Raw genomic sequence first — 57,671 nt, forward strand, 5'->3', positions numbered from 1 at the left:
CCCTCGACGAGCTGCCCGTCGACGTCGCGGGGCACATGCTCACTGACGTGCCGCTGCGCACCGGTCTCACCCCCGCGACGGTCATCGGACCCGCGGTCAAGATCGTGGTGGGCGGGGGGAGCCTCGTCGCTCTGCTGGCGGCCGGTGTCCTCGTCGCGGTGCGGTCCCGCGCCACGAAGAAGACGCCGACCCCCGAAGGGGCCGGCGTCTGAATCCGTTTCTCAGCGTCAGGCGCTGAGCTTCTCGTTCCCGGCGCCACGGCGGGCGCGGACGAAGGCGAGACGCTCTTCGAGCAGCTCTTCGAGCTCGGGGAGGGTGCGACGCTCCAGGAGCATGTCCCAGTGCGTACGGGCGGCCTTGTCGCCGCTGTGGTCGACGGTCGCGATGCCGTCACCGATGCGCAGCAGCGCTTCGGCGCCGCACGTGCGGCACTCCCAGGACTCCGGAACCTCGGCGTCTGCAGCGAACGTCAGGACGGTGTCGCGTCCGCAGGTGCTGCAGTTGTACGTGTGTTGTGCACGGTCGTGAAACACGACGCCGTCTTCGCTCTGGAGGCTTTGGGCGCCGAGTCGGATGCCGCGGAGACTGCGGTCTGCCATTGTGTGGTCCTCTCGTCGGTCCCCATGTATAACGCTCGCACCTGTGCGCTTTATTCGAACGGCGGGCCCGCGGCCGGGTTTCACAGAGAATGCTCAGTCAGCTGGCGTTCACCGTTCGTTCACCACGGCCAGAGCCAGGTCGGCGCGGTCGGTGACCAGCCCGTCGACGCCCAGGTCGAGCAGGCGGTGCATGTCCGCGGATTCGTTGACCGTCCACACGTGCACCTCGACGCCGGCGGCGTGGGCGTCGCGGACGAAGCCCGGGGTCACGACCGGGATGACCCCGTGCCGCTCGGGCACCTGCAGCGCATCGAGGTCGGCGAGCAGCTCCCGCACACGCCGGCGCCGACCCAGCACGCGCGCCGCCAGCAGGCGGGCGATGGTCGCCGATCCGGGGGAGGTGGCCGGGCGGCGGGTCGCCCCCGCGCGGCGGGCCGCCTCGAGGGCGGTGCGACGGCGATCGTCGGAGAAGCTGGTGACGAGCACCCGCTCGGCGTGCGGCGCGATGAGCCGCCCGACCGGTTCGGCCGCGGCGGTGGCCTTGACGTCGAGGTTGAAGCGCACGTCGGGGAAGGCGTCGAGCGCCTGGGCGAGGGTGATGAGGCCGCCGCGGTCCGACATGAGCTCCGCCAGCTCGTGCACGCGGACGTCGGCGATCGCCCGAGGGTCTTCGGCGACGCGTCGCAGGTCGTCGTCGTGGAACAGCACGACGGTGCCGTCGGCGGTGAGGTGGCAGTCCGTTTCGACATAGACGGCGCCGGCGGCGTGCGCCGCGGCCACCGCGGCGAACGAGTTGTCGACCAGCCCGTTCGCGACGGCATCCGGGGTGACGAGCCCCCGGTGCGCCAGCACGCGCGGCCCCTCGGGTGAGAGGTAGGGATGCCGGGCGGCGGGCGATGCGGTCATGTCAGGGCCTCCGGGCCAGAACGTAGCACGCGCGTACGACACGCCCGTGCCCGTGGACAGGGGCTGTTCGCGGCGTCGTGGAGGCGTCCGTGGCCGTCGCGGGGAGCGGCGCGGCTGCGGCCCGGCGCCGGTGGCGGTGGGCGGGGGATCGGTAGGCTGGGAGGGGCTCCGAGTGTCCCCCCGCTCGCGGTCCCCCTTTTTCGAATCGTCAGGAGAATCCGTGTCTCAGACCCTTCCGTCCGGCTCCCTGAGCGGCAAGACCGCGCTCGTCACCGGCTCGTCGCGCGGCATCGGCGCCGACACCGTGAAGTACTTCGCCGAGGCCGGCGCGAACGTCGTCATCAACTTCCGCAACAAGGCGCCGCGCGCCGAGAAGCTGGCGTCGCAGCTGCGTGAGCTGGGCGTCGAGGCGCTCGTCGTGGGCGCCGACCTCACCGACCCCGCGTCGGTGAAGGCGATGTTCGATGAGGTCGAGCGCACGTTCGGAGGCCTCGACGTGCTCGTGCTCAACGCCTCGGGCGGCATGGAGTCCGGCATGGCCGAGGACTACGCGCTGCTGCTCAACCGCGACGCGCAGGTCTCCGTGCTCGAAACCGCGCTGCCGTTGCTCAAGGCCGACGCGCGCGTGGTGTTCGTGACCAGTCACCAGGCGCACTTCATCCGCACCACCCCGACCATGCCCGAGTACGAGCCGGTCGCGCTGTCGAAGCGGGCCGGCGAAGACGCGCTGCGTGAGAAGATCCCCGCTCTCGAGGAGCGCGGCATCGGCTTCACCGTCGTCTCGGGCGACATGATCGAAGGCACCATCACGGCCACCCTGCTCGAGCGCGCCAACCCCGGCGCGATCGCCGCCCGCCGCGACGACGCCGGCAAGCTGTACAACGTGTCGGAGTTCGCGGCCGAGGTCGCCCGTGCGGCCATCGACCCGGTTCCCGCCGACAACACCCGTCTCGTGGGCGACACGGGTTCGTTCGGAGGCGAGTGAGCATGCGCTCCGTCGACATCGAGGCGCTCGTCTCCGTGGGGCGTCCCGCGCTCTCGTCCGACGGCGACGTCGCCGTCTTCGCCACCTCGCGTCCCGATCTCGTCGCCGACCGCGGAGTGGGCCAGCTCTGGCGGGTCGACCTGCCCGACGGTGCGCCGCGCCGCCTGACGCGCGGTGTCGCCGACAAGGCGCCGCGCCTCTCGCCCGACGACGCCACCGTCGCGTTCCTCCGCCCCGACGAGCGCGGCCGCGCGCAGGTGTTCGTCGTCTCGGTCCTCGGTGGCGAGCCGGTCCAGGTGACCGACCAGCCCGGGGGAGTGACCGACGTCGCCTGGTCGCCCGACGGCGCGCGTCTGGCGTTCTCGGCGCGCGTGCCCGAGCCCGGTCGATACGGCACCGTCGAGGGGCGCGACGCCGCCGCCGAACCGCCGCGTCGGATCACCGGCATCCGGTGGCACTCGAACGGCGCCGGCTACCTGGACCGCCCGAGCCATCTCTTCGTGGTGGACGCGCCCTCGACCGAGGCGGAGCCCTTCTACACGCCCGCTCCGGCGCTGGAAGCGCCCGAGAAGCGCGTGATCCCCGCCGAGCCCACGCGGCTGACCGAGGGTGACACCAGTTGGAGCGGCGTCGTCTGGACGCACGACGGCAGCGAGCTGCTGAACGTTCCCGACGTGATCGAGACCGACCGCCGCGACCTGCGCGACCGCATCGTGGCCGTCGCGGTCGAGGGTGGGGCCGAGCGCGAGGTGCTCTCGACCTCGGCCGACCTGTCGGTCGCCGAGGTCGCCGTGGCGCCCGACGGGGCGATCTTCGTGCTCGCGAACGACGTGGGTCCGGAGGGCGTGGACTTCGTCGCCCCCGGCGTCTCGCTGTTCCTGCTGGAGGCCGAGGGTCCGCGCCGGCTCACCGACGCCGAGACGATCGATCTCGGCGAGGTCGGCAGTCACCTGTCGTTCGACGACGGCGACGTGCTCGTGCAGGACCGCACCCGCGGGCGCCTGCGCCTGCTGCGCGTCACGCGCGGAGCAGACGTGTCCGAGGTCCTCGGCGGGGACCTCGAGGTCAACGGCCACGCCGTCGCGAACGGCCGGGTCGTGGCATCCGTCGCCGCGCCCGAATCGTTCGGTGAGCTGGTGCTCGTCGACCCCGTGGCGGGCGTTCGCGCCGTCACCGACTTCGGCGCCGCCGTGCGCGAGCGGGGTGTCGTCGTGCCGGTCGAGCACGAGATCGTCGGCCGCGACGGCTACCCGGTGCACGGGTGGGTCGCCACGCCCGAGGGCGAGGGGCCGTTCCCGGTCATCCTGCAGATCCACGGCGGGCCGTACGCGTCATACGGGGTGCACGTCTTCGACGAGACCCAGGTGCTCGTCGACGCCGGGTACGCCGTCGTCTACAGCAACCCCCGCGGGAGCGCCGGATACGGTCGCGCCCACGGCCGGTCGATCCGACAGAAGATGGGCACCCTCGACTACTTCGACGTGCTCGACTTCTTCGACGGCGTCGTGGCGGCAGATCCTCGCCTCGACGGCGACCGCGTCGGCGTGATGGGCGGGTCCTACGGCGGATACATGACCGCGTGGATCATCGCGCACGACCACCGCTTCGCCGGCGCGATCGTGGAGCGCGGGTTCCTCGACCCGACCGCGTTCCCGGGCTCGAGCGACATCGGCTCGTTCTTCGGTCAGGAGTACGTCGGGACCGACCCCGAGCAGATGGCCGCGCAGAGCCCCATGGCCGTCGTCGACCGGGTGCGCACCCCCACGTTGGTGCTCCACTCCGAGCTCGACTTCCGCTGCCCGCTCGAACAGGCCACGCGTTACTACGCGGCGCTGAAGCGCCAGGGCACCGAGGCCGAGATGCTCGTCTTCCCCGGCGAAGACCACGAGCTCACCCGCGCGGGTCGGCCGCAGCACCGGGTGCAGCGCTTCGACGCGGTGCTCGAATGGTGGGCGCGGTACCTGCCGGTCGCGTGAATCGGAAAGGGCCCGGATGCCATGGCATCCGGGCCCTTTCGCGTACCCGTGTTACGCGGCCTTGCCGAACTGGACCGCTCGCACGATCTGGAAGATGCCGAGGATGACGAGCGAGATGCCGATGAGCAGGAACAGCGTCACCGCGCCCAGGAGCGGCGAGAACAGCAGCACGACGCCGGCGAGGATGCTGACGATCGCGAAGAAGATCGTCCAGGCCCGCGCCTTCGATCCGTGGCCGACGGTGGTGAGCGAGACGACGCCCTCGATGATCCACAGGATGCCGACGAGGGTGCCGATGAAGACGCCGAACCACGCGGTCGTGGCCGAGAGGTTGGCGAACGAGAAGATGCCCGCGACGATGAACAGCACGCCGAGCACGATGTAGCCGATGCGAGCCCAGCCGGAGCGCCAGAACAGGCCGATGCCGATGTTCACCAGTCCGGCGATGATGACGTAGACCGAGATGATGCCGACGGCGATCTCGGCGGTGCGGCCGGGCCACACCAGGATGAGCAGGCCGATGACGAGCGACAGCGCGCCGCTGACGCCGAGCGCGGTGCGGACGGCGCTGAGAGCGGGGCTGGTCGTGGACGAGGGCGACATTGCGTGCCTTTCTGGATGAACGCTGTGAACAGTGCTCACCTTAGACCGCACGGCGAAACCCGCGCGACCCGGGCGTACGCGCCGCGTCGAGCGGCGTCACAAGGGCCGTTAGGTGGCGGCGTTGGCCGCGCCGGGACCGGGGTTGGCGCCGAGGGTTGAGTGTCCAGGACATGCCGCGCCCGCCCGGCCACGCCCGGCGTGTCGTGGACACTCAACCCCTCTGGGGGCCTTGCTACGTCGCGCGCTGTTGAGTGTCCCGGACACGCCGCACCCGCATCGCCGTGCGCGGCGTTTCGTGGACACTCAACCCCTCTGCGAGCCGCGCGCGGGCCGACCCGTGTGCGCGGTGCAGCCGCGATCACTGCGCGGGTGTGGCAGCGCTGGGAATTGCGAGGTGGCGCGGCCGCTCACCGGCGCCACAGGGCGCGGACCGCGCGCTCGGTCGCGACGAATCGTTCCGCCGTCGCTGAGGCGAAGTCGCGGGCACCCCGCAGCCCGCGCTCCAGCTCGTCGAGCAACGCCGCCCCCGCGGTGTGGGTCCGGTCGTAGGCGTCGCGCGCCGAGCCGTTCCAGTCCCCGCGAAGGCGGCTGGACTCCCGATCGAGCAGGTCGATCTCGATCGCGATGCCCGAGAGGGCCTGGTCGAGATGCGCGACGAGTTCGCCGTGGCGCGCGCTGTCGAACCGGATGTACACGGTGCGGTCCCGTCAGTAGGTGTCGCGCGGGTGGAGGCCGTCGGCCAGGCGGAAGCAGGGGGAGAAGGAGAGGATCTGGATGTAGGTGCGGTCCACGCTGAGCGCCATCATGTACACCGACCCGTGCGGACCGCGCACTTGAACGCTCGGAACACCGTCGTCGAGAGTCTCGCGGATCGCGGTGTACCCGGTCTTCTCGACGTAGGCGGCGACAACTGCATCCATGATCGCGGCCGTCTCCGATGGTCCGATCAAATGGACATTGGTGTGCCCAGCCCACTGAAATGTGCGATCCGTTCCACAGCTGAGCAAGCCACTTTCTTCAGCCTGGTCAACGGACGCGACCTCAGCCGGTGGAACGAACTCGGCAAGAGAGAGCTCCATGTCTTGGGCAACCTTCTTGGCGCCCCACACATCGAGGTCGGGATCGACGTCGATACCTCCGGTCGGCGCGCACCCGGCCAACATCACGAGAGTGAGGATCATCAGGGGGGTGAGTAGACGACGGCGTTTCATTGGGTCACCTCGCGAAGAATGAGACGGAGAGCGGCCCTGTTCTCGGCAAGGTCGCTCGCGATGAGTTGGTGATTCTCGAGCGCGCGAAACGACACCCGGAAGCTGGGCGTGGGCTGCGGCTCGATCCCGGGTAGGCCGATCGCCGGGGGAGCGGGGAGCGGGATCTCGACGTCTCCGTCTCGCGCGTAGACGTGGCTCTCGAAGGCCGGCTCGTGAGCGGGGACGCGTCCGTCCCAGACGACTCCGGTCTCCTGCGCCATGGTGAGCGCGTCGGTGTACGCCCAGTGGGCGTACGTCGTTCGCGGATCGGGTGCCCACCCCTCCGGCATCCCGGCCCCCGCCAGCGAGTGAACCTGGTCGTACTGAGCGCCGGCGACCTCCGAGGCGGTGATGGGTGCGAGACCCCAGGAGTGCCCCATAGCCACGCTCTCGCTGTCGGCGACGGCGTCGCTCGCGCCGCGGATCTCGGCGGCGAAGTCGGCGAGACGGTCTCCCATGGCGCGCGCGAGATCCGGATCGTTCGCCTGCGACAGCCCCGTCGCCAGCGGGAGCTCCGCGAGGGCGACCGAAGGCGGGGCCCCGGCCTCATCGCCCGGGAACACCCCGTCTTTCCAGACGAAGCCGAGCACACCGGCATCCTGCTGGTTCATCCACTCCACGACCTCTTGCGGACCCCCTCCGTAGAAGCTCTGCATGCTCGTGAAGGTGCCCGGCACGTAGGTGACGGTCGCCGTCGTGGACGCCGAGGGAGTCCCGATCATCTCGATGATGCGATGCGCGGGGGCGTCGTACAGATAGAGCCGGACGTCGCCGTCGACCGCGCGCTGCAGGTAGTGCCTCTCTGCCGTGATCGCCGCGCGCTCCTCGGGGGCGAGGTGGGGGTCGTCGAGGGAACGCTCAAGTGCTGCCACGCGCTCCGCGGCGTTCTCGCGGTTGGCGGCCACCCGAACGAGCGGGGGCAGCCCACCGAGGGTGCCCAGGACGGCCGGGATCGCGGCGAGCAGGGCGGAGCGGGCCGCCGGGTCGTCGATGCCGTCCCACCACGCCCGGACCTGGTCGTCGTCGGGTGGGAACTGCTCGAGAAGCGTCATCCAGTCGGGGTGGAGGGCGAGCAGCTCACTGATCTGCTGCTCCGCGTCGGCCCGAGACAGGCGCTCCAGGATGGAGATCCCCAGGCGGCGGGTCGCGGCCCGCGGGGCGAGCGCGTCGATCGACGGTGCGGGGGCGAACAGCAGAGCGGCGCTCCATCGCCCGTTCTCGCTCATCCCACGGGCGGCGGCCTCGATCGCCGCCGCGCACTCCTCGCCGCGGGTGCGCACGACCTCGCGGGCCTCGGACAGCAGCTCCTCGGCACGGACGCGGAGGGCCGCTCCGGTATCGGCGGCGCCCTGGGCAGGGTTCTGAGCAGCCGTCTCGAGCGTCTCGGTGGGACCCCGTCGGTGCAGGTCGACGGCATCCGCGGCCCGGCCCTGCGCCCAGGTGAGGGTCTCGGCGTACCGCTGCAGGCTGCCCGCGCACTCGACCAGAACCTGGGCGACGACCGACCAGTCGTCGGCGGCGGAGGTGCGGCGGAGCGAGAAATCGTCTGCGGCCTCACCCTGCCAGGCGTCGTGCACGGAGACGGCGAACAGCCGGTCGGCGAGCCCCACCGCCGCGTCGGACAGCTGGGTCCAGGCGCGGGCAGCGGAGAAGATCTGGTCGGGGCGACCGGGGATCAGGACGAGGGGGTCGGCGACGGATGCGAGATCACCCATGCGCTGCTGCCGCCGCCTCGTCGGCCTCGTCGTAGGCATCCGCGGAAGCACGCAGGCGCGCGGCGATCTGCTCCGTCTCGACGAGTCGGCTGCGCCACGCACGCAGAAGAAGCGCCGAGAAGGATGCGGTCGCCGCGGCCAGTCCGCCGTGACCGAACTCGACGCGGGGGAGTGGGGCGGCGAGAGGCGCTTCGTCGCGTATGCCCTGCACCCGGGCGGCGATCTCGCGCACCGCTTCGGTGTCGATGGAGAACGACGTCATGAGGGCTCCCGCGGTGGGTCGGCGAAGGGGACGCGAGCATCGTAGGCTCACCGCGCCCGGCCGCCGTCAGAACTCTCCACAGGGTGAAGAGGGGGTGATGCCGTCGACGTGTGAGGGTGAGGTCACCCGAGCAGCAGGGCCACCGCGAACAGCACAGGAAGGCACCCGACGGTGGAGAGGAACACCACATCGCGCGACAGGATCTCGCCGACGCCGTACCGCTGCGCGAAGTTGAACACGTTCTGCGCCGTCGGGAGCGCGGCGAGAACGACGACCACGAACACCTGGTCGTCGGGCAGACCGAACCACAAGGCGACGAGCCACGCCAGCGCGGGCATGGCCACGAGCTTCAAGACCGACGCGATGACGACGTCGACGCGACGCCCGGGTTCGGTCAGCACCCGCTGGCCGTACAGCGACATGCCGTACGACATCAGCAGAACCGGCACGCACGCCCCCGCGATGAGGTGCAGCGGATCGAAGACGATCGGCGGCAGGTCGATACCGAGCACCGCGACGAGCACACCCAGCGCTGATCCGATGAGCATCGGGTTCTTGACCGTCTGCGTGACGATCCGCCCGACGGAGCGGGAGCCCGAGGTGACGGCATCCAGGAGCGACAGCGCGATCGGCATGAGCACGAGCAGCTGGAACAGGATGACGGGAGCCGAGAACGCCGCGTTGCCGAGCATGTAGAGCGAGATCGGGATGCCGATGTTGTTGCTGTTGACCTGACCCGCCGACAGCGCGCCGATGACCGTCTCGCCGACCGGGCGACGCAGGATCAGCGCCGAGACGAGGGTGTACAGACCGATGATCACGGCCGCGGTGATCATCGACACCGGCAGGAGCGCCGAGAACAGCGTCGCCACGTCGGCGCGGGCGAGCACCGTGAACAGCAGGAAGGGTGAGAGTACGTAAAACGTCAGGCGACTCAGAACGTGGCGCGCGTGCGGCCCGAGCAGATCGATGCGGGCGATCACGTAGCCCACCACCACAGCGAGGCCCACGACCGCGAAGCCGGTGAGGACGCCGGTCACGCGAGGACCCGGCGGGGTAGAGGAGCGGGGGTGGGAGGCATCGATTCGAGCGTAACGGGGGCGGAGACGGCCGCGATGCACGGTCGGCTCTTGCAGCGAGGAGGCAGACGAGGCTTGAGGGGGTGGCGCCTCGGAGGGCCTCACCCTCGACGATCGCCGAGGGCTGAGGGGATCAGCGCTCGATGGCCGCCTTCACCGCGTTCTCGAGGTCGTTCACGCTCTGGAGGACGAGCGGGGCGCCGTCGACGAAGAACGTGGGAGTGCTGCGCACGCCGAGCGCGCGTGCATCGTCGAAGTCCGATTTCACCCGGGCGGCGGTCGCCGGGTCTGCGACCGCCGCGTCGTACGCCGCCATGTCGAGTCCCATCTCGGCGGCGTAACGGCGGAAGGTCTCGGCCTGTGACTCCTGCGCCTCGCCCCATGTGCTCTGCGTCTGGAAGAGACGGTGGTACATGTCCTCGAATCGGTCCTGCTGGGCAGCGGCTTCGGCCGCGACGGCCGCAGTGGTGGAGTTCGCGTGGCCCGGGAGAGGGAAGTAGCGGACGGCGTACGTGATGCGCCCCGCGTACTTCTCACGCAGCTCCTCGACCACGGGGTACGTGGCGCCGCACGCTTCGCATTCGAAATCCAGGAACTCCACGACCGTCACCGCGTCTTGGCCGCCGTCGTCCAAGACCTGGGTGTCGTCTCGAATGATCGCGGGGTTCGCTGACGGGCCGGGGGACTGGGCTCGGTCGACGAGGAAGGCGACCAGCCCGGCGACGATGAGGATCGCGAGCGCCGCGGCGGTCACGGTGAAGGGCGTGAAGAGGGATTTCATGGCTCAGTGATGGTCCTCGTGCGCGTGGCCGTGCGCGGTGGTGTGGTGGTCGGCGGGGTCATGGTCGGCCTCGAGGATCATCCCGACGGAGGTGGCGCAGGCGTCGCCGCGCCAGGCTTCCCGCCCTTCGCGCAGGGCGAAAGCGGCGATGACGAGGCCCGCGACGGCGTCGGCCCACCACCAGCCGAACACCCCGTTCAGGACGAGGCCGGTGAGCACCGCAGCCGACAGGTAGGTGCAGATCAGCGTCTGCTTCGAGTCGGCGACGGCGGTCGCCGACCCGAGCTCGCGGCCCGCGCGCCGCTCGGCCAGCGAGAGGAAGGGCATGATGACGACGCTGAGCGCCGTGAGGGCGATGCCGACGGGGGAGTGCTCGACCTCGACCCGGCCCACGAGGGCGAGACCGGAACTCACCGTGACGTAGGCGGCGAGGGCGAAGAACGCGACCGCGATGACGCGAAGAGTGCCCTTCTCCCATCGCTCGGGTTCGCGTCGAGTGAACTGCCACGCGACGGCGGCCGCCGAAAGCACCTCGATGGTCGAGTCCAGGCCGAAACCGATGAGGGCCGACGATGAGGCGATCGTTCCCGCCGTGAGGGCGATGACGGCCTCGACGACGTTGTAGACGATCGTGGCGGCGACGATCCACCGGATACGGCGCTGCAGGACCCGCCGCCTGTCGGTCGCGGCATCGCTCACGCGCAGGTGCACGTCTCACCCGCGCAGCAGTCGGGCTCGACGTGGAGGACGACGCGCAGCAGCTCATCCAGCGCCGGCGCGAGGTGCGCGTCGGCGAGCCGGTACCAGGTGCGGCGCCCGTCCGGCACGGCCTCGACGAGTCCGCAGCCGCGCAGACACGCCAGCTGATTCGACATCACCTGACGCGACACCCCGAGCGTGTCCGCCAGGTCGGACGGATACGCCGGAGCTTCCCGCAGAGCGAGGAGCACCCCCGCGCGCGTTCCGTCGGACAGAGCGTGCCCCAGGCGTGCAAGCGCGGCGGTGTGGGTCGCGGTGGCGCTCGGTGCGATCGTCGACATGCGGCCAGGATACAGAAAATCGTGAATTAAGCACAGCGTGTATCAAGACGTTCTCCGTCGCGAGCGCTTTTCCGGCAACGGCACGTCGCGGCGGGTGAGTTCGTCGACGTGCGAGGCGCCGGCCGTGGGTGCTCGCGAGGTCAGCACGCCGTGCGCGGATGCGGATCTCGTCAGAGCGCAGGTGCTCGGCGTTTGCTGCGTGCTCTACAGCGCGTCGGGGGTTCTTTCGCTCGATGCAGCCCATCCAGGGCTACGCCGATAATGCACATTATGTCAGCTTTAGGAGGAACGACCCTTCCCCTGCACCCACACGACCGGCGGCGATCCCTCGACCCGATCAGGTCAAGAACACGTCCGACACGACTCCGGCGGCGATGGCACCCGCCGCGAGCAGCAGAAGAACTGCGAGCGCGATGCGCGCCCCGACGCCCCGCCCCGCCCGCCGGCGCGATCGCGCGCCGCTCAGGAGCGCGACGCTGCCCGCGACGAGGCTCCCGCAGGCGAAGACACCGAGACCCAGAAGAAGGCCCGCGCCGATCTCGGGCGTGTGCAGGTATCCGAGCAGCAGCGCCCCCGCGTAGACGATCGCCGCCGTGACGACACCCGCCAGCACCCGTGCGCCGATATCGCGCCAGAACTTCTCTTCGCGGACCCACACTCCCACCCAGCCCCAGGGGCCGGTCGACGGGGTGTCACTTTCCACAGGCACGTGTGCACCCTAGCGTCCCCGCCGCGAAGGGATACGCTGCACCTCGTGTGCACGCGAATCTTCTGGAACACCAACGACGTCGCCAAGACCGTCAGCCGCTGCATGGATTGGGCCGTCAGCGACGAGCCCGAGCTGTGGTTCCTCCCCCGCGGCACGGCCCGCGACGGCCGGGCCGACGACCATTCGCTGACCTGGACGTCTGCCTATGCGAGCGTCGTGACCAGCATGTGGGGCATGGGGACCGTCGACGGCCTCAACGAAAAGGGGCTCGGCGCCCACGCCCTGTACCTCGACCCCACCGACGTCGAGTTTCCCGAGCCCGACGGGCGGCCGTCGGTCGCCAACGCCCTGTGGGTGCAGTACCTGCTCGACAACTTCGCCACCGTGGCCGACGCCGTCGCCCACATCGACCGCGTGCGCATCACCTCACCTCTGTTCCGCGGCATCCAGCTCGGGGTGCACATCGCCCTCGAAGACGCCTCCGGAGACTCCGCGATCATCGAGCCGCTCGGAGGCGAGCTGGTCGTGCACCACGGCCCCGAGTACACCGTGATGGCCAACTCCCCCACCCTCGACAAGCAGCTCGAGAACCTCGCCCGGTACCGGCCCTTCGGCGGTGAGCTCCCCCCGCCCGGCGACATCACGTCGGCTGACCGGTTCGTGCGCTCGGCGTACTTCCTGCACTACCTGCCCGAGCCCGAGAACACCGAAGAGGCCGTGGCGGGAGTGTTCCAGCTCATCGCCAACGTCTCGGTCCCCTACGGCGCCCCGTATTCGACCGGCGACGTGTACCCCACCTGGTGGCGCGCCGGAGCCGACCTCACGAACCGGGTCTACTACTTCGGCTCGACGCGGAGCCCCAACATCTTCTGGGTCACCCTCGACGATCTGGCCGACACCACCGAGGTGCGAAAGATCGACCCGCGGGAGCTCACGCTCGTCGGAGACCAGACCGCCCATCTCGAGCCTGCGGCGCTGCTGTACTGACGGGCGCCGTTGTCAGCGGTGTCTGCTCGTCGACGTCGACCAGCCATCCGATCTGCGCGACGACGGTGCGCTCAGCAGGCTCCGATCCGTCGAGCTCATCGCTCCCCACGGCCGGGGCGGAGTCATCACGGACCTGGGGTACGCGGACGCACGGGGTGAGGGTCACCGCACCCGGCAGGGCCTCGCTCGTCACCATCCACCTCGTGGGACGCGACCCGATGAACAGCCCGTTCCCCAGATCGCGACCGGCGAGAGGCCAAAGCTCCCCCTCGGCAGGCATCTGCGCGTCGGCGGGCGCGCCGTGTCCGGGTCGGCGCAGCGTGAAACGCTCCACATGCTGCTGTGCCACCGTGTAGACATCGCGTACCCGCCCGCGCACAACGTCATCGGTCGGCGTCCGCGGGTGCCGTTCCTCGAGGGCATCGATGGTCGCCGCGCATTCGGAGCCGAGCTGCCGGGCGAAAAGCGGGGGCACGTTCCGCGATCCGATGAGGAACTCGACGGTGTCCCCCACCACGAAGGGGTCCCCACAGCACGCCCACTCCGTCGCGCTCAGCCACACCCGCGTCACGAGGCCCACGCTACGCGACGGCGCCGCAGGAGGTCAGAAGCCTGATCGGCGCCGCGAGAGGACGGCCTCAGCGCACCCAGCTCGACGTCACGTCGAGCACGCGTGCTCCTGACAGGTCGCTGATCGACAGACCGGCGAAGCGCACGGCGGCCTCCGACGTCTGCCAGCGGAAGCGCGGGTCATCGGTCAGCGCCGCTTCGATCACGGTCTCGGCGGCCTCGTCGGCGGGCTGCGCGTTCGCGAAAGACGTCGCGGCCCGGTCGAGGTAGGCCTGCTGCTGGGCGGCGTACGGGCCCGGCGCCGCGCGGTGCACCGAGTCGACGAACGACGAAGTGACGGCGGCGGGCTCGACGATCGACACGTCGATGCCGAAGGGGGCGACGACCGGGGCGAGCGACTGCATGAGTCCCTCCACGGCGAACTTCGCCGCGCAGTACGCGTCGGAGAACGGCTGGCCCACCACTCCCCCGACGCTCGTCACCGTGACGATGCGGCCGCTCCCCTGGTCGCGCATACCGGGGAGCACGAGACGCGTCAGTCGCGCGACCGAGAGGTAGTTCGTCTCGAGCTGCTCCTGCAGCTGCGCGTCGGTGAGCTGCTCGAGCGTGCCGACGGCGCCGCGCCCGGCGTTGTTGACGAGGATATCCACCGGGCCGACCGCGTCGACGAGGGCCTGGGCGGCCGCGGCATCCGTCACATCCAGCGCGCGGATGTCGAGTTCGACACCGGCGACGGATGCCGCGGCGCGCAGCGCGTCGGCGCGCCCCGTGTCGCGCACGGTGGCGACGACCCGTGCGCCCCGCTGAGCGAGGCCGATGGCCGTGTGCAGGCCGATTCCGCTGGTGGTTCCGGTGACGATCGCGAGAGTCATGAGGACATCGTCGCGCATGAATCCATGGACCGGGTGTGCGGTATCGCTCTCTCGGTTCTCGCCCATCTACGACGCACGCATTCGCGCGACGAAGCCGATCGCCCCCATCGTGGACGCGGCCGCGGCCCGAAGCGGCGGACCGCCGGACACCCCGACGCCCCTCCCCCGCAGCCTCTTACCCCCGGGCACTCACCCGGATGAGGAACGCCCCCGGCGCGCGATCGCTGTCGAGCTCGACGAGCAAACCGCGCTCGGGCAGATCGATCTGCACCTGCGTCGAGGCCTGGCACGGCAGCAGCAGCGGCTCGCCGATGGCCGTCCCCGCGGACGTCGAGATGCGCCCGGTCACCGCCTGGGGTCCGGCGCAGTCGATCGTGACCGCGTATGCGCCGGGGTTGATCGTCTGGTTGTCGCTGCGGAACGGAGCGACGCCGCCCGGGTCGCCGAACGTGCCCCAGGACTGCCAGAGGAAGTCACCGGGTGCGGCGGCGGCCACCTCATCGTCGAAGTACCCCGCCCACGGGTCGGGGGTCACGGACGGCGACGCGGAGGGCGACGACGTCGTCTCGCTCGCGACGGCGCCGGGTGAGGGCGCCGCGTCGTCGTCTCCGGTGCATCCGGTGAGTGCGATGGCCGCTGCGGCGACGGTCGCGAGGGCGCAGATCGTCCTGGTCGAGAGGGACATCCGGCGATCCTAGGCGCCCGCGGCCGCCCGGGCCAGGGTGTGGACGATTCCGGATGCCGAGCCCCGGCCCGTCATCCGCGCGGCGTCAGCTCCACCCACTGCCCGCCGAACTTCGGCGCGCGGCCGTCGCCCGACGAGGTGCCGGCCAGGCGACGTCGCACCCACGGCGCGACGTGCTCGCGGTAGTAGGCCGAGCCCCTCAGCCGCTCGATCTCGGGGATCTCGCGCAGGCGCCACCACTCCTCCGGTGCCGCCAGACCGACCGACTCCAGCACCCGCGCGGCGACGCGGTGATGTCCACGGGTGTTCATGTGCAGTCGGTCGATCGACCAGAACTCCCCGCCGGCGAGCTCGCGGTCGAACCAGTTGTACGCCGTGATGACGTCGGCGCGCGACGCGAGGCGTTCCTCGACGGCTTTCGACAGCCGGTCGCCGCGCACCTGCAGCACGCGCCCGAGGGGAAGCCCCGCCGAGGGGTTGGCCCCCGAGAGCACGATCAGCTGCACCCCCTCGTCGTCGCACCGGCGCAGCACATGCTCGAACAGGCCGACGATGCGCTCGAGGTCGGCGCGCGGACGCAGCATGTCGTTGCCCCCGCCGTTGAACGACAGGTGCGTCGGCTTCAGCGCCAGCGCCGGTTCGAGCTGCTGTTCGACGATCGGCTCGATGAGCTTGCCGCGGATCGCGAGGTTCGTGTACTCGATCGGTTCGCCGGTGGCATCCGCCCATCCCTGAGCGGCGAGGTCGGCCCACCCCCGCACGGTTCCGTCGGGCAGTTCGTCGCCGACTCCTTCGGTGAACGAGTCGCCGATCGCGACGTAGCGGACGGATGCCATGGGTCGAGCCTACGCGCGAGATCCACCTCGTCGAGTGTCCACGACACGCCGCGTCCGTCGGGGCGAGCACGGCGTGTCCTGGACACTCGACGGTGTGTGGCGACGGTTCACGCCAGCGCGCGACCCCGCTGCTCGCGCAAGAACAGCGCGGCGAGCGCGGCGACGGGTCACGCCAGCGCGCGTCCCCGCTGCTCGCGCGAGAACAGCGCGGCGAGCACGGCGACGGTTCACGCCAACGTGCGACCCCGCTGCTCGCGTAAGAACAGGGCCGCGACCACGGCGACGGCGAAGAACGCCGCGAAGACGATGAACAGCACCGGGGCGCCGCCGAGGGCGAGCAGTGGCGGCACCGCCAGCGGGGCGAGGATCGAGGCGATCCGTCCCACCCCGGCCGCCCACCCGGCACCCGTTGCGCGCAGCGCCGTCGGGTACGTCTCGGGCGTGGCGGCGTACAGGGCGCCCCAGGCGCCCAGGTTGAAGAACGACAGCATCATGCCCGTGGCGATCAGCGACACCTCGCCCGACGCGGTGCCGAACAGCACCGCAGCGACGGCCGAACCCGCGAGGAAGGTGGCGAGCGTCGCGCGCCGGCCCCACGCCTCGATGAGCCACGCGGCGACCGCGTACCCGGGCAGCTGCGCGAGAGTGATGATGAGCGTGAAGCCGAACGAGCGAACGAGGTCGTAGCCCTGGGCGACGAGGATCGTCGGGATCCAGATGAAGGCGCCGTAGTACGAGAAGTTGACGCAGAACCACAGCACCCACAGGCTCGCCGTGCGCGCGCGGAGCGACCGCGACCACAGGGCGCCCACGCGAGCGCGCGGGGCGGGAGCGGATGCCGCGACCCCCTCCGACGAGGGTTCGAGCGAGATGCGCCCGGCGGCAGCCTCGAGATCGCGCACGATGGCGACCGCCTCGCTGTTGCGGCCGCGCGAGGCAAGCCAACGCGGCGACTCGGGGAGTCCCCACCGCACGATGAGGGCGTACACGGCGGGGATCGCGCCGAGTGCGAACGCCCACCGCCACCCGTCGGCCGACGCGGGGACGACGAAATACCCGATGAGTGCGGCGGCGGTCCACCCGACGGCCCAGAACGCTTCGAGGAACACGATCAGGCGCCCGCGGATGCGCGCCGGCGCGAACTCGCTCACGTAGGTCGAGGCCACGGGCAGCTCCGCGCCGAGGCCCAGCCCCACCACGAAGCGCAACACCAGCAGGGCACCGAGGCCCCCGACCAGGGCGCTCGCCCCGGTTGCCACGCCGTAGACCAGCAGCGTCAGGGCGAACACCTGGCGTCGACCGAAACGGTCGGCCAGCAGCCCGCCGAGGCTCGCCCCGATCGCCATCCCGGCGAAGCCCGCCGAGGCGATCCACGACGCCTGCGTGGGCGCGAGCTGCCACTGCACCGCCAATGCGGCGATGACGAACGAGATGAGCCCGACATCCATGGCATCCAGAGCCCAGCCCAGACCCGACCCCGTGAGGATCTTGCCGTGACGGCGGGTGAACGGCAGCGCGTCGAGGCGTTCGGACACCCGCACGGTGTCGGTCGTCGTGGTCACCGGATGCCGGGCAGGTCGGCGTCGACGGAGAGATCGGTGTCGGCGAGCATCTCGCGCACCAGCGGAAGCACGCGGGTACCGTACAGCTCGATGCCCGACATGAGTCGGTCGTGCGAGATGGAACCGCTGGCGAACTTCATCTGGAAGCGCGAGGCGCCGAGCACGCGCACGGTGGCGGCGATCTTGGTGGCCACGGTCTCGGGCGAACCGATGTACATCGAGCCCTCGGGGCCGACGTCCTGCTGGAAGCGCAGGCGGTTGTAGGCGGGCCAGCCGCGTTCCCGACCGATCGTCGTGTTCAGCTCGGCGACGCCCTCGTACGCCTCGTCCCACGCCTGCTGGTCGGTCTCGGCGACGTGGCCGGGCGAGTGCACCGAGATCGGCATGGCGGGCTTGCCGAGCTCCTGCAACGAGCGGCGGTACAGATCGGCGAAGGGGCGGAACCGGGCCGACGATCCGCCGATGATGGCGAGCACGAGGCCGTAGCCGTAGCGGGCGGCGCGCACGACCGACTCCGGCGACCCGCCGACGCCGACCCACGCCTTCAGGCCGTTCTCGGTCTTGGGGTACACGTCGGCATCCTGGAGACCGGCCCGCGTGCGTCCCGACCAGGTGACGGGCTTCTCGTCGAGCAGCAGCGAGAACAGCTCGAGCTTCTCTTCGAACAGCTGCTCGTAGTCGCCGAGGTCGTAGCCGAAGAGCGGGAACGACTCGATGAACGACCCGCGCCCGAGGATGACCTCGGCGCGACCGTTCGAGACGGCGTCGAGCGTGGCGAACCGTTCGTAGACGCGCACCGGGTCGTCGGACGACAGCACGGTCACCGCGGTGCCGAGATGGATGTTCGAGGTGCGGGCCGCTGCGGCGGCGAGCACGATCTCGGGGCTCGTGACCGCGAAGTCCTTGCGGTGGTGCTCCCCCACGCCGAAGAACGACAGGCCCACCTGATCGGCGAGCACGGCCTGCTCGACGACGTTGCGGATGGTCTGTGCGTCGGACTGGAGCGACCCGTCAGGGCCGCGCGAGATGTCTCCGAAGGTATCGAGGCCGAGCTCGACGGGGGTGGCGTCCATGGGGTCTCCTTGCATTCGGATGAATGAACTTTACGCGAGGACGAAACATTCCCCGCATCGGCGGAGGGGCGCCGCGATCGCGACGCCCCTCCCCTCGCTCAGCCGGAGGCCAGAGCCGCCCGTAGCGTGTCGAGACCGACACCGCCGATGTCGAGCGCGCGCGTGTGGAACTGCTTCATCGAGAAGTCGGCGCCGCGGCGCTCCTGCTCCTCGTCGCGCACCTGCTCCCAGATGCGCTGGCCGACCTTGTAGGCCGGCGCCTGCCCGGGCCAGCCGAGGTAGCGGTTGACCTCGAAACGCACGAACTCCTCGCTCATGTTGACGTTCTTCAGCATGAACGCCAGGGCGTAGTCGTGGTCCCACGTGCCGGTTCCGTCGAGGCGCGGCTTGCCGAGGTGCACGCCGATGTCGAGCACAACGCGCGCCGCGCGCATGCGCTGACCGTCGAGCATGCCGAGGCGATCGGCCGGGTCGTCGAGGTAGCCCAGCTGCTCCATCAGACGCTCGGCGTACAGCGCCCAGCCCTCGGCGTGACCGCTCGTGCCGGCCAGCAGTCGCCGCCACGAGTTGAGCTCGGCGCGGTTGTAGACGGCCTGCGCGATCTGCAGGTGGTGCCCCGGAATACCCTCGTGGTAGACCGTGGTCAGCTCGCGCCAGGTGTCGAAGGTGTCGACGCCCTCGGGCACCGACCACCACATGCGCCCCGGGCGCGAGAAGTCGTCGGTCGGACCGGTGTAGTAGATGCCGCCCTCGTTGGTGGGGGCGATCATGCACTCGAGCGTGCGGATGGGCTCCGCGATGTCGAAGTGGGTGCGGCCGAGCTCGGCGACGGCGTGGTCGCTCGTGCGCTGCATCCATTCCTGCAGGGCCTTCGTGCCGTGCAGCTTGCGCGACTCGTCCTTCTCGAGGAAGGCCACGGCCTCTTCGACGCTCGCACCGGGGAGGATCTCGTTCGTGATCGCCTCTTGCTCGGCGACCATGCGGGCGAGCTCTTCGACGCCCCAATCGTAGGTCTCGTCGAGGTCGATCTCGGCGCCGAGGAATTGTCGGGAGTGCAGCGCGTACATCTCGCGTCCCACACCGTCGACGTCCCCCGCGACCGGGGCGAGCTCCGACGACAGGAACGAGGCCAACGCGTCGTACGCCACGCGCGCGGCTCCCGCGTTCTGGTCGAGATCGCGGGCGAGCGAGGCGGGGAGCTGTCCCTCGGCCGGAGCGGCATTGCCGACGAACTCGGCGAAGAAGCCCGTGTCGGCGGTGTAGCGGCCGATCTGCGTCACCACCTCGGTCACCTGCCGGCGCGCGGGGACGACGCCCTCGGCGATGCCCCGACGCAGGGTTTCGACGTAGCCGTCGATCGCGGCGGGCAGGGCGCGCAGGCGCTGCGAGATCGTCGCCCAGTCGTCGGTGGTGGCGGTGGGCATGAGGTCGAAGGTCGCGCGGATGTCCTGCGCGGGCGAGGCGATGACGTTCAGGTCGCGCAGGTGCGTGCGCGCCGCGTGCTGCTCGATCATCAGATCGAGTTCGCGCACGAGGTCCATCTGCGTGACGGTGTCGATCGCGTCGACGGGCTGGGCCGCCTCGAGGGCGGCCTTCGCCGTACGCGCCTCGGCCACGAGGGCATCGGTGCCCTCGGGGCTGTAGTCGCCGAAGCGGCCGTTGTGCTCGTCGCGTCCGATGTACGTCGCCAGGGTGGGTACGCGCTCGGCCAGGGTGTCGACCCACGCGTCGGCGATCGTGTCGATCGGCGTGGGGGTGCGTTGTGCGTCAGTCATCTTTCGAGCCTAGGCAAGCCGGGGCGCAGATGCACCTCGGCCCCGGATCGCGCCGGATGCCGATACGGCAGATGACGCACGGTCGAGGGCGCCCGGGTGTGCGAACGCGCCGGAGCGAGCGGCCCGCGGCGCCGGTGCGGCAGCGTCGTCCGTGCGCCGAGGCGTGCGGCCCTCGGCCCCGGCGCGGAATCGCTGCCCGTGCCCCGCGTCAGTGCCCGGCTTCGTCCCAGTCCGCGCCGCGACCGATCTGCACGTCGAGCGGCACGGTGAGCTGGGCGGCGTCGGCCATGCGCGCACGCACGATCTGCTCCACGGCATCCCACTCCCCCGTCGCCACCTCGACGACGAGCTCGTCGTGGATCTGCAGCAGCACACGCGAGCGCAGACCCGCGGATGCCAGCTCGCCGCTGATGCGGAACAGCGCGACCTTCATGATGTCGGCGGCGCTGCCCTGGATGGGGGCGTTGAGGGCTGCGCGCTCGGCGTTCTCGCGCAGCACGCGGTTCATGCTGGTGAGGTCGGGGAACGGGCGGCGGCGGCCGAAGATCGTCTCGGTGTAGCCGTCTTGGCGGGCCTGCTCCACCGACCCCCGCAGGTAGTCGCGGACGGCGCCGAAGCGGGCGAAGTACTCGAGCATGAGCTTCTTCGCCTCGGACTGCTCGATGCGCAGCTGCTTCGACAGCCCGAACGCCGACAGGCCGTATACGAGGCCGTACGACATGGCCTTGACCTTGGTGCGCATGGCCGGGGTGACCTCGGCGGGGTCGACGCCGAAGACGCGCGCGCCGACGAAGCGGTGGAGGTCTTCGCCCGAGTTGAACGCCTCGATCAGCCCGGGGTCGCCCGACAGGTGCGCCATGATGCGCATCTCGATCTGCGAGTAGTCGGCGGTGAGTAGGGTTTCGTACCCCTCGCCGACCTCGAAGGCCGCGCGGATGCGGCGACTCTCTTCGGTGCGGATCGGGATGTTCTGCAGGTTGGGGTCGGTGCTCGACAGGCGCCCCGTCTGGCTGCCGGTCTGCACGTAGGTCGTGTGGATGCGCCCGTCGGCGCCGGTGGCCGCGTCGAGTGCGTCGATGATCTGCTTGAGCTTGGTCGCCTCGCGGTGCTTGAGCAGCAGGTCGAGGAACGGGTGCGGCGCGCTCTCTTGCAGGTCGGCGAGGGCGGCGGCGTCGGTCGTGTAGCCGCTCTTCGTCTTGCGCGTCTTCGGCAGCTGCAGCTCGTCGAACAGCACCTCTTGCAGCTGCTTGGGGGAACCGAGGTTCACCTCGTGGCCGATCGCCGCGTAGGCGTCACGGGCGAGCGCGTCGGCTCGCGCGCCGAGCTCGGCCGAGAAGCTCGACAGCTTCTCGTGCGAGACCGCGACACCGGCGAGCTCCATGTCGGCCAGGGCGGTGAGCGAGGGCAGCTCGATGTCGTCGAGCACCTCGGCGACGCGCGCGGGCATGTCGGCGCGCTGCGCCTCGGCCACGCGGCGGATGAACCACGCGAGCTGGCCGGGCGTGGCGCCCTCGGTCTCGGGGACGAGCTGCGTGGGGTCGGCTTCGGGGAGCTTCTCGTCGAGGAAGCGCTCGACGAGGTCGCCCAGCGTCTTGTCGGGGAAGCTGGGGCGCACGAGCCAGCCGGCCAGGATGACGTCGGAGGCGATGCCACGCAGGGTCACGTCTTCGCGGGCGAGCGCCTTGATCTGGGGCTTGGCATCGGCCAGGACCTTGGGGGCCTCGGAGGCCAACCACTCGGCGAGGGAGCCACGGACCGCGGGGGTCCACGCGGCCTCGACCGCGGCGTCGGCGGTCGCCAGACCGAGGTACGCCGGTCGGCCGCCCTCGAGGGTGAGGGACAGTCCCACGGGGCCCGTGGCGCCCGTCGCCCACTCGGCGAGAGCCGTGGCGTCGAGGGTGGCGGGAGTGGGCGCGGTCGCCGTGGGCCGAGCCTCGTCGACGGCATCGCCCGGGTCGCCACCGAGGGCGTCGAACACGCGCGGCAGAAGCGTACGGAACTCGAGGCGCGCGAAGATGTCGCGCACGGCCTGCGCGTCGAGCGGCTGCATCGCGAGGTCGCCGGGGGCCTTGTCGAGCTCGACGTCGCGCAGCAGACGGTTGAGGGTGCGGTTGCGCCGCACGCCGTCGATGTGCTCGCGCAGGTTGCCGCCGACGACGCCGGTGATCTTGTCGGCGTTGTCGAGCAGGGCATCGAGCGAGCCCCACTGGGTCAGCCACTTCACGGCGGTCTTCTCGCCGACCTTGGGCACACCCGGCAGGTTGTCGCTGGTCTCACCGACCAGGGCGGCGATCTCGGGGTACTGCGCCGGCGGCAGGCCGTACTTCTCGATGACGGCGGCGGTGTCGTAGCGCTTCAGCTGCGACACGCCCTGCACGTTCGGATACAGCAGCGTGACGTCGTCGGTGACGAGCTGGATGGTGTCGCGGTCGCCCGAGCACACGAGCACGGTGAAACCCTCGGCCTCACCCTGCGTGGCGAGGGTGGCGAGGATGTCGTCGGCCTCGAAGTCCTCTTTCGCGAGCACGGGGACGCCCATCGCCCGCAGGCAGTCCTGCAGCAGCGGGATCTGGCCCTTGAACTCGGCGGGAGACTCGCTGCGGTTCGCCTTGTACTCGGCGTACTCGCGCGTGCGGAACGACTGCCGCGAGGTGTCGAACGCCACGGCCAGGTGCGTCGGCTTCTCGGCCTTCACGAGGTTGACGAACATCGACAGGAAGCCGTAGATGCCGTTGGTGTGCTGTCCGTCCTTCGTGGAGAAGTTGTCGACGGGCAGCGCGTAGAACGCGCGGTAGGCCAGCGAGTGGCCGTCGACGACGAGGAGAGTAGGCTTTTCGGCATCCGTCACTCCTCCAGCGTAACGAGTGCCACGGACACTCCCCCGGTCCCGGCCCGACGAAGGCGATGATGACGTCCACACCCTCCGACTCCGTGTCCGGCCTCGACTGGGCGAAGCTGCGCGGAATGGGCGCCCTCGCCGAGAAGATGGGCCTCGAGTGGGTCGAGTTCACCGTCGAGCGGTGCGTGGCCACCATGCCCGTCGAGGGCAACACTCAGCCGGTCGGCCTGCTGCACGGGGGCGCCTACGTCGTGCTCGGCGAGTCGCTGGGATCGATGGCCGCCAACCTGCACGCGGGTCCGGGGCGCCTGGCCGTCGGCATCGACATCAACGCCACGCACACGCGCTCCGCCACCTCGGGCCATGTCACCGGCGTCTGCACACCGATCCACCTGGGCCGTTCGCTGACGGTGCACGAGATCGCGATCTCCGACGAGCAGGGCCGCCGTTGCTCGACGGTGCGCATCACGAACATGATCAAGGACGCCCCCGCGCGCTGATCGTGGTCGCGCGCGCGGCCCTTGCCGTCGCGCTGACAGGCTCGGCCCCTCCGCCGACCCCCTCCCCCGGGAACGAAAAATGGATGCCACCGGAGTGGCATCCATTTCGCGAGAGGTCTCGTCAGCCCTTCTTGGGGGCCAGCTGCTCGATGATCGCCTTCGCGACGTCCTGCATGGTCAGGCGGCGGTCCATCGACGCCTTCTGGATCCAGCGGAAAGCCTCGGGCTCGCTGAGGCCCATCTTCTCGTTGAGCAGGCCCTTGGCCCGGTCGACGAGCTTGCGGGTCTCGAAGCGCTCGACCATGTCGGCGACCTCGGCCTCGAGCGTGATGATCTGCTCGTAGCGGGCGAGGGCGATCTCGATGGCGGGAAGCAGGTCGTTCGGCGTGAAGGGCTTCACCACGTACGCCAGGGCGCCGGCCTCGCTGGCACGCTCGACGAGCTCCTTCTGGCTGAAGGCGGTGAGCAGCACCACGGGGGCGATGTGGTTCTTGCTGAGCTTCTCGGCGGCGCTGATGCCGTCGAGCTGCGGCATCTTGACATCCATGATCACGAGATCGGGACGCAGCTCGGTGGCGAGCTGCACGGCGGTCTCGCCGTCGCCCGCTTCGCCCACGACGTCATAGCCGTTGTCGCGCAGGATCTCGACGATGTCGAGGCGGATGAGCGACTCGTCTTCGGCCACGACGACGCGTCGAGGTGCGTTCGGAGCGCTGGCCGGAACGGCTTCTTGATCAGTCACGGAACCATCCTAAGTCTGGGAGGGGACAATCCCCCGGATCGCAGCCCCCGATCGCACGGGATGCTGTCGCGGGTACCGGTGGTGGGACTCGAACCCACACGTCTTTCGACAGAGCATTTTGAGTGCCCCGCGTCTGCCATTCCGCCACACCGGCAGGTGTTGCGTTCCCAATCTACCGGGCGGGAACGAAGGCGACGCGCGCCGGAATGAACCGGCGCGCGTCGTCGGGACTCAGACGTCCTGGTAACCGGGAGCCGCACCGTGCACGGCGTCGCCGACGCGGTGCACGCGCAGGTCGTTGGTCGAGCCCGCGATTCCGGGAGGGGAACCCGAGATGACCACGACCTTGTCGCCGACCTTGGCCAGGTCGTTCGACAGCAGGTAGTCGTCGACCTGCAGGAACATCTTGTCGGTGTGCGACACGTGCTCCACCAGCGTGGAGCGCACGCCCCACGTCAGCGCCAGGCGGCGGCGGATGCCGGGCTCGGGCGTGAACGCGATCATGGGGATGGTCGCACGCAGGCGCGACATGCGACGCGCCGAGTCGCCGGACTCGGTGAAGACGCAGAGGTACTTGGCCTCGACGAAGTCGGCGACCTCGACGGCGGCGAGGGTGATCGCGCCGCCCTGGGTGCGCGGCTTGTTGGTCAGCGGCGCGATGCGATCGAGGCCGTGCTCCTCGGTGGACTCCACGATGCGCGCCATGGTCTCGACGACCACGACCGGGTAGTCGCCGACGCTGGTCTCGCCCGAGAGCATGACAGCGTCCGCACCGTCGAGGACGGCGTTGGCGACGTCGCTGGTCTCGGCGCGGGTGGGCACCGGGCTGGTGATCATCGATTCGAGCATCTGCGTCGCGACGATGACGGGCTTCGCCATGCGGCGGGCCAGCTCGACGGCGCGCTTCTGCACGATCGGCACGGCCTCGAGCGGCAGCTCGACGCCCAGGTCGCCACGGGCGACCATGATGCCGTCGAAAGCGTCGATGATCTCTTCGAGGTTGTCGACCGCCTGCGGCTTCTCGATCTTGGCGATGACGGGGACGTAGCGTCCCTCTTCGGCCATGATCTCGTGCACGCGGGTGATGTCGCTGGCGTCGCGGACGAACGACAGCGCGATCAGATCGGCGCCGGCGTTGAGGCCCCAGCGCAGATCGGCTTCGTCCTTCTCGCTCAGCGCGGGCACGTTGACGGCCACGCCGGGCAGGTTGATGCCCTTGTTGTTCGAGACCGGACCGCCGACGATGACCTTGGTGGTCACGACGGTGCCGTCGGTCTCGACGACCTCGACGCGGACCTTGCCGTCGTCGATCAGCAGGAAGTCGCCGGGGCGGACGTCCTGCGGAAGGCCCTTGAACGTGGTGCCGACGATCTCTTTGGTGCCGAGGATGTCTTCGATGGTGATCTTGAAGATGTCGCCGGGCAGCAGGTCGTGGGGGCCGTTCTCGAACTTGCCGAGGCGGATCTTCGGGCCCTGGAGGTCGACGAGGGCGGCGACCGGGCGACCGGCGTCTTCTGCCGCCTTGCGCACGTTGGCGAAGTTGGCATCGTGCACGGAGTAATCTCCGTGGCTCAGGTTGAGGCGGGCGACATCCACACCGGCGTCGATGATGGCGCGAACCATCTCATACGACGACGTGGCGGGCCCGAGTGTTGCGACGATCTTGGCGCGTCTCATCCGGTTTCAAGCTCCGTGAAATTTTCGGGAAGTGGCCGATCGGCCCTTGCCAGCTTAGGTGGGCAGAAGGCCGATGGCGACATCGGTCGGGCGCACCGGTGCGGGCAGCACCGTCTCGCCCATGAGGAACGTGTCGACCTCGGCGGCGGCCGCACGGCCCTCGGCGATGGCCCACACGATGAGGGACTGGCCGCGACCCGCGTCGCCGGCGACGAACACGCCCGGCGTCGAGGTCGCGTACGTGGCATCGCGTTCGACGTTGCCGCGATCGGTGAACCGCGTGCCCAGCTGGTCGCTGAGGTGCGCGCTCTCCGGGCCGGTGAAGCCCATGGCGATCAGCACGAGGTCGGCGGGGATCTCGCGCTCGGTGCCGCTCTTGGGCACACGGCGGCCGTCGAGGTACTCGGTCTCGGCGACCCGCAGGGCCCGGACCTCGCCCGCGGCGTTGCCGAGGAACTCGACGGTCGACGCGAGGAAGGAGCGCTCCCCGCCCTCTTCGTGGGCCGAGGCCATCTCGAAGAGGTTCGGCATCATCGGCCACGGCTGGTTCTCGGGGCGCTCCGACGGCGGCTGCTTGCCGATGGCGAGGTTCGTCACGCTCAGCGCGCCCTGACGGTGCGCGGTGCCGATGCAGTCGGCGCCCGTGTCGCCACCGCCGATGACGACGACGTGCTTGCCCTCGGCCGAGATCTGCTGCGGCACCTGGTCGCCGGCGACGGCCTTGTTGCCCTCGATGAGGTACTCCATGGCGTAGTGCACGCCGTCGAGGTCGCGGCCAGGGATCGCCAGGTCGCGCGGCAGGGTCGAACCGGTGGCCACCACGACGGCGTCGTAGCGCGCCCGCAGGTCGCTCCACGAGATGTCTTTGCCGATCTCGACGCCCGCGCGGAAACGCGTGCCCTCGGCCTGCATCTGGCGCAGTCGCAGCTCGAGGTGGCGCTTCTCCATCTTGAAGTCGGGGATGCCGTAGCGCATGAGGCCGCCGATGCGGTCGTCGCGCTCGAACACGGCCACCGTGTGACCCGCACGCGTCAGCTGCTGTGCCGCGGCGAGGCCGGCGGGACCGGAGCCCACGACGGCGACGGTCTTGCCGGTGAGGCGCTCGGGCGGCTCGGCCTCGACCCAGCCGTTCGAGAAGGCCTCGTCGATGATCGAGACCTCGACCTGCTTGATCGTCACGGCGGGCTGGTTGATGCCCAGCACGCACGAGCTCTCGCAGGGCGCCGGGCAGAGCCGACCGGTGAACTCGGGGAAGTTGTTCGTCGCGTGCAGGCGCTCGATGGCGGCACGGCCCTCGCCCCGCCACGTGAGGTCGTTCCACTCGGGGATCAGGTTGCCGAGCGGGCAGCCCTTGTGGCAGAACGGGATGCCGCAGTCCATGCAGCGCCCGGCCTGGCGTTTGATGACGGCCGAATCCCCCGGCTCGTACACCTCTTTCCAGTCCATGATGCGCACGGGCACCGGTCGACGCTTGGGGAGCTCGCGCTCCGTCGTCTTGAGAAAGCCCTTCGGGTCAGCCACCCGTCACCTCCAGAATGCGCTTCCAGACGACGTCGCCGTCGGGGTCGAGCCCCTCGGCAACCGCCTCCTGGCGGGTCTGCAGCACGGCGGCGTAGTCGCGTGGCAGCACCCGGACGAAATTGTCCACCTCGGTCTCGAAGTCGTCGAGCAGACGACGGGCGAGGGTGGAATCGGTCTCTGCGACGTGCTTCTCGAGCAGGTCGCGCAGGATCTCGGCATCCCCGGATCCGAGGGCGCCCAGAACGAGCTCGCCGGATGCCAGGGCCTCGCGGTTCACGAGGTCGCTGTCGAGTCGGTAGACGTAGGCCTGGCCGCCCGACATGCCGGCGCCGAGGTTGCGGCCCGTGTCGCCGAGGATGACCGCGAGCCCACCGGTCATGTACTCGAGCGCGTGGTCGCCCACGCCCTCGACGACCGCCGTCGCGCCGGAGTTGCGCACGAGGAACCGCTCGCCGACGACGCCGTTGAGGAACATCTGCCCCTGCGTGGCGCCGTAGCCGATGACGTTTCCGGCGATGACGTTCTCGGAGGCCGCGAACGACGAGCCGCGCGGCGGCCGCACGACGATCGTCCCGCCCGACAGACCCTTGCCGACGTAGTCGTTGGAGTCGCCTTCGAGGCGCAGCGTGATGCCGGCGGGCATGAACGCACCGAACGACTGTCCGGCCGAGCCGGTCAGACGCACGTCGATCGAGTTCTCGGGCAGACCGTGCTCGCCGCGCGCCTTGGTGACGTGGTGGCCGAGCATGGTCCCGACCGCGCGGGCCGTGTTGCGGATGGGCAGGTCGATCGTGAGCTGACCGCCGTGCGCGATGACGTCCTGCGCGCGCTCGATGAGCTGCACGTCGAAGTGCTCCTCGAGCTCGTGGTTCTGGTTGCGCGCGTGTCGACGCGGTTCGTCGTCGGCGAAGCGGGGTCCCTCGAGGATCGGCGCGAGGTTGAGCCCGCGCGCCTTCCAGTGCTGGATCGCCTCGTTCACGTCGAGCAGGTCGGTGCGCCCGACGATCTCGTCGATCGAGCGGTAGCCGAGGGCGGCGAGGTACTCCCGCACCTCTTGGGCGATGAACTCCATGAAGGTGACGATGTACTCGGCCTTGCCGGTGAAGCGCGAGCGCAGCACGGGGTTCTGCGTCGCGACGCCCACGGGGCAGGTGTCGAGGTGGCAGACGCGCATCATGATGCAGCCCGAGACGACGAGGGGGGCGGTCGCGAAACCGAACTCCTCGGCGCCCAGCAGCGCGCCGATCACGACGTCGCGGCCGGTCTTCATCTGCCCGTCGACCTGCACGACCACGCGGTCCCGCATGCCGTTGAGCATGAGCGTCTGCTGCGTCTCGGCCAGGCCGAGCTCCCAGGGCGTACCCGCGTGCTTGAGCGAGTTCATGGGGCTCGCACCCGTCCCGCCGTCTTGGCCCGAGACCAGGATGACGTCGCTGAGCGCCTTGGCGACGCCGGCGGCGACCGCACCGATGCCCGACTGGCTCACGAGCTTGGTGTGGATGCGGGCCGAGGGGTTGGCGCGCTTGAGGTCGAAGATCAGCTGCTTGAGGTCTTCGATCGAGTAGATGTCGTGGTGCGGCGGGGGCGAGATGAGGCCCACGCCCGCGGTCGCGTGGCGCGTCCGCGCCACCCACGGGTACACCTTGGTCGGAGGCAGCTGACCGCCCTCGCCGGGTTTCGCGCCCTGGGCGAGCTTGATCTGGATGTCCTCGGCCTGGGTGAGGTACAGGCTCGTCACACCGAACCGACCGGATGCCACCTGCTTGATGGCGCTGCGACGCTCGGGGTCGAGCAGGCGGTCGACGTCTTCTCCGCCCTCGCCGGTGTTCGACTTGCCGCCGATCCGGTTCATGGCGACCGCCAGGACCTCGTGCGCCTCTTTCGAGATCGAGCCGTAGCTCATCGCACCGGTCGAGAAGCGCTTCACGATGGCCGAGACCGGTTCGACCTCGTCGATCGGCACGGGCGGACGCACGTCGGTGCGCAACGCGAACAGGCCGCGGAGCGTCTTGAGCTCGTGCGCCTGGTCGTCGATGAGATGCGTGTACTCGCGGAAGATGTCGTAGCGGCGCTCGCGCGTCGCGTGCTGCAGGCGGAACACCGTGTCGGGGTTGAACAGGTGCGGGGCACCGTCGCGACGCCACTGGTACTCGCCGCCGGTCCACAGGCGCTCGTGCGCGCGGGCCGCGGCGTCTTGGGGGTAGGCGTACTCGTGGCGCGAGGCGTTCTCGGCGGCGATCACGTCGAGTCCGACACCACCGAGCTTGGACTCGGTGCCGGTGAAGTACGCCTCGACGAAGTCGCGCGACAGACCCACGGCTTCGAACACCTGGGCGCCGGCGTACGACGACACCGTTGAGATGCCCATCTTCGACATGATCTTCAGCACGCCCTTGCCGAGCGCGTAGATCAGGTTCTTGACGGCCTTCTGCGGCGTGACGCCCGTGATGAAGCCCGCCCGCACGAGGTACTCGACGGTCTCCATCGCCAGGTAGGGGTTCACCGCCGACGCGCCGTACCCGATGAGGGTCGCCACGTGGTGCACCTCGCGCACGTCGCCGGCCTCGACGACCAGCCCGACCTTCATGCGCGTCTCTTTGCGGATGAGGTGGTGGTGCACGGCGGCCAGCATGAGCAGCGACGGGATCGGAGCGAGGTCCTTGTTCGAGTCGCGGTCGCTGAGCACGATGAACTCGGCACCGTCTTCGATCGCCTGGTCGACCTCGCTGCACATCTGCGTCAGACGCTTCTGCAGCCCCTTGTGACCGGCCTCGACGCGGTACAGACCGCGGATCGTCACCGACGACCGTCCGCGCAGGGCGGTGTCGATGTGCTGGATCTTGGCGAGCTCGTCGTTGTCGATCACGGGGAAGTCGAGCGTGACCGTGCGGGTGTGGTCGGGTCCCCAGTCGAGCAGGTTGCGCTCCGGACCGAGACCCAGCGACAGCGAGGTGACGACTTCTTCGCGGATCGAGTCGAGCGGCGGGTTGGTGACCTGCGCGAACTGCTGCGAGAAGTAGTCGAACAGCATGCGGGGACGGTCGCTCAGCACGGCGACGGGCGCGTCGCTGCCCATGGCGCCGAGGGGCTCGGCGCCACCCTGACCCATGGGGGTGAGCAGGATGCGCACCTCTTCTTCGGTGTAGCCGAAGGTGCGCTGGCGGCGGGTGATCGAGGCGATCGGGTGCACGATGTGCTCGCGCTCGGGCAGCTCGCTGAGCTTGACGCGGCCCTTGTCGACCCACTCGCCCCACGGCTGCAGGCTCGCGAGCTCGGCCTTGATCTCTTCGTCTTCGACGATGCGGCGCTGGGCCGTGTCGACGAGGAACATGCGACCGGGCTGCAGCCGGCCGCGACGCTTGATGCGCTCGGGCGCGAAATCGAGCACGCCGGTCTCGGAACCGATTACGACGAGGCCGTCGGTGGTCTCGGTCCAGCGACCCGGGCGCAGCCCGTTGCGGTCGAGCGTGGCGCCGACGACCGTGCCGTCGGTGAAGATGAGGGCGGCGGGGCCGTCCCAGGGCTCCATCTGCATGGAGTGGTAGTCGTAGAAGGCGCGCAGATCGGGGTCGATCGTGGCCTGCTTCTCGTACGCCTCGGGGACCATCATCATGATCGCGTGCGGGAGGCTGCGCCCGGTGAGCGTGAGCAGCTCGAGCACCTCGTCGAACGAGGCCGAGTCGCTGGCACCCTCGGTGCAGATCGGCAGCAGCGGACGCACGTCGCCGATGAGCTCGGACTCGAGCTGCGACTGGCGCGCGCGCATCCAGTTGCGGTTGCCCTTGACCGTGTTGATCTCGCCGTTGTGCGCGAGCATGCGCAGCGGCTGCGCGAGCGGCCACGACGGGAAAGTGTTGGTGGAGTACCGCGAGTGCACGACGGCGAGCTCCGAGACGAAGCGCTCGTCCGACAGGTCGGGGTAGAACGGCTCGAGCTGCAGGGTCGTGACCATGCCCTTGTAGCCGAGCGTCCGGCTCGACAGCGACACGAAGTACGCGTCGATCTCGTGGCGTGCGCGCTTGCGCAGGCGGTACACGCGGCGGTCGAGCTCAATCCCCGAGAGGGCGGGCTGATCGCCGACGGCCGGGCGCGCGATGAACAGCTGCTCGAAGGCGGGTCGGGCCTCGTAGGCGAGCTTGCCGAGGTTCTCGTGCTCGACGGGCACCTCGCGCCAGCCAAGGACCTCGAGGTTCTCGTGGCGGGCGATCTCTTCGATCCCCGCCTTCATCGCCGCGCGCTCGTCATGGCCGAGCGGCAGGAAGACCATGCCGGCGGCGTACTCCCCCACCGGCGGCAGGTCGAAGTCGACGACAGCGCGCAGGAAGGAGTCGGGCATCTGGGTGAGAATGCCGGCACCGTCGCCCGTGCCCGCGTCGGAGCCGATGGCCCCACGGTGCTCGAGGTTGCGCAGCGCCGTCAGCGCCAGATCGATGATGTCGTGGCCGGCCACGCCGCGGAGAGTGGCGACCATGGCGAGGCCACAGGCGTCTTTCTCGAACGACGGGTCGTACATTCCCTGGCGGACCGGGAACGTTCCTCCGACGGTGTCGGAACGCAGGCTGGAAGCCATATCAACCGTCCTCACGTTGATGCTTCGAATGGGACGACGTCGGCCCGGAGAATTAGTTCGTGGCGGGGCTGCTTGTGGCGCTGGTGCCGACGGTGTCGCTCGTCGCGGGCGGCTCGCTCACGTCGACGAAGTCAGAAGGGTCGCCTGAGTCTACAGCCCCGGGAGCCTTGCTCTCGCGACCGGGGACGTAGGGCGACGGCTCCAGGCCGAGGTGACGACGCGACTGCACGGCGAAGATCACGATGCCCAGGACGACGCCGAAGATGGCCGCCCAGACGTTCGTGCGCAGGCCCAGGATGATCTCGCTGGGGTCGATTCGGATGGATTCCCAGACGATACGGCCCGCGGAGTACCAGACGAGGTAGATCGCGAACTGCTTGCCCCACTGCAGGGCGAAGCGCTTTCCCGCCCACAGGATGACGGCGGCGCCGAGCAGGTTCCAGAGGACTTCGTAGAGGAAGGTCGGCTGGAAAAGCGTGCCGGTTGGCAGTCCGACGGGGATGGCCGGGTTGCCCGCGGCGATTTCGAGGCCCCAGGGAAGGTCGGTGGGCTGACCGAAGAGCTCCTGGTTGAACCAGTTGCCGAAGCGGCCCATGGCCTGGGCGATGATGAGCCCGGGAGCGAGTGCGTCGGCGAAGGTCCAGAACCGGATGCCGGTCCACTTGCAGCCGAGGAACGCGCCGATGGCGCCGCCGATCAGTGCGCCGTAGATGGCGATGCCGCCCTCCCAGATGGCCCACACGGAGCCCGGCTCGGTGATGTTCCATGGGTTGGATCCCGGACCGAAGTAGAAGCCCGGGTGCGTGACGACGTGGTAGATGCGTGCGACCACGATCGCGAGCGGGACCGCCAGCAGGCAGATGTCGATGACGACCCACTTCTCGGCGCCACGACGCGTCAGACGCGCGTTCGTGAGGAAGATCGCGACGATGATTCCCGCGACGATGCACAGGGCATAGAAGTGGATGCGGAGCGGACCCAGGTCGACGTAGGAGATCGTCGGGCTCGGGATGCTGGCGAGCACGCCGGAGGCGGCGCTCGAGAGGGCGATGGTCATGGCTTCGAGTTTAGGTCTACGACAGCGCATCGACCGCGAGATCGCCTCAGCTGTGTCGGCGGGCCCGTACGCGCATGGGTCCTCGAGACGATCATCCTCGGGCCGACACGGGCCCGAGGATGATCGCGTCTCGGATGATCTACTTCAGCCAACCGGGCGCGACCGGTGCGGACTTCACGCACGCGGGGCTCGTGCTGGTGCTGTCACAGCTGACCAGAATGCTGCTCACGCCACCGGTGCCTTCTTTTGCGGAGATGATCGACGTCGCGGCCGCTTCCCACGATTTGTCGCTGTTCTCAGCGCGGAATCGCCACGTCCCGGTCACCTCACGTACCACCTGGGCTCGCACGATCCACCCGAACGATCGGGGCGGCACCGAGATGGCCATGCTGCCGGAGGTTCCCGAGAGGTCCGACCATCCCTCGGTGGTGGCCAGTGACCACCCTGCGGTGGCCGCGATGCTCCCGAACGGATCGAAGTTGAATGTCAGCGTCGATCCGACGGAGTACGTGGATTGGACCGACTGTGTCACCGTCTTGCTCGCATTCCAGCCGAGTGTGAGAGTCGACGCGAGCGACCCGTCGTTGTACGAGTACCCGCTGACCAGTTGGGGGGCGTCGAGTCGAGCTTGCTTGACGGTTCCCTGCACGTATTCGCACGTGGCCAGGTGCAAAGACGGCTCGTTGCACGACTTCAGTGCCGCCTGCGTCATGATGTCGGTGAGAAGAGCCTCGCTCGCTCCCGTGATCTGGATGGACTGGTGATCGAAGCCGCCGCACATCTTCATCTGAACCGGAGCACGGTCGGCGTGCGGGGTGTCGTACACGCCGGACTTCACGTCCATGCACCTCCCGGTCGCAAGAGAACGGATCCAGTAACCGCCGTCCGTCCCTGGGGAGAGAATCCACGATTGAGCCTTCTTCGCCGTATCGCACGCTTCGCGGTAGGCCAGAGGGAAATCGATGTCGTTGTTTCCCGCCACCAGGCATTCGCCGGTGCCGACGTTCTTGATGTGGAGAACGCCATCACCCTGGTCGAGGAACGACCACTTCGCGCGGGTGTCCGCGTACGCTTTCGAGGCGACCAGGGTCGCCCCGAAGTCGGGGTCGGCGATCAGGGACATCCCCTGCGAGGAGGCAAGGGTGAGGTCGCACAGAAGCGTGGTGCAGTTCGAGGCCTGCGCTCCGATCACCGTCAAGGTCGACGCCGGTGTCTCGTAGTAGCGCCCGTTCGCTTTGAACACGGCCTTGAACTGCACGCCTGAGTTCGAGGACGTCACCGCAGCAGACGGCAGAACGAGCGTGCTGAAGGTCGCCCCCGCCTCGATCCGGTTCGAGGGTGTCTCGCCGGCCGCGGCGTACGCCGCCATGCTGGGGTGCTTGTACAGCCACTGGACCTGCGCATTCTCCACCGGGACGGTTGCAACGAAGCCCGCAGCCGCACCGGGCATGCTGTATCGCGACGGCGAGATGACCGCCGGCTGGACGGATGAGGAGCCGATCGACAACGTCACCGATCGCGTCGTGGCCTGTGCCGATCCCGAGGTGAAGACCGCCCTGAACTCCGTTCCCGCGTTCGAGAAGGTCGTGGCGCTCGGCGCGAGGATGAGAGTGCGCGATCTCGCGGTCGATTCGCCGGCCGGGGCGAAGCCCGGCATCGAGGGGTGCCGGTAGAACCATTGGACTGTCGCGGATGGGACGCTCGCGTCGGCGGTGAATCGCACTTCGTCGCCGATTCGCGCCGTCGCGTTGTCGGGCTGTCTGACGATCGCGAAGTCTCGAGAGGACCTCACCGTGAGCGTGGCGACGGCGCTCTCGATGGACTGGGACGAGTTGCGGAACACCGCCTTGAACTGAACGCCGTTGTTCGCGATGATCACGGACGATGAGGGGAGGACGAGCGTGGGGGCCTGCGCCGTGGGCTCTCCCGCGGCGGCGAAGGCGGTCATCGACGGATGACGGAAGTACCACTGCACAGTGGCGTTCGACAGGTTCGACTCCGCTGTGAAGCTGACCGAGTCGCCGACGACGGCGTCGGCGTTCTCGGGTTGGGTGACGACGGCGTTCTGGGCGGCGTGAGCCGCGGCGCTCGGCGAGAACATCGCGAGGCAGAGGAAGACGACGATCACGCGGAGCGATGTCTTCCGATCGAGGTTTCTGATGGTGCTCTCCTCCTCAGTCAGTGGCGTGTCTGATGGTAGGGAGCGGTGCGCGGCCCGTGGGGTGATTTCACCCCTCGCCAGCCCGGTCTCCGGAAGCAGAATCCCGTCGCCTGTCGACCGCGTGCGAGCGGGAAGCGAGTAGGGTCGATCGGCCCGTCGGCGAATCGTCGCTCGGATCGCCTGGAAAAAGGTCAGGACGTCCCGCCGAGGCATCGACGGTCGAGGTATGCCGTCGCGGTCCTGCGATCGTGACGAGTCCGAGCGGATCGGAGTCGGCGCGGCAGTCGCTGGGCGGCGCCCGGCCCGCTCAGGAGACCGGACCGGTCGCGGTGGCCGGTCTCAGACGGAGCGCCGCACCGTGCCCGCGGTGAGCTCTCGCGCGAGGGTGCCGAGTGCCTCTAGGCCCCCATCGCGCAGTGCTTTCACCAGAGCTGTACCCACGATGGCGCCGTCGGCGTACTCGACAACGCCGGCCACCTGCTCGGCGTTCGAGATGCCGATGCCGACGCAGGCGTACGCTGCGCCATAGGATCGCAGCCGCTGAACGAGGCCGCGCGCGGCGGCATCCAATTGCGTCCGCTCGCCGGTGATGCCCATGGTCGAGACCGTGTAGACGAAGCCCGTGGAGGCGCCGACGATCATCTCGAGGCGCTCGTCCGATGAGGTGGGGGCGGCGAGGAACACCCGGTCGAGGCCGGTGCGCTCGCTCGCGGCGATCCACTCGGCCGCGGCATCCGGGGTGATGTCGGGGGTGATGAGCCCCGCTCCCCCGGCGCCGACGAGGTCGTCGGCGTAGCGGTCGACGCCGTACTGCTCGACGAGGTTCCAGTACGTCATGACCAGCACCGGCACGTCGGTGCGGGCGGTGACCTCGCGGATGATCGTGAACAGGTCGCGCATGCGGAACCCGTTCGCCAGCGCCGTCTGGGTGGCCTCCTGAATGACGAGGCCGTCCATGACGGGATCGCTGTAGGGCGGGCCGAGCTCGATGACGTCGGCGCCGGCCTCGGCCAGCGCCACAGCGGCCTCGATGCTCGTGGCGACGTCGGGGAAGCCCGCGGGCAGGTAGCCGACGAAGGCGCCCCGACCCTCGGCGTGGGCGGCCTCGATGGCCGCGGCGACGCGAGAGGTCACAGCTCCACTCCCGCACCGCTCGCGGCATCCGGAGCCGGCGTCACCTCGACGGGCGAACCCGGGGCCGCGGCCACGGTCTCTGCGGCGTGCGTCTGCGCGCCGCCCTCGGGGCCCTCGGTCGCGTGCTCGGCGTCGTACAGGTCGAAGTAGCGCGCGGCGGTGTCCATGTCTTTGTCGCCGCGCCCCGAGAGGTTGATCGCGATGATGGCGTCGGGGCCCAGCTCGCGCCCCACGCGCAGCGCTCCGGCGAGGGCGTGCGCCGACTCGATGGCGGGGATGATGCCCTCGGTGCGCGACAGCAGACGCAGGGCCTGCATGGCCTCGTCGTCGGTGGCGGGGATGTACTGCGCCCGGCCGATGTCGGCGAGCCACGCGTGCTCGGGGCCGACGCCCGGGTAGTCGAGACCCGCCGAGATCGAGTGCGACTCGGTCGTCTGCCCGTCTTCGTCCTGCAGCACGTAGGTGCGCGCGCCGTGCAGCACGCCGGGGCGGCCCCGGCCGATGGATGCCGCGTGCTTGGGCGTGTCGACGCCGTCACCGGCGGCTTCGACGCCGTAGAGCGCGACGCCCTCGTCGTCGAGGAACGCGTCGAACATGCCGATCGCGTTGGACCCGCCGCCGACGCAGGCGAAGACGGCGTCGGGGAGGCGGCCGAGGCGCTCGAGGAACTCGGCGCGCGTCTCTTCGCCGATGATCTTCTGGAAGTCGCGCACCATTGCGGGGAACGGGTGCGGGCCCGCGGCGGTGCCGAAGATGTAGTTGGTCGTCTCGACCGAGGCCACCCAGTCGCGGTACGCCTCGTTGATGGCGTCCTTCAGCGTGCGCGAGCCGGTCGTGACGGGCACGACCTCGGCGCCGAGCAGTCGCATGCGGGCGACGTTCAAGGCCTGACGCTCGGTGTCGACCTCGCCCATGTACACGACGCACTCGAGGCCGAACAGGGCCGCGGCGGTCGCGGTGGCGACGCCGTGCTGGCCGGCGCCGGTCTCGGCGATCACGCGCGTCTTGCCCAGGCGCTTGGTGAGCAGAGCCTGGCCGAGCACGTTGTTGATCTTGTGCGAGCCGGTGTGGTTGAGGTCTTCGCGCTTGAGGAAGATCCGCGCGCCGCCGGCGTGCTCGGCGAAGCGCGGCACCTCGGTGAGGACCGAGGGGCGGCCCGCGTAGTCGTGCAGCAGCGCGGTCAGCTCGGTGTGGAAGGCCGGGTCGGCCATCGCCGACTCGTAGACCGCGGTGAGCTCGTCGATGGCGGCGATGAGCGATTCGGGCATGTAGCGGCCGCCGAAGTCGCCGAAGAACGGCCCCTTCTGATCGCGCAGCTTCTGATCGCGCACGGTGGTCATGAGGTCTCCTGGAGGAACGCGCGGAGCGTGGCGACGGGGTCGCCGGTGACGAGGGCCTCGCCCACGAGCACGACGTCCGCACCCGCGGCGCGGTAGTGGGCCACATCGGCGGGGGTGAGCACGGCCGATTCGGCGATCTTGGTCGCGTCGGCCGGGAAGCGGTCGGCGAGGGAGCCGAACAGGTCGCGGTCGAGCTCGAAGGTCGAGAGGTTGCGGGCGTTGACGCCGATGAGCCTGGCTCCGATGTCGGCGGCGCGCTCCAGCTCGTCGGCCGAGTGCGTCTCGACGAGGGCGGTCATCCCGAGCTCGTTCGTGAGCGTGTACAGCTCACCCAGCGTCTTCTGGTCGAGCGCGGCGAGGATCAGCAGCACCAGGTCGGCGCCCGATGCGCGGGCCTCGAGCACCTGGTACGGCGTGGCGATGAAGTCCTTGCGCAGGACCGGCACGTCGACCGCCGCGCGGACGGCTTCGAGGTCGGCGAGGCTTCCCTTGAATTTGCGGCCCTCGGTGAGCACGGAGATCGCCGAGGCGCCGCCCTGCTCGTACAGCCGGGCCTGGAGCGCGGGATCGGGGATGTCGGCGAGATCGCCGCGCGAGGGGCTCGCGCGCTTGACCTCGGCGATGATCTTCACCCGGTCGGCGGGGGCGAGCAGCGCCAGCGCGTCACGCGCCGGCGACTGCGCGAGCGCGTCGCGCTCGACCGACGCCAGCGAGCGCGTGCTTTCGCGCTTCTGCGCGTCTTCGACTGCCCCGGCCGTGAGATCGGCCAGCACGGTCAGTGCGCCTTCGGGTTGGACTTCGCGCCGTTCGCGCCGTAGCCGGCCTTGGACATGGCCCAGCCCACGATGGCACCGACGACGAGCAGACCCACCGAGGCCCACACGAGCACGGGCAAGTCGAGCCAGAAGAACAGCGTGCCGAATGCGAAGGCGGCGAGCATGATGATCACGGCCGTCCAGGCGGCGGGCGAGTGTCCGTGGCCGGGATCGCCGATGGGGTTGCTCATGGGGCTCCTTACAGTCGCGCGCGGGCGCGGGGGAAAGCGTGGACCAAGTCTATCGAAGCGCGAGCGTCTCCCCGGTCCCGACGTCTCGATGTCGACCGACAGGCGATCCGAGCGGCGCGCGGGCCCGGTGGTTCCGCGAACGGGAAGGGGGCTCCCCCGACACGACCGACGAGAGGGGCCGTGAGCTTTGCGCTCACGGCCCCTCTCGTCGGTCGTATGGATCAGTTGGTGATGAGGAAGGTGCGGCTGCGGTAGGCGGTGATGACGGAGTCGGAGAGGCGGATGATGGGGCGGTCAACGGTGATGGGGGTGGGGGTATTAGCGTTCGCGCCCCAGGTGAGGACGGTGCCGTCGGTTTTCTGGGCGTAGACGTTGAGGGAGCTCGGGACGACGTGAGTGATGCCGGTGAGTCCGGAAATGGGGGTGGGTGTGGGGTTGCTGGTTGTGGTGCCGTTGAGGAGTTGGCCGTAGGAGTTCATTCCCCAGCCCCATACGGTGCCGTCGGTCTTGATGGCGAAGGTGACATTGGATTCCCAGAGGACCTGGTCGAGGCCAGCGTGGATGGATACGACGTCGGTGATGGCGGTGAGTTTGACGGGGGCGGGGCGGTCGGTGTTGGAGCCGTCGCCGATGGAGCCGTTCATTGACTGTCCCCAGGACCAGACGGTGCCGTCGGTCTTGACGAGGTATCCGCCTCGTGCGCGTCCCTTGACGTAGGTGACGTCTGTGCCGTTAGTCACCTGGGTGAGAGGAATGGGGGCACTCTCGGCGCCGACTCCGGCTTGGCCGCCGTTGCTGTTGGCGCCCAACGCCCAGAGGGTCTTGTCGTTCTTGAGGGCGAACAAGGTGCCGATGCCTGCGCTGATCTGGGTGATGCCGGTGAGGCCGGGGACCGGGGCTGGGGTGCTGCGGTCGATTGTCGTGCCGTCGCCCAGTTGGCCGAAGGCGTTGGCGCCCCAGGCCCAGACTGTTCCATCTTTGCGGAGGACGTAGAAGGTGAGGTTTCTCCAGCTGACGGTGATGGCGACGGCATCGGTGATGCCGGCGACCATCGAGAACGCGGCGTCGGGGTTCGTGCCGTAATAGCGGGACCAGACGGTTCCGTCTTGCAGCACGACGAGGTCGTTGAACACGCCCGACGCCGAACGCACCACCGGTGAGGGGAATATCCGCTGCGCCTGCACCGCACTGCCGTCGTTGTAGTCGTACATGTTCGCCCCCAACACCGTGGTGGTGTCAGTCGCGGCGTTGGCGCTGTCGCTTGCCGTGAGACGGACGGAAGTTCCGGGGGTGGTCCATGTGTCGGTGCTGAGGGTGGTGCCGAAAGTACCCGCGCTGGACGTCTGTCCCGAGGTGGCGGCGAGGATGCCGGGGGCGGTGGCACCCAGGGTGAGGGCGGATCCGGCGACGCCGGTCGTGCCGTCGGTGACGGTGGCCGTGACCGGGGCCGCGGTTCCCGCAGTGATGGTGGAGGCGATGTCGACGGCCAGCGTGGTGCCGCCGGTGATGAGTATGTCGCGGTCGTGGGCAGCGGTGAAGACGGAGTCGGAGAGGCGGGTGACGGGACGGTCGACGGTGAAGGGAGTGGGGGTGACGTCGCCGTACACCCCCCAGACGAGGAGGGTGCCGTCGGCTTTGCGGGCGTAGACCTTGCCGGAGCTCGGGACGATGTGAGTGATGTTGGTGAGTCCGGGGATGGGAGCGGGTGTGGGCCGGCTGGTGGTGGTGCCGTCGGCGAGTTGGCTGAAGGTGTTCATTCCCCAGCCCCAGACGGTGCCGTCGGCCTTGATGGCGAAGACCACGTTGGAGTTCCAGTTGAACGCCGCGAAGCCGGGGTGAACGGAGACGACGTCGGAGAGGGCGGGAAGTTTGACGGGGGCGGGGCGGTCGATGTTGGAGCCGTCGCCGATGGAGCCGTCCAGCGCTCCTCCCCACGACCACACCGTGCCGTCTGTCTTGACGAGATATCCGCCGGACTGGCGTCCGGCGACGTAGGCGACGTCGGTGCCGTTGGTCACCTGGGTGAGCGGGATGGGGGCGCTTTCGGCACCGACGCCGGCTTGGCCGCCGCCGTTGTTGAAGCCGAGCGCCCAAAGGGTCTTGTCATTCTTGAGCGCGAACAGGGTGCCGTTGGCGGCGGAGATCTGGGTGACGCCGGCGAGACCGGGAACGGGGGCGGGTGTGGCGCGGTTCTGAGTGGTGCCATCTCCCAACTGACCACCCTGATTGTCGCCCTGGGCCCAGACGGTTCCGTCGTTGCGGAGGACGTAGTAGGTTCCGACGCCGTTGAACGACACGGCAACGGAAGCGACGTCGGTGATGCCGGCGACCATCGAGAAAGCACCGCCGCCGCTCTGGGAATTGCGGGACCAGACGGTTCCGTCCTGCAGCACGACGAGGTCGGTGTTCAGGCCCGACGCCGAACGCACCACCGGCGACGGGAACACCCGCTGCGCCTGCTCTGCGATGTAGTAGTAGTCGTACATGTTCGCCCCCAACACGGTGAACGAGCCGGTGCCCGTGGCTGTGTTGGAAACGGCGCTCACCGTGATGAACTGGCCCGGATCGGCCCACGGCTTGCCGAGGTCGAACGCGGTGGTGTACCGCCCGGTGCCGTCGGTGACGCCGGACGCATTGCCGAACGTCGAACCGAACGGGCCGGTGAGGCTGATGGATTGCCCGACAGCGGGGGCACCGGTCTGCGTCGTGATAGTGGTCGTGAGCGAGGTGGGGCCCGCCGCAGGAACCACGCCCGTCGGCGAGCTGGACAGAACGAGCGTGTCCTGACCCGATCCGGCGGCGAACGCCGGCGTCTGCGCGACCAGGGCAATGGCCGGGACTGACCACACGCCCGCGGCGACGACCGCGCGTCGCGACGGGATGCCGGCGGATGAGAGAGTCGGGTTCGGAGGACTGGCGACGGGGGCGGGCGGGACAGCGGGTCCGGTCATGGCGATGGCCTCACTTCAGGGCGCGGGAACGCGACGAATATCTCCCCAGTGTTTTGGCTTGATCGCATGCACGACCGCGGCACCGCCCGTAGATTCACCTCCGTCAGAGGAAGGAATCACCTCCCTCTGACGTGGCCCTCGTCGCGGGGTGTCAGGCCGTGGGGTCGTCGCCGCGCGACAGGTCGTCCCACGAGTCGATCGCGTCGTGGGGGCGTCCGCTGTCGGCGCCCGCCTCGGCGGCGGTGCGGTACTTGCGGCTCGCGCCCGACGTCCAGCCGCGCGCGGTGACGAGGGTGAAGACGGCGGCCGCGGCCAGCACGACCTGTGCGAGCAGCGTCACCGCGGGCCACGGGGTGAGCGACAGGTTCGACACGAGTGCGGCCACGGCATCCGTTCCCGAGATGCCGGTGGCGTCGGTGACCGTGGCGGCGGTCGCCGAGACGGGCGTGGCCACGAGCATCTGAACCGTGCCGAGCCCGACGAGCGCGGCGATCGCGAGACCCAGGGCACCGAAGACGTAGCGCAGGACGGGGCCGACGATCGAGAGAGCCGCTCCCAACGCGAGGGCGGCGAGGCTCAGCGGGGTGAGCACCGGGAGCGCTTCGGCGCCGGGCACCGCGAGCGTCTGCTGCGCGCCGTCGTCGAGGGTGACATCGATCCACGTCTGCGTCGACGAGATGACGCCGATGGCTCCGGCCAGCAGCATCGCGAGCACCGACATCGATCGGGCGCGACGCATCACCGCTCCCCCACGACCGGCTGCAGGTCGTCGGCGTCGAAGCAGGTGTGGTCGCCCGTGTGGCACGCGGCGCCGATCTGGTCGACCTCGATGAGCAGGGTGTCGCCGTCGCAGTCGAGGCGCGCGCCCTTCACGAGCTGGATGTGGCCGGACGTGTCGCCCTTGCGCCAATACTCCTGACGCGAGCGAGACCAGAAGGTCACCCGGCCGGTGGTCAGCGTACGGCTGAGGGCCTCGGCATCCATCCATCCGACCATCAACACCTCGCGCGAGTCGAACTGCTGGATGACGGCGGCGACGAGACCGTCGGCGTCGTACTTCACGCGGTCGACGCTCACCGGCGCACCTCGATCCCCTCGGACGCCATCGCGTCTTTGACCTGACCCACGGTTAGCTGACCGGAGTGGAAGACGGATGCCGCGAGCACGGCGTCTGCGCCGGCCTGCACCGCCGGGGCGAAGTGCTCCAGTGCTCCCGCGCCGCCCGAGGCGATGACGGGCACGGCCGCCACCTGACGCATCAGGCGGACGAGTTCGAGGTCGAAGCCCTGCTTCGTGCCGTCGGCATCGATCGAGTTGACCAACAGCTCGCCGGCCCCGCGTTCGACGGCCTCACGCGCCCACTCGAGGGCGTCGAGAGTGGTCTCGGTGCGGCCGCCGTGCGTGGTCACCACGAAACCCGAGGGGGTGGATGCCGCCCGCTTGACGTCGAGCGAGAGCACGATCACCTGCGCGCCGAAGCGGTCGGCGATCTCGTCGATGAGGGCGGGGCGCGCGATCGCGGCGGAGTTCACACCGATCTTGTCGGCGCCGACCGACAGCAGTCGGGCGACATCGTCGGCCGAGCGCACTCCCCCGCCGACGGTGAGGGGGATGAACACCTGCTCGGCGGTGCGGCGGACGACGTCGTAGGTCGTCGAGCGCTCGTCGACCGTGGCGGTGACGTCGAGGAACGTGACCTCGTCGGCGCCCTGGTCGAAGTAGAGCTTGGCGAGCTCGACGGGGTCGCCCATGTCGCGCAGGTCGAGGAAGTTGACGCCCTTCACGACGCGGCCGCCCGCGACGTCGAGGCACGGGATGACGCGACGCGCAAGGGTCATCAGAGCCTCGCGGCGAGGATCTCGGTGACGAGGATCGCGCGAGCGCCGATCGCGTACAGCGCGTCCATGACCTGGTTCACGTCGCGGCGCGGGCTCATCACCCGCACGGCCACCCACTCGGGGTCGCGCAGCGGCGAGATCGTCGGCGACTCCAGGCCCGGGGCCACGGCGACGGCCTGCTCGACCAGTGCCGCCGGCAGGTCGTAGTCGATCAGCACGTACTTGCGGGCCGCGAGCACGCCGCGCAGGCGCCGCAGCAGCGTCTCGGTGCCGGGGGCCTCTTCGGGGCCGGCGATCAGCACGGCGTCGGACTGCAGCAGCACGGGCCCGAAGATCTCGAGCCCCGCCTGACGGAGCGTCGTGCCGGTGGAGACGACGTCGGCCACGGCATCCGCCACTCCGAGCTGCACGGCGGACTCGACCGCGCCGTCGAGCGGCACGATGTCGACGGCGACGCCGCGCTCGTCGAGGAACGCATCGACGAGGCCCGGGTAGGCGGTGGCGACGCGGAGCCCCTCGAGGTCGGCGATCTCGGTAAAACGTCCCGGGCGACCGGCGAAGCGGAACGTGGAACCGGCGAAGCCGAGCGACTCGACCTCGCGGGCGCCGGGCATGCGCGCATCGAGCAGCAGGTCGCGGCCGGTGATGCCGACGTCGAGCGCGCCGGAGCCGACGTAGGTCGCGATGTCACGGGGGCGGAGGTAGAAGAACTCGACCTCGTTGACCGGGTCGACGGTGTAGAGGTCCTTGGAATCGCGTCGTCCGGTGTACCCGGCCTCCGAGAGCATCTCGGCGGCGGTTTCGGCGAGCGACCCCTTGTTCGGCACGGCGATTCGCAGCATGACGGGGGCTTTCGTGTGGGGTGAGCTGTGGGAGGAGGAGCGGGGCTCAGAGATGTCGGTAGACGTCCTCGAGCGACAAGCCCTTGGCCAGCATGAGCGTCTGCAGGTGGTAGAGCAGCTGCGAGATCTCTTCGGCGGCGGCGGCGTCGGACTCGTACTCGGCGGCCATCCACACCTCGGCGGCCTCTTCGACGATCTTCTTGCCGATGGCGTGCACGCCCGCGTCGAGCTGAGCGACGGTGCCGGACCCCTCGGGTCGCTCGACGGCCTTGGCGCTGAGTTCCGCGAACAGGTCGTCGAAGGTCTTCACGGTTCCAGGGTATCGGGTCGGCGGGGGTGGGGATGCCCGCGGGGGTGCGCGGCGGGTGCGGCGGGGCGGCGGCGGGCGGCGGCGGTCCCGGCTGCGGGTGCGGCGGGGTGGGTGGCGCGCGCGGCGGGCGGGTCGGCGCTCGGCGGAGAGGCCGTCAGCGCCCATGCGGCCCCGGTGACGGCATCCGGGTGCCCCTATCACCTCGCATAAACGCTGATCCTGCGCGTAAACGGTGCGGCAGCGCGTTTATGCGCAGGAAGAGCGTTTATGCGTGAGGGCGACACGCGATGGGCCGAGACGCGGCGCCGGGCGTGGCGCGGGCGCGGCTCAGTGGTGGTGGCGGGCGGCGGAGGCGCGGAGGGACTGGATGGCGCGGTCGGGGTCGTCGGCGCCGAAGACGGCGGATCCGGCGACGAAGGTGTCGGCCCCGGCCTCGGCGGCCTGGGCGATCGTCGACTCGCCGATGCCGCCGTCGACCTGCAGCCAGACGGCCGAGCCGCGGCGCTTCGCCTCGTCGGCGAGCGAGCGGAGCTTGGGCATCGTCTCGGGCATGAACGACTGGCCCCCGAAACCCGGTTCGACGGTCATCACGAGGATCTGGTCGAACTCGTTCAGCACGTCGAACAGGTTCTCGACGGGGGTGCCGGGCTTGACCGCCACTCCGGCGCGCGCGCCCATCGCGCGCAACTGCCGGGCCAGGGCCACGGGTGACGCCGCGGCCTCGAGGTGGAAGGTGACCGACGCCGCACCCAGCTCGGCGTAGGCGGGAGCCCAGCGGTCGGGGTCGTCAATCATCAGGTGCACGTCGAGGGGCACCGGGCTCGTCTGCTGGATGCGGCCCACCATCTGCGGCCCGAACGTGAGGTTCGGCACGAAGTGGTTGTCCATCACGTCGACGTGCACGAAGTCGGCGCCCGCGATGCGTGCGAGCTCGGCCTCCATGTTCACGAAGTCGGCGGCGAGGATGCTCGGGTTGATGCGCGGGGCGTCGGTAGGCACTCGACCATTATGGGCGCGTCGGTCGGCGGACCCCGGTGCAAGGATGCGTGAGGTGCAACGATTTGTCGCCGCAGGCGGCGCGGGAGCGACAAATCGTGGCGACTCACGCGGTGGTGAGCGTCTCAGCGCTTGCGCAGGAGGGCGATCGACATGGCATCCGTGCCGTGGCGGTGGGGCCACAGCTGGGCGCGGAGCGAACCGTCGGCCTGGTCGGGCAGATCGATGGGCTCACCGACGATGTCGCGCACGACGGCGCGGGCATCGAGCTCCTCCACCGCATCGCCCAGGGCACGCTTGACCTCGGCCACGACGCCCGCGGTCTCGGCGAGATGCGGCGAGCACGTGACGTAGGCGACGACTCCCCCGGGCTTCAGCGCCTCGAAGGCCGCGAGCACGAGGTCCTGCTGCAGAGCGGTGAGGTCGGGAACGTCGCTCGGAGTCTTGCGCCACCGCGCCTCGGGACGGCGCCGCAACGCCCCGATCCCCGTGCACGGGGCATCGACGAGGATGCGGTCGTACTCCCCCGGCGTGCGGGTCGCGCGTTCGCGACCGTCTTCTTCGCTCACCTCGATGTCGAGGGGGACGGATGCCACGGCCTGGCGAACGAGCCCCGCGCGCGCCGGGGCGATCTCGTTGGCGTCGAGGTGCGCACCGTGGGCGAGAGCCTCGGCGCCCAGCAGCGCGGTCTTGCCGCCGGGACCCGCACACAGGTCGAGCCAGCGCTCTCCCTCGCGCACGGGGAATGCGCGGCTCAGGGCGAGGGCCGCGAGCTGGGATCCCTCGTCTTGCACGCGGATGCGGCCACCGGAAGAACGGATGAGCGCCTCGGGGTCTCCGCCGCGCGTGAGGAACGCCGTCGGGGCGTACGGCGTGGGGGTGGCGTCGTCGGGAACCTCGGCGAGGCCGGGGAGGGCGACCATCGCGACCCGCGGGGCGACGTTGTCGGCGGCGAGCAGTGCGTCGAGCTCGTCGGCCCGGCCCTCGGCGGTCAGGGCGCGGCGGAGCGCCCGCACGATCCACACCGGGTGTGAGGTCGTCAGCCCGAGGCGCTCGTCGTCGCTGCGGGCGTCGGCGGCGATGCGGTCCATCCACTGGCCGGGGGTGTCGCGCGAGACTCGACGCAGCACCGCGTTCGCGAAGCCCGCGGCGCCCTTGCCGCCGCCGTGGCGACGCGCCAGCTCGACGGACTCGTTGACCGCGGCGTGCGAGGCCACGCGGGTCGACAGCAACTGGTGCACGCCGAGCCGCAGGGCGTCGAGCACCGCCGGGTCGATGCGGTCGATCGTGCGGTCGGCGGCGGCGGCGATGATCGCGTCGTACGTGCCGCGACGGCGCAGGGTGCCGTACGTGAGCTCGGTGGCCAGACCGGCGTCTTTCGCGTCGAGTTTCGCCCGCACGATCGCGTGCGGGAGCAGCAGGTTGGCGTAGGCCTCGTCATCCGAGACCGCACGCAGGACGTCGTACGCGACCGAGCGCGCTCCCTGCACGATCATGCGCCCAGCACCGGGTCGCTCGTACGCAGACCACGGAACCAGTCCCCCGCGTCCATGGCGCCCTTACCGGCGGGTTGCACGTTCTCGAGGCGCAGGGGCGTCGTGCCGGTGCCGACGATGACGTCTCTTCCGGATGCCGCGACCCTCCCGGGCGGCAGCGGCGGTGCATCGGCGGGGGTCGCCCGCAGCACCTTGAACCGGGCGCCGTCGAGCGTGGTGTGGGCGCCGGGCTCGGGCGTGACCCCGGCGATCTGGTGCAGGAGGGCGTCGGCGTCGCGGGTGAGATCGAGCGCACCGTCGGCGAGCACGAGTTTGGGCGCGACGGTCGCTTCGCCCGCCTGCGGGGTGGCGACGGCCGTTCCGGCGGCGATGTCGTCGACCACGCGGGCCAGCAGGGGCGAGCCGAGCTCGGCGAGGGCGTCGAGCACCTCGGACGACGTCGCACCGGAGGGAACGGCGTAGCGCTCCTCGGCGAACACGTCGCCCGCGTCGAGAGCGGCGACCAGCTGGAAGACGCTGGCCCCGGTCACCGCGTCGCCCGCGATGAGCGCCCGCTGCACGGGGGCGGCGCCGCGCCAGCGCGGCAGCAGGGAGAAGTGCAGGTTGATCCACCCGTGCGCGGGCGTCGACAGCAGCGGTTCGCGCACGAGTCCGCCGTAGGCGACGATCACGCCGAGCTGCGGCTCGAGCGCGGCGATGCGGGCGGTGACGTCGGCGTCGAGGCGGTCGGCCTTGATCACCGGCAGGCCCAGCTCGTCGGCGGCCTGCGCCACCGGCGAGGGCGTGAGGACGCGCTTGCGGCCCCAGGGTGCATCGCTGCGCGTGACGACGGCGGCGATCTCGTGCGGACCGGATGCCAGGGCGCGGAGCGAGGGGACGGCGACGGCGGGGGTGCCGGCGAAGACGAGGCGCATGGTTCTCCTCAGACGGTTCGAAGCGGGCTGTGCGGAGCGGGTGGTCGGGATCGCCGTACGCTCACAGGTCGGGCTCGGGGATGTCGAGACGAACTCTGAGCGTACTGCGCGGCTGGGGACCGCGATTCTTCCGCGACTTGCGCGCGCGCAGGGCGTCGGCGATCACTCCGGCCCGCAGGGCCTCGGCCACCGCGCGTCCCTGTGCGTAGTCGAAGCGCACCAGCGCCCGGGAGGTGGCGACGTCGGGGGTCTCGGAGGTGTCGACCGGGCCCAGGACGGCCAGCGGGTCGAGCTCGGGCACCGTCTCGCGCAGCGACGCCAGCAGCGCATCGACGCTGCGGGTGTGCCCGTCGACGCTGGCCACCCGCACGGCGGGCGGCATGCGCAGCGGTGCACGGTCGATGAGCTCGCCGCGCGCGTAGGCCGGCTGAGTCCAGGTCGCCAGCGCCCGGGCGACGGGTCCGGCGACCCCGACCAGATGCACCGGAGCGCCCGGGGCGGCGAGGGCGGCGGCGTTCGACCACCAGCGCAGGCAGCTCTCGGCGATGCGCAGGGCCTCGCTCTGCAGCATGCGGTCACCGTCGAGCAAGATGACGGCGCGGTAGCCCTTACGTGCCAGGGGCTCGGCCCCTCGAGTGGCGATGATCAGGGCGGGCTGGTCGTCGACCTCGGCCACCGGATGCGCACCGTCGGCGACGATCACCCGCGTGTTCGGGAACGCTCGACCGAGCTCGTCGGCGGTGCGTTCGCTGCCCGACGACGCCATGCGCAGCTTGGCCGACCCGCAGTGCCCGCACGTCCAGGCGTGGGCACTGCGCCCGCACCAGGAGCACACCGGCGTCGCCCCCGGCCGCGCGGCACGCAAGGGCCCCGCGCAGTGCGCGCAGCGGGCCGGGCGACGGCAGTCGGCGCAGACGAGCGACGGCGCGTACCCGGGACGCGCGACCTGCACGAGCACGGGACCGCTCTTCAGCGCCTCACGGGCCGCCGCGAACGCCGACGACGGGACGCGCGACATGCGCTGCTCGCCCTCGCGGGTGGCGCTGAGCACGATGCGCGGGCTGGGGCGACGGGTCTGCACGATCTCACGGACGTACCCCACCTCGACCAGGCGCTGCACGTCGGTGGTCCGGGTGTGCCCGGCGAACAGCAGGGCGGAACCCTCGAGCTCCTGCCGCACCAGGGCGGCGTCGCGCGCGTGCACACCCGGGGCCAGCGGCTCGGCGAGCAGGGAGTCACCGTCGTCCCAGATGGCCACGAGACCCGTGTCGTGCGCCGGGGCGTACACACCCGATCGACGACCCACCACGATGCACGGCACCGGGGCGAGGGCACGCAGATACTGCGCGTAGCGGGCGGGGCCGGACTGATCGGAATCGTCGCGCACGATGGCATCCGGGGTCACCAGCTCGGCCAGTGCCGCCAGCAGCTGCGCCTGATCGCGGTAGTCGGGAACGACGAGCACGGCGCTGCGTCCCCGCGCCAACGTGTGCACGGCGGCGGCGGCCAGAAGATCGGCCCACGCGCCGCGCGGCAGGTCGGCACTCGGATGCGGAGGGGCATCGACGGCGATGCGCTCGCCGCCGTCGATCGCCGGGGCGAGGTCGGCGTAGGGGGCGAGCAGCTCATGGGCGCGCTCGAGGGCGGCGGGAACGACCTCGGGCGGTTCGGGGGCGGGGGCGGCCGCCCAGGCCTTCTCGGCGCGCACCATGCGCTTGGGGACGGCCAGGCGCAGCACGTCGCTCACCGATCCCGCCGCGCGGTCGGCGACCCGCCGCGCGAGCGTGTACAGCCGCTCGGGCAGCACCGGCATCGGCGAGACGACCGTCTCGATCGACGACAGGGGGCGCTCGCTGCCGTCATCGGCCACGACCTCGACGACGAAGGCGTCCATCATGCGACCGGCCGAGCGCAACGGCACCTTCACCCGTACTCCCGGCGCGACGTCGCCGACAAGGGGGTGCGGCACGGCGTAGTCGAACAGGCGATCGAGCTGCGGCACGGGCGACTCGAGCTGCACGCGCGCCACGCGACGCTCGCTCACGAGCCATCTCCGCGGGCGTGATCGTGCGCGGTGCCGAGGCCCGCAACGCCGACGCCCGCGGGGCAGAGGCCCGCGGCGCCGACGCGCGTGCTGCCGAGACCTGCAGCGCTGACGCCCGGGGCGCCGACCATGCTGGCGCCCGCCTCGCCGACTCGCGCGCCGCCAAGACCCGCGACACCGATGCCCGCAACCCCGAGACGCGCAACGCCGACGGAGCCGCGTGGCCCGCGGCCGTGCTGCACGCTCAGATCCCGGAGGCGGCGCGCAGCTCGTCGACGCGGTCGGTGCGCTCCCAGGTGAAGTCGGGCAGTTCGCGGCCGAAGTGGCCGTAGGTCGCGGTCTGCGCGTAGATCGGGCGCAGCAGATCGAGCTGGTCGACGATGGCCTTGGGGCGCAGGTCGAACACCTCGCGGATCGCGCGCACGATCACGTCGTCGGCCACGTGCGCCGTTCCGAACGACTCCACGTACAACCCGACGGGGTTGGCCTTGCCGATGGCGTAGGCCACCTGCACCTCGAGGCGGTCGGCGAGGCCCGCGGCGACGGCGTTCTTCGCCACCCACCGCATGGCGTAGGCGGCCGAGCGGTCGACCTTCGACGGGTCTTTTCCGCTGAAAGCGCCGCCGCCGTGACGGGAGGCCCCGCCGTAGGTGTCGATGATGATCTTGCGACCGGTGAGACCGGCATCGCCCTTGGGTCCGCCGATGACGAACGGGCCGGCCGGGTTGATGTAGTACTTGACGTCGGGCAGCTCGAGACCCGTCTCGGCCAACACGGGGTCGATGACAGTGGCCTGGACCTCGGCGCGCAGATCTTCTTGCGAGATGTCGGGGCGGTGCTGCGTCGACAGCACGACGGAGTCGACGGTGCGCGGAACCAGGCCCTCGTAGCCGAGCGTGACCTGCGTCTTGCCGTCGGGGCGCAGGAACGGGAGCGTGCCGTCTTTGCGGACGGATGCCAGGCGCTCGGCGATGCGATGGGCGGTCCAGATCGCAATCGGCATGAGCTGCGGGGTCTCGTTCGTGGCGAAGCCGAACATGATGCCCTGGTCGCCCGCGCCCTGCAGGTCGCGGGGATCGACCGAGCCTCGCTCGCGCTGCTCGAACGCCTTGTTGACGCCCGCGGCGATGTCGGACGACTGTGCGCCGATCGAGATCGAGACGCCGCACGATTCGCCGTCGAAGCCGGTGTCGCTGGAGGTGTAGCCGATGCGGTTGACCACGTCGCGCACGATCGCCGGGATCTCGACGTAGGCGCTGGTCGACACCTCGCCGGCGACGTGTACGAGACCGGTCGTGACGAGGGTCTCGACGGCGACGCGACCGGTGGGGTCGTCGGTGAGGATGGCGTCGAGGATGCTGTCGGAGATCTGGTCGCAGATCTTGTCGGGGTGTCCTTCGGTGACGGACTCGGACGTGAACAGGCGCAGGTCGGTCAAGGCGACTCCGGGAGGGTAGCGAGGTGGGGACGGGCACAAGTATGCCCCGGGCGGCGCACGGCCGTCCGGGGCATCGTCACATCTGTGAACAGTTCACGTGTGAGCGGGTCTCGCCGGGAGATTACTCCGCAGCGCGCAGACGCAGCTTGTCTTCGTGGATCTCGTGCAGCGCGATCGTCAGCGGCTTGTCTTCGACGGTCGAGTCGACGAGCGGCCCGACGTTGTCGAAGAGGTTGCCCTCGTGCAGGTCGGAGTAGTAGTCGTTGATCTGACGCGCACGCTTGGACGCGTAGATGACCAGCTGGTACTTCGAGTCGACCTTGTCGAGCAGTGCGTCGATGGGCGGGTCGATGATGCCCTTGTCACGTCCGGCCATGGGGAACCTCCTGGTTCGGCGGGATGGGGTGGATGCGGCGCCGGAAGCGCCGAAGCATCCTCGTATTCTAGCCGACGCGGGCTCGGACTGTGCCGAGGGCCCGCCGCGGCGTGTGCCGCGGCGCCCGGCGGGGCAGCCACGGCAGTGTCGGCCACGCCGAAGGCGCGACATCGGGGCGTGTTCGGTGCACCGGGGCGCACCGTGTCCGCCCCGTTGCACCATTCGCGCCCCGAACCGGCCCGTGCGCCGAGCCGGCCCGCGCCCCCAACCGGCCCGCGCCCCGAGCCGGCCCGCGCCCCGAGCCGACCCGCGCGCCGAGCCAACCCGAGCCCGGCCGAACCACGCCGCAACGGGTCGGCGACGCGTCAGTGCTGCGCGGCGGCCAGGGCGACGACGTCGGCGGCGGCCGACGCGACGTCTTCGTTCACGACGCGGTAGTCGAACTCGTTCTGGGCCGCGAGTTCCACGCGGGCGGTGCGCAGGCGTCGGGCGCGCTCTTCGGCGTCTTCGGTTCCGCGTCCGACCAGGCGCTGGACGAGTTCGTCCCAGCTGGGCGGGAGCAGGAAGACCAGGGTCGCCGAGGGATCGGCCGCCCGCACCTGGCGCGCGCCCTGCAGGTCGATCTCGAGCAGGGCGGTGCCGCCGTCGGCGAGCACCCGCTCGATGGGCTCGCGGGGCGTGCCGTACCGGTTCTTGTTGTGCACGACCGCCCACTCCAGCAGCGCACCGGTGGCGACCAGACGGTCGAACTCGGCGTCGTCGACGAAGTAGTAGTGCTCGCCCTCGACCTCGCCGGGACGGGGCGCGCGCGTCGTCGCCGAGACCGAGAGGTGGATCTCGGGGTAGTGCTCCTTGATGTGCGCCGCCACCGTTCCCTTGCCGACCGCGGTGGGACCGGCCAGCACGATGAGGCGGCTGCGTCCGTCACGCGGCCCGGGCTCGGGCCACCGGCCGTCGAGGAAGGCGCGCAATGCGTCGCGCTGACGGGTGCCGAGGCCCCCCAGGCGCTTGACCGGCGAGATGCCGAGCGAGGCGAGGATGCGGTCGCGCTTGCTCTCGCCGATCGCGGGGATCGCGGTGAGGAACTCGGTGACGCGCATGGCCCCGGCCGCGGACAGCGGGTCGGCGAGTCCCCGCCGCAGAAGCTCCTGCGGCGAGATCACGCGCGTCGACACGTCGCGCTTGAGCGCGGCGCGCTCGCGACGCGCCTCGACGGCGCGGCGCGAGGCGGCGGCGCGGTCGACCTCGGGCGGGCGACGGGTCTCAGCCATGCAGGGTCTCCCGGTAGAGCGCGGCGCGCTGGTCGATGCGGGCGGCCAGACGATCGGGTCCGACCGCGAGAATGCTCCGGCTCTCGTTGGCCACGACCGCCTTCGCGACGTAGCCGAAGAGGCGGCCCAGGTCGGCGGGCTCGGCACCCTGCGCGCCGAAGCCGGGAGCGAGGATCGGCATGCCCGCCAGCGCGACGTCGCCGAGGCCGAAGGCGGCGCGGTCGACCGTGGCGCCCACGACCACGCCGATCGGGCCCAGGGCTCCGGGCGCTCCGAGGTTGGCCTCGTTGATATCGTGCGCGACGCGCGCGGCGACGTGCTCGTGGTCGCCGACGGCGAGGGCGTCGTCGACGATCGCGCTCTGCACGGCCCGTGCCTCGGGGTTGCTCGTCGCGGTGAGGACGAAGGCGCCCTTGCGGTGATGCACCGCCAAGGAGAGCGTGGCGCGCAGCGAATCGGCGCCCAGGTACGGCGTCAGGGTCACGGCGTCGGCTTCGAGCGGCGAGCCGGGCTCGAGCCAGGCGTGGGCGTAGCCCTCCATCGTCGTGCCGATGTCGCCGCGCTTGGCGTCGGCGATCACCAGCAGACCCGCCGCGCGGGCCTCGGCCATCACGTCTTCGAGCGCGGCGAAGCCCTTCGAGCCGTACCGCTCGAAGAACGCCACCTGCGGCTTGACCACCCCGACCCGGCCGACGGCGGCCTCGACCACCCGCAGACCGAACTCCCGGGCGCCCTGGGCCGTGGCATCCAGCCCCCACGCCGACAGGAGTGCGGCGTGGGGGTCGATGCCGACGCACAGGGCGCCGTGGGTGTCGAGGGCGGCGCTGAGCCGCTGGCCGAACGTTTCGCTCACAGACGCCCCGCGCGATCGATGGCGTACTCCTGCAGGCTCCGCACCTCGAAGCCGTCCTTCATGGCGCCGAGGGCGCTCACGGCGGCACCCAGGACGGCCATCGTGGTGAACAGTGCCTTGTCGGCGGCCACGGCCGCGGCGCGGATCTCGTACCCGTCGGCGCGGGCCGTGCCGCCGCTGGGCGTGTTGACGATCATGTCGATCTCGCCCGCGTTGATGAGGTCGACGACGTTCTGCTGACCCGACCCCTGCGTCTCGGAGTACTTCTCGACGACCTGCACCTTGATGCCGTTGCGGGCCAGGATCTCGGCCGTGCCCTCGGTGGCCATCAGTTCGAAGCCGAGCTCCTGCAGACGGTGGGCCGGCAGGATGACGGCGCGCTTGTCGGCGTCGGCGACCGAGATGAACACGGTGCCCGAGGTGGGCATGCCGCCGTACGCGGCCTCCTGCGACTTCGCGAACGCCGTCGGGAAGTCGCGGTCGATGCCCATGACCTCACCGGTCGAGCGCATCTCGGGTCCGAGCACCGAGTCGACGGTGTGACCGTCGGCGGTGCGGAACCGCTTGAACGGCAGCACGGCCTCTTTCACGGCGACGGGTGCGTCGAGCGGAACGCGGGAACCGTCGCCCTCGGGCAGCAGCCCCTCGGCGATGAGCTCGGCGATGGTGTCGCCGACCATGATGCGGCTGGCGGCCTTCGCGAGCGGGATGCCGAGGGCCTTCGACACGAACGGCACGGTGCGGCTGGCGCGGGGGTTGGCCTCGATGACGTAGAGGACCCCTGCCGAGATCGCGAACTGCACGTTGAGCAGACCCCGCACGCCGACGCCCTTCGCGATCGCGAGGGTGGCGTCGCGCACGCGGTCGACCTCCGTGCGGCCGAGCGAGACGGGCGGAAGGGTGCACGAGGAGTCACCGGAGTGGATGCCGGCTTCTTCGAGGTGCTCCATGACGCCGCCGATGTACAGGTCGGTGCCGTCGTACAGGGCGTCGACGTCGAGCTCGATCGCGTCGTCGAGGAAGCGGTCGACCAGCAGCGGCAGGCCGGGTCCGATGATCGCCTGGTCGGCGACGCGCACGAAGTAGTCGCGCAGGGCGTCGGTCGAGTAGACGATCTCCATGCCGCGGCCGCCGAGCACGAAGCTCGGGCGCACGAGCACGGGGTAGCCGATCTCCTCGGCGATCGCCACGGCGCCGTCGACGTCGATCGCGGTGCCGCTGCGGGGGGCCACGAGACCCGCCTCGTCGAGCAGACGCGAGAACAGCTCGCGCTCCTCGGCGAGGTCGATCGCCTCGGGGCTGGTGCCGAGGATCGTGTAGCCGGCGGCCTCGATGCCCTTCGCCAGGCCCAGCGGCGTCTGGCCGCCCAGCTGGCAGACGACACCGAGGATCGTGCCCGACTGCGCCTCGGCGTGCAGCACCTCGAGCACGTCCTCGAGCGTCAGCGGCTCGAAGTACAGGCGGTCGCTGGTGTCGTAGTCGGTCGAGACGGTCTCGGGGTTGCAGTTGACCATGACGGTCTCGTACCCGGCATCCGACAGCGCGAACGACGCGTGCACGCACGAGTAGTCGAACTCGACGCCCTGGCCGATGCGGTTCGGGCCCGAGCCGATGATGACGACCTTCGTGCGGTCCGAGGGCGTGACCTCGGTCTCGACGTCGTAGCTGGAGTAGTGGTACGGCGTGAGCGCCGGGAACTCCCCCGCGCAGGTGTCGACCGTCTTGTAGACCGGGCGCACGTCGAGGGAGTACCGGATGCCGCGCACCTCGGCCTCGTCGAGACCGCGGATCTGGGCGATCTGCACGTCGCTGAAGCCGTGGTCCTTCGCGAGACGGAGGGTGTCGGCGTCGAGGGTCTCGGCCTGCGCGATGAAGCCGGCGACCTCGTTGATGAGCACGATCTGGTCGATGAACCACGGGTCGATCGCCGTCGCGTCGAACGCCTGCTGGGCGGTCGCGCCCAGGCGCAGCGCCTGCTGCAGCACGACGATGCGGCCGTCGGTCGGCTTCTTCGACACCTCGAGCAGCTCGTCGACCGAACGCGACTCCTCGCCCCAGTGGAAGCTGGATCCGCGCTTCTCGAGCGAGCGGAGCGCCTTCTGCAGGGCGGTCGTGTAGTTGCGGCCGATCGCCATGGCCTCGCCGACCGACTTCATGGTCGTGGTCAGCGTGGTGTCGGCGGCGGGGAACTTCTCGAAGTTGAACCGCGGCACCTTGACCACGACGTAGTCGAGCGTGGGCTCGAAGCTCGCCGGGGTCACCTTGGTGATGTCGTTGGGAATCTCGTCGAGCCGGTAGCCGATCGCGAGCTTGGCGGCGATCTTGGCGATCGGGAAGCCCGTGGCCTTGGATGCCAGGGCCGAGGAGCGCGAGACGCGCGGGTTCATCTCGATGACGATGATGCGGCCGGTCGCGGGGTCGACCGCGAACTGGATGTTGCAGCCGCCGGTGTCGACGCCCACGGCGCGGATGATGTCGATGCCGATGTCGCGGAGCTTCTGGTACTCGCGGTCGGTGAGCGTCAGCGCCGGGGCCACGGTGATCGAGTCCCCCGTGTGCACGCCGACCGGGTCGACGTTCTCGATCGAGCAGACGACCACCGTGTTGTCGGCGGTGTCGCGCATGAGCTCGAGTTCGTACTCCTTCCACCCGAGGATCGACTCCTCGAGCAGCACCTCGCTGGTGGGCGAGTCGTGCAGGCCCGCGCCGCCGATGCGGCGGAGGTCGTTCTCGTCGTAGGCGAAGCCCGAGCCGAGGCCGCCCATGGTGAAGCTGGGTCGGACCACCAGCGGGTACCCGAGCTTCTCGGCGCCGGCGATCAGCTCGTCCATCGAGTGGCAGATGACGGATGCCGCGACATCGGCGCCCGCCTCGAGCACGAGCTCCTTGAAGATCTGACGGTCCTCGCCCTTGTTGATCGCCTCGAAGTCGGCGCCGATGAGCTCGACGTCGTACTTCTCGAGGATGCCGAGCTTGTGCAGCGCGATCGCCGCGTTCAGCGCCGTCTGTCCACCGAGGGTGGGGAGGATGGCATCCGGCTTCTCTTTGGCGATGATCGTCTCGATCACCTCGGGGGTGATCGGCTCGATGTAGGTCGCGTCGGCGAAGTCGGGGTCGGTCATGATCGTCGCCGGGTTGGAGTTGACGAGGATGACGCGCACCCCCTCTTCGCGGAGCACGCGGCACGCCTGGGTGCCGGAGTAGTCGAACTCGCAGGCCTGACCGATGACGATCGGGCCGGAGCCGATGACGAGGACGGAGTGGATGTCGTCGCGCTTAGGCATTCTTCTTCTCCTGGGTGGCGATAACCATGTCGCGGAAGCGGTCGAACAGGTAGTTGGCGTCGTGCGGGCCGGCGGCGGCCTCGGGGTGGTACTGCACGCTGAACGCGGGGATGTCGAGGGCGCGGAGGCCCTCGACCACGTTGTCGTTGAGACCGATGTGGCTCACCTCGACGCGGCCGAAGCCGGCGGGGCTGTCGACCACGGCGTCCAGCGGAGCGTCGACCGCGAAGCCGTGGTTCTGCGAGG

At 70.3% G+C, this 57,671-nt stretch carries 51 protein-coding genes and 1 tRNA gene (2 of these 52 only partly in view); 5 read left to right on the top strand and 47 right to left on the bottom strand.

The window, feature by feature from the left end; genetic code table 11:
- Positions 1 to 212, top strand: partial view of an apolipoprotein N-acyltransferase gene (lnt, locus tag IFU40_RS05045; protein ID WP_342343487.1) — the 3' end only. Its footprint begins 1,384 nt before the window's first position; only the last 212 of its 1,596 coding nucleotides appear in the window; the start codon falls outside the window, past its left edge; the stop codon is at positions 210 to 212.
- 15 nt (positions 213 to 227) lie between these two features.
- Here the strand turns inward: lnt and IFU40_RS05050 are convergent, their stop codons facing one another.
- Both IFU40_RS05050 and IFU40_RS05055 read right to left on the bottom strand, forming a co-directional pair.
- Positions 228 to 599 carry an RNA polymerase-binding protein RbpA gene (locus IFU40_RS05050; RefSeq protein WP_055837532.1) on the bottom strand — a complete coding sequence of 124 codons (372 nt, stop codon included), beginning with the start codon at positions 597 to 599 and terminating at the stop codon, positions 228 to 230.
- 108 nt (positions 600 to 707) lie between these two features.
- Positions 708 to 1,505, bottom strand: a complete 798-nt coding sequence (locus IFU40_RS05055) for a glycerophosphodiester phosphodiesterase family protein (protein ID WP_191925612.1) — start codon at positions 1,503 to 1,505, stop codon at positions 708 to 710.
- A 220-nt stretch (positions 1,506 to 1,725) separates the two neighbouring features.
- Here IFU40_RS05055 and IFU40_RS05060 point away from each other — a divergent pair, with 220 nt between their 5' ends.
- Together IFU40_RS05060 and IFU40_RS05065 are read left to right on the top strand one after the other, a co-directional pair.
- Positions 1,726 to 2,490 (top strand): SDR family oxidoreductase, encoded by a 765-nt coding sequence (locus IFU40_RS05060; RefSeq protein WP_191925613.1) that lies wholly within the window; start codon positions 1,726 to 1,728, stop codon positions 2,488 to 2,490.
- A 2-nt stretch (positions 2,491 to 2,492) separates the two neighbouring features.
- Entirely contained in the window at positions 2,493 to 4,466 is a 1,974-nt protein-coding gene (locus tag IFU40_RS05065; protein ID WP_191925614.1) for a S9 family peptidase, read from the top strand.
- Positions 4,467 to 4,517: 51 nt separating this feature from the next.
- On the opposite strand, the gene IFU40_RS05070 is transcribed toward IFU40_RS05065, so the two are convergent.
- The 10 genes from IFU40_RS05070 to IFU40_RS05115 form a co-directional block, all read right to left on the bottom strand.
- Positions 4,518 to 5,069: an HdeD family acid-resistance protein gene (locus tag IFU40_RS05070; protein WP_191925615.1), complete on the bottom strand. Its 552-nt coding sequence runs from the start codon at positions 5,067 to 5,069 to the stop codon at positions 4,518 to 4,520.
- 407 nt (positions 5,070 to 5,476) lie between these two features.
- Positions 5,477 to 5,764 carry a WXG100 family type VII secretion target gene (locus tag IFU40_RS05075; RefSeq protein WP_191925616.1) on the bottom strand — a complete coding sequence of 96 codons (288 nt, stop codon included), beginning with the start codon at positions 5,762 to 5,764 and terminating at the stop codon, positions 5,477 to 5,479.
- 12 nt (positions 5,765 to 5,776) lie between these two features.
- Complete coding sequence (locus IFU40_RS05080; RefSeq protein WP_191925617.1) at positions 5,777 to 6,250, bottom strand: hypothetical protein; 474 nt, start codon at positions 6,248 to 6,250, stop codon at positions 5,777 to 5,779.
- A 26-nt stretch (positions 6,251 to 6,276) separates the two neighbouring features.
- A complete protein-coding gene (locus IFU40_RS05085; RefSeq protein WP_191925618.1) occupies positions 6,277 to 8,034 on the bottom strand; it encodes a putative T7SS-secreted protein in 1,758 nt (585 codons plus the stop codon).
- The gene (locus IFU40_RS05090) at positions 8,027 to 8,296 is read right to left on the bottom strand and encodes a hypothetical protein (protein ID WP_191915137.1); all 270 of its coding nucleotides are present in this window, start codon (positions 8,294 to 8,296) and stop codon (positions 8,027 to 8,029) included. Before IFU40_RS05090 ends, IFU40_RS05085 begins: the two co-directional genes overlap by 8 nt.
- A 122-nt stretch (positions 8,297 to 8,418) precedes the next feature.
- Positions 8,419 to 9,336 carry an AEC family transporter gene (locus tag IFU40_RS05095; RefSeq protein ID WP_191925619.1) on the bottom strand — a complete coding sequence of 306 codons (918 nt, stop codon included), beginning with the start codon at positions 9,334 to 9,336 and terminating at the stop codon, positions 8,419 to 8,421.
- 172 nt (positions 9,337 to 9,508) lie between these two features.
- Complete coding sequence (locus tag IFU40_RS05100; protein ID WP_191925620.1) at positions 9,509 to 10,156, bottom strand: DsbA family protein; 648 nt, start codon at positions 10,154 to 10,156, stop codon at positions 9,509 to 9,511.
- 3 nt (positions 10,157 to 10,159) lie between these two features.
- Positions 10,160 to 10,867: a cation diffusion facilitator family transporter gene (locus IFU40_RS05105; protein ID WP_342343488.1), complete on the bottom strand. Its 708-nt coding sequence runs from the start codon at positions 10,865 to 10,867 to the stop codon at positions 10,160 to 10,162.
- On the bottom strand, positions 10,852 to 11,196 hold the full coding sequence (locus IFU40_RS05110) for an ArsR/SmtB family transcription factor (RefSeq protein ID WP_055837498.1): 345 nt from the start codon (positions 11,194 to 11,196) through the stop codon (positions 10,852 to 10,854). The genes IFU40_RS05105 and IFU40_RS05110 overlap by 16 nt, the downstream gene beginning before the upstream one ends.
- 337 nt (positions 11,197 to 11,533) lie before the next feature.
- Positions 11,534 to 11,905 (bottom strand): hypothetical protein, encoded by a 372-nt coding sequence (locus tag IFU40_RS05115; protein ID WP_191925621.1) that lies wholly within the window; start codon positions 11,903 to 11,905, stop codon positions 11,534 to 11,536.
- 45 nt (positions 11,906 to 11,950) lie between these two features.
- Between IFU40_RS05115 and IFU40_RS05120 the strand changes: the two genes are divergently transcribed.
- Positions 11,951 to 12,892: a linear amide C-N hydrolase gene (locus IFU40_RS05120; RefSeq protein WP_191925622.1), complete on the top strand. Its 942-nt coding sequence runs from the start codon at positions 11,951 to 11,953 to the stop codon at positions 12,890 to 12,892.
- Here IFU40_RS05120 and IFU40_RS05125 read toward each other — a convergent pair.
- The 8 genes from IFU40_RS05125 to polA form a co-directional block, all read right to left on the bottom strand.
- Positions 12,837 to 13,463: a DUF6578 domain-containing protein gene (locus IFU40_RS05125; protein WP_191925623.1), complete on the bottom strand. Its 627-nt coding sequence runs from the start codon at positions 13,461 to 13,463 to the stop codon at positions 12,837 to 12,839. The genes IFU40_RS05120 and IFU40_RS05125 overlap by 56 nt on opposite strands.
- Positions 13,464 to 13,530: 67 nt before the next feature.
- Positions 13,531 to 14,334, bottom strand: coding sequence for an SDR family NAD(P)-dependent oxidoreductase (locus IFU40_RS05130; RefSeq protein WP_191925624.1), 804 nt, complete (start codon positions 14,332 to 14,334; stop codon positions 13,531 to 13,533).
- Positions 14,335 to 14,509: 175 nt separating this feature from the next.
- Positions 14,510 to 15,019, bottom strand: a complete 510-nt coding sequence (locus IFU40_RS05135; RefSeq protein ID WP_191925625.1) for a hypothetical protein — start codon at positions 15,017 to 15,019, stop codon at positions 14,510 to 14,512.
- 71 nt (positions 15,020 to 15,090) lie between these two features.
- Positions 15,091 to 15,855 (bottom strand): SGNH/GDSL hydrolase family protein, encoded by a 765-nt coding sequence (locus IFU40_RS05140; protein ID WP_191925626.1) that lies wholly within the window; start codon positions 15,853 to 15,855, stop codon positions 15,091 to 15,093.
- A gap of 227 nt (positions 15,856 to 16,082) precedes the next feature.
- Positions 16,083 to 17,417, bottom strand: a complete 1,335-nt coding sequence (locus IFU40_RS05145; RefSeq protein ID WP_191925627.1) for an MFS transporter — start codon at positions 17,415 to 17,417, stop codon at positions 16,083 to 16,085.
- A complete protein-coding gene (locus IFU40_RS05150) occupies positions 17,414 to 18,490 on the bottom strand; it encodes an LLM class flavin-dependent oxidoreductase (RefSeq protein ID WP_191925628.1) in 1,077 nt (358 codons plus the stop codon). The genes IFU40_RS05145 and IFU40_RS05150 overlap by 4 nt, the downstream gene beginning before the upstream one ends.
- Positions 18,491 to 18,588: 98 nt before the next feature.
- Entirely contained in the window at positions 18,589 to 20,265 is a 1,677-nt protein-coding gene (locus IFU40_RS05155) for a DUF885 domain-containing protein (RefSeq protein ID WP_191925629.1), read from the bottom strand.
- A gap of 208 nt (positions 20,266 to 20,473) precedes the next feature.
- Positions 20,474 to 23,113: a DNA polymerase I gene (gene polA, locus IFU40_RS05160; protein WP_191925630.1), complete on the bottom strand. Its 2,640-nt coding sequence runs from the start codon at positions 23,111 to 23,113 to the stop codon at positions 20,474 to 20,476.
- 59 nt (positions 23,114 to 23,172) lie between these two features.
- Here polA and IFU40_RS05165 point away from each other — a divergent pair, with 59 nt between their 5' ends.
- Complete coding sequence (locus IFU40_RS05165) at positions 23,173 to 23,604, top strand: hotdog fold thioesterase (RefSeq protein ID WP_191925631.1); 432 nt, start codon at positions 23,173 to 23,175, stop codon at positions 23,602 to 23,604.
- Between the two features lie 121 nt (positions 23,605 to 23,725).
- Here IFU40_RS05165 and IFU40_RS05170 read toward each other — a convergent pair whose 3' ends face one another.
- From IFU40_RS05170 to carA, 27 genes are all read right to left on the bottom strand, one after another.
- On the bottom strand, positions 23,726 to 24,346 hold the full coding sequence (locus tag IFU40_RS05170) for an ANTAR domain-containing response regulator (RefSeq protein ID WP_055940193.1): 621 nt from the start codon (positions 24,344 to 24,346) through the stop codon (positions 23,726 to 23,728).
- 73 nt (positions 24,347 to 24,419) lie between these two features.
- Positions 24,420 to 24,500 (bottom strand) — tRNA-Leu (locus IFU40_RS05175).
- A gap of 77 nt (positions 24,501 to 24,577) precedes the next feature.
- Complete coding sequence (pyk, locus tag IFU40_RS05180; protein WP_055837460.1) at positions 24,578 to 26,023, bottom strand: pyruvate kinase; 1,446 nt, start codon at positions 26,021 to 26,023, stop codon at positions 24,578 to 24,580.
- 54 nt (positions 26,024 to 26,077) lie between these two features.
- Complete coding sequence (locus IFU40_RS05185) at positions 26,078 to 27,544, bottom strand: glutamate synthase small subunit (RefSeq protein ID WP_191925632.1); 1,467 nt, start codon at positions 27,542 to 27,544, stop codon at positions 26,078 to 26,080.
- Complete coding sequence (gene gltB, locus IFU40_RS05190; protein WP_249404102.1) at positions 27,537 to 32,114, bottom strand: glutamate synthase large subunit; 4,578 nt, start codon at positions 32,112 to 32,114, stop codon at positions 27,537 to 27,539. The genes IFU40_RS05185 and gltB overlap by 8 nt, the downstream gene beginning before the upstream one ends.
- Before the next feature lie 52 nt (positions 32,115 to 32,166).
- The gene (gene lgt, locus IFU40_RS05195; protein WP_191925633.1) at positions 32,167 to 33,171 is read right to left on the bottom strand and encodes a prolipoprotein diacylglyceryl transferase; all 1,005 of its coding nucleotides are present in this window, start codon (positions 33,169 to 33,171) and stop codon (positions 32,167 to 32,169) included.
- Between the two features lie 139 nt (positions 33,172 to 33,310).
- Positions 33,311 to 35,545 carry an RICIN domain-containing protein gene (locus tag IFU40_RS05200; protein ID WP_191925634.1) on the bottom strand — a complete coding sequence of 745 codons (2,235 nt, stop codon included), beginning with the start codon at positions 35,543 to 35,545 and terminating at the stop codon, positions 33,311 to 33,313.
- 126 nt (positions 35,546 to 35,671) lie between these two features.
- Positions 35,672 to 36,466 (bottom strand): tryptophan synthase subunit alpha, encoded by a 795-nt coding sequence (trpA, locus tag IFU40_RS05205; RefSeq protein WP_191925635.1) that lies wholly within the window; start codon positions 36,464 to 36,466, stop codon positions 35,672 to 35,674.
- Positions 36,463 to 37,806 (bottom strand): tryptophan synthase subunit beta, encoded by a 1,344-nt coding sequence (gene trpB / locus IFU40_RS05210; RefSeq protein WP_055837444.1) that lies wholly within the window; start codon positions 37,804 to 37,806, stop codon positions 36,463 to 36,465. Before trpB ends, trpA begins: the two co-directional genes overlap by 4 nt.
- Positions 37,803 to 38,579: an indole-3-glycerol phosphate synthase TrpC gene (gene trpC, locus IFU40_RS05215; protein ID WP_191925636.1), complete on the bottom strand. Its 777-nt coding sequence runs from the start codon at positions 38,577 to 38,579 to the stop codon at positions 37,803 to 37,805. Before trpC ends, trpB begins: the two co-directional genes overlap by 4 nt.
- Positions 38,580 to 38,581: 2 nt before the next feature.
- Positions 38,582 to 38,812, bottom strand: coding sequence for a DUF6704 family protein (locus IFU40_RS05220; RefSeq protein WP_055837438.1), 231 nt, complete (start codon positions 38,810 to 38,812; stop codon positions 38,582 to 38,584).
- A gap of 221 nt (positions 38,813 to 39,033) precedes the next feature.
- Entirely contained in the window at positions 39,034 to 41,763 is a 2,730-nt protein-coding gene (locus IFU40_RS05225) for an RCC1 domain-containing protein (RefSeq protein WP_191925637.1), read from the bottom strand.
- A gap of 151 nt (positions 41,764 to 41,914) precedes the next feature.
- A complete protein-coding gene (locus IFU40_RS05230) occupies positions 41,915 to 42,502 on the bottom strand; it encodes a Trp biosynthesis-associated membrane protein (RefSeq protein ID WP_191925638.1) in 588 nt (195 codons plus the stop codon).
- Entirely contained in the window at positions 42,502 to 42,840 is a 339-nt protein-coding gene (gene hisI / locus IFU40_RS05235; protein ID WP_055837432.1) for a phosphoribosyl-AMP cyclohydrolase, read from the bottom strand. Before hisI ends, IFU40_RS05230 begins: the two co-directional genes overlap by 1 nt.
- Positions 42,837 to 43,601, bottom strand: a complete 765-nt coding sequence (hisF, locus tag IFU40_RS05240; protein ID WP_055940204.1) for an imidazole glycerol phosphate synthase subunit HisF — start codon at positions 43,599 to 43,601, stop codon at positions 42,837 to 42,839. Before hisF ends, hisI begins: the two co-directional genes overlap by 4 nt.
- Positions 43,601 to 44,443: an ATP phosphoribosyltransferase gene (gene hisG, locus IFU40_RS05245; protein WP_191925639.1), complete on the bottom strand. Its 843-nt coding sequence runs from the start codon at positions 44,441 to 44,443 to the stop codon at positions 43,601 to 43,603. The genes hisF and hisG overlap by 1 nt, the downstream gene beginning before the upstream one ends.
- A gap of 46 nt (positions 44,444 to 44,489) precedes the next feature.
- Complete coding sequence (locus tag IFU40_RS05250; protein WP_055837422.1) at positions 44,490 to 44,753, bottom strand: phosphoribosyl-ATP diphosphatase; 264 nt, start codon at positions 44,751 to 44,753, stop codon at positions 44,490 to 44,492.
- A gap of 327 nt (positions 44,754 to 45,080) precedes the next feature.
- Complete coding sequence (rpe, locus tag IFU40_RS05255; protein WP_082509713.1) at positions 45,081 to 45,752, bottom strand: ribulose-phosphate 3-epimerase; 672 nt, start codon at positions 45,750 to 45,752, stop codon at positions 45,081 to 45,083.
- Positions 45,753 to 45,874: 122 nt separating this feature from the next.
- Entirely contained in the window at positions 45,875 to 47,245 is a 1,371-nt protein-coding gene (locus IFU40_RS05260) for an RsmB/NOP family class I SAM-dependent RNA methyltransferase (protein ID WP_191925640.1), read from the bottom strand.
- Positions 47,242 to 48,159: a methionyl-tRNA formyltransferase gene (gene fmt / locus IFU40_RS05265; protein ID WP_191925641.1), complete on the bottom strand. Its 918-nt coding sequence runs from the start codon at positions 48,157 to 48,159 to the stop codon at positions 47,242 to 47,244. Before fmt ends, IFU40_RS05260 begins: the two co-directional genes overlap by 4 nt.
- Positions 48,160 to 48,220: 61 nt before the next feature.
- Positions 48,221 to 50,203 carry a primosomal protein N' family DNA-binding protein gene (locus tag IFU40_RS05270; RefSeq protein WP_191925642.1) on the bottom strand — a complete coding sequence of 661 codons (1,983 nt, stop codon included), beginning with the start codon at positions 50,201 to 50,203 and terminating at the stop codon, positions 48,221 to 48,223.
- Between the two features lie 244 nt (positions 50,204 to 50,447).
- Positions 50,448 to 51,641, bottom strand: coding sequence for a methionine adenosyltransferase (metK, locus tag IFU40_RS05275; RefSeq protein ID WP_191925643.1), 1,194 nt, complete (start codon positions 51,639 to 51,641; stop codon positions 50,448 to 50,450).
- A 121-nt stretch (positions 51,642 to 51,762) separates the two neighbouring features.
- A complete protein-coding gene (gene rpoZ, locus IFU40_RS05280) occupies positions 51,763 to 52,017 on the bottom strand; it encodes a DNA-directed RNA polymerase subunit omega (RefSeq protein ID WP_055837405.1) in 255 nt (84 codons plus the stop codon).
- A gap of 365 nt (positions 52,018 to 52,382) precedes the next feature.
- Complete coding sequence (gmk, locus tag IFU40_RS05285) at positions 52,383 to 53,288, bottom strand: guanylate kinase (protein ID WP_055940218.1); 906 nt, start codon at positions 53,286 to 53,288, stop codon at positions 52,383 to 52,385.
- Positions 53,281 to 54,141: an orotidine-5'-phosphate decarboxylase gene (gene pyrF, locus IFU40_RS05290; protein WP_055940220.1), complete on the bottom strand. Its 861-nt coding sequence runs from the start codon at positions 54,139 to 54,141 to the stop codon at positions 53,281 to 53,283. The genes gmk and pyrF overlap by 8 nt, the downstream gene beginning before the upstream one ends.
- Positions 54,138 to 57,425 carry a carbamoyl-phosphate synthase large subunit gene (carB, locus tag IFU40_RS05295; RefSeq protein ID WP_191925644.1) on the bottom strand — a complete coding sequence of 1,096 codons (3,288 nt, stop codon included), beginning with the start codon at positions 57,423 to 57,425 and terminating at the stop codon, positions 54,138 to 54,140. Before carB ends, pyrF begins: the two co-directional genes overlap by 4 nt.
- Positions 57,418 to 57,671, bottom strand: partial view of a glutamine-hydrolyzing carbamoyl-phosphate synthase small subunit gene (carA, locus tag IFU40_RS05300; RefSeq protein ID WP_055837389.1) — the end only. Its footprint extends 916 nt past the window's final position; the window shows 254 of its 1,170 coding nt (coding positions 917-1,170); its start codon lies off the right edge, out of view; its stop codon occupies positions 57,418 to 57,420. The genes carB and carA overlap by 8 nt, the downstream gene beginning before the upstream one ends.

It is taken from the genome of Microbacterium sp. CFBP 13617 (genome assembly GCF_014839445.1).
Lineage (GTDB): Bacteria > Actinomycetota > Actinomycetes > Actinomycetales > Microbacteriaceae > Microbacterium.

What these genes read in the sequence shown, in the direction of transcription:
- IFU40_RS05220 (WP_055837438.1), bottom strand. Translation starts at nt 38,812, where the DNA reads ATGAGCAACCCCATCGGCGATCCCGGCCACGGACACTCGCCCGCCGCC.
- hisF (WP_055940204.1), bottom strand. Translation starts at nt 43,601, where the DNA reads ATGACCCTTGCGCGTCGCGTCATCCCGTGCCTCGACGTCGCGGGCGGC.
- IFU40_RS05055 (WP_191925612.1), bottom strand. Translation starts at nt 1,505, where the DNA reads ATGACCGCATCGCCCGCCGCCCGGCATCCCTACCTCTCACCCGAGGGG.
- fmt (WP_191925641.1), bottom strand. Translation starts at nt 48,159, where the DNA reads ATGCGCCTCGTCTTCGCCGGCACCCCCGCCGTCGCCGTCCCCTCGCTC.
- carB (WP_191925644.1), bottom strand. Translation starts at nt 57,425, where the DNA reads ATGCCTAAGCGCGACGACATCCACTCCGTCCTCGTCATCGGCTCCGGC.
- IFU40_RS05070 (WP_191925615.1), bottom strand. Translation starts at nt 5,069, where the DNA reads ATGTCGCCCTCGTCCACGACCAGCCCCGCTCTCAGCGCCGTCCGCACC.
- IFU40_RS05110 (WP_055837498.1), bottom strand. Translation starts at nt 11,196, where the DNA reads ATGTCGACGATCGCACCGAGCGCCACCGCGACCCACACCGCCGCGCTT.
- IFU40_RS05165 (WP_191925631.1), top strand. Translation starts at nt 23,173, where the DNA reads ATGACGTCCACACCCTCCGACTCCGTGTCCGGCCTCGACTGGGCGAAG.
- IFU40_RS05260 (WP_191925640.1), bottom strand. Translation starts at nt 47,245, where the DNA reads ATGATCGTGCAGGGAGCGCGCTCGGTCGCGTACGACGTCCTGCGTGCG.
- pyk (WP_055837460.1), bottom strand. Translation starts at nt 26,023, where the DNA reads ATGAGACGCGCCAAGATCGTCGCAACACTCGGGCCCGCCACGTCGTCG.
- IFU40_RS05140 (WP_191925626.1), bottom strand. Translation starts at nt 15,855, where the DNA reads ATGGCATCCGTCCGCTACGTCGCGATCGGCGACTCGTTCACCGAAGGA.
- trpB (WP_055837444.1), bottom strand. Translation starts at nt 37,806, where the DNA reads ATGACCACCGTGCGCGATCAGAAGCTGCGCGATCAGAAGGGGCCGTTC.
- IFU40_RS05065 (WP_191925614.1), top strand. Translation starts at nt 2,493, where the DNA reads ATGCGCTCCGTCGACATCGAGGCGCTCGTCTCCGTGGGGCGTCCCGCG.
- IFU40_RS05150 (WP_191925628.1), bottom strand. Translation starts at nt 18,490, where the DNA reads ATGGACGCCACCCCCGTCGAGCTCGGCCTCGATACCTTCGGAGACATC.
- IFU40_RS05130 (WP_191925624.1), bottom strand. Translation starts at nt 14,334, where the DNA reads ATGACTCTCGCGATCGTCACCGGAACCACCAGCGGAATCGGCCTGCAC.
- gmk (WP_055940218.1), bottom strand. Translation starts at nt 53,288, where the DNA reads ATGGCTGAGACCCGTCGCCCGCCCGAGGTCGACCGCGCCGCCGCCTCG.
- IFU40_RS05200 (WP_191925634.1), bottom strand. Translation starts at nt 35,545, where the DNA reads ATGCCTCGGCGGGACGTCCTGACCTTTTTCCAGGCGATCCGAGCGACG.
- IFU40_RS05155 (WP_191925629.1), bottom strand. Translation starts at nt 20,265, where the DNA reads ATGACTGACGCACAACGCACCCCCACGCCGATCGACACGATCGCCGAC.
- IFU40_RS05135 (WP_191925625.1), bottom strand. Translation starts at nt 15,019, where the DNA reads ATGTCCCTCTCGACCAGGACGATCTGCGCCCTCGCGACCGTCGCCGCA.
- IFU40_RS05080 (WP_191925617.1), bottom strand. Translation starts at nt 6,250, where the DNA reads ATGATCCTCACTCTCGTGATGTTGGCCGGGTGCGCGCCGACCGGAGGT.
- IFU40_RS05100 (WP_191925620.1), bottom strand. Translation starts at nt 10,156, where the DNA reads ATGAAATCCCTCTTCACGCCCTTCACCGTGACCGCCGCGGCGCTCGCG.
- hisG (WP_191925639.1), bottom strand. Translation starts at nt 44,443, where the DNA reads ATGCTGCGAATCGCCGTGCCGAACAAGGGGTCGCTCGCCGAAACCGCC.
- rpoZ (WP_055837405.1), bottom strand. Translation starts at nt 52,017, where the DNA reads ATGGCCGGACGTGACAAGGGCATCATCGACCCGCCCATCGACGCACTG.
- IFU40_RS05230 (WP_191925638.1), bottom strand. Translation starts at nt 42,502, where the DNA reads ATGCGTCGCGCCCGATCGATGTCGGTGCTCGCGATGCTGCTGGCCGGA.
- IFU40_RS05225 (WP_191925637.1), bottom strand. Translation starts at nt 41,763, where the DNA reads ATGACCGGACCCGCTGTCCCGCCCGCCCCCGTCGCCAGTCCTCCGAAC.
- IFU40_RS05085 (WP_191925618.1), bottom strand. Translation starts at nt 8,034, where the DNA reads ATGGGTGATCTCGCATCCGTCGCCGACCCCCTCGTCCTGATCCCCGGT.
- IFU40_RS05050 (WP_055837532.1), bottom strand. Translation starts at nt 599, where the DNA reads ATGGCAGACCGCAGTCTCCGCGGCATCCGACTCGGCGCCCAAAGCCTC.
- gltB (WP_249404102.1), bottom strand. Translation starts at nt 32,114, where the DNA reads ATGGCTTCCAGCCTGCGTTCCGACACCGTCGGAGGAACGTTCCCGGTC.
- lgt (WP_191925633.1), bottom strand. Translation starts at nt 33,171, where the DNA reads ATGACCATCGCCCTCTCGAGCGCCGCCTCCGGCGTGCTCGCCAGCATC.
- IFU40_RS05090 (WP_191915137.1), bottom strand. Translation starts at nt 8,296, where the DNA reads ATGACGTCGTTCTCCATCGACACCGAAGCGGTGCGCGAGATCGCCGCC.